This is a genomic window from Streptomyces sp. NPDC033165, assembly GCF_055577965.1.
Genome location: NZ_JBVIPK010000002.1, coordinates 447,013 through 500,337, shown reverse-complemented (window position 1 = coordinate 500,337; position 53,325 = coordinate 447,013). Strand labels below are relative to the sequence as shown.

Annotated in this window: 50 protein-coding genes and 1 pseudogene; 26 read left to right on the top strand and 25 right to left on the bottom strand. The window is 71.2% G+C overall.

The window, feature by feature from the left end:
* Positions 1-327: 327 nt before the first annotated feature.
* Both ACZ5WC_RS06665 and ACZ5WC_RS06660 read left to right on the top strand, forming a co-directional pair.
* Entirely contained in the window at positions 328-660 is a 333-nt protein-coding gene (locus ACZ5WC_RS06665; RefSeq protein ID WP_468539758.1) for a hypothetical protein, read from the top strand.
* A complete protein-coding gene (locus ACZ5WC_RS06660) occupies positions 653-1,201 on the top strand; it encodes a hypothetical protein (RefSeq protein ID WP_468539757.1) in 549 nt (182 codons plus the stop codon). Before ACZ5WC_RS06665 ends, ACZ5WC_RS06660 begins: the two co-directional genes overlap by 8 nt.
* Before the next feature lie 313 nt (positions 1,202-1,514).
* Here ACZ5WC_RS06660 and ACZ5WC_RS06655 read toward each other — a convergent pair whose 3' ends face one another.
* Positions 1,515-2,300 (bottom strand): SigE family RNA polymerase sigma factor, encoded by a 786-nt coding sequence (locus ACZ5WC_RS06655; protein WP_468539756.1) that lies wholly within the window; start codon positions 2,298-2,300, stop codon positions 1,515-1,517.
* 181 nt (positions 2,301-2,481) lie between these two features.
* Between ACZ5WC_RS06655 and afsQ1 the strand changes: the two genes are divergently transcribed.
* The 5 genes from afsQ1 to ACZ5WC_RS06630 all read left to right on the top strand — a co-directional run bounded on the left by afsQ1 (position 2,482) and on the right by ACZ5WC_RS06630 (position 6,340).
* Positions 2,482-3,159 (top strand): two-component system response regulator AfsQ1, encoded by a 678-nt coding sequence (gene afsQ1 / locus ACZ5WC_RS06650; RefSeq protein ID WP_006127084.1) that lies wholly within the window; start codon positions 2,482-2,484, stop codon positions 3,157-3,159.
* Positions 3,156-4,697, top strand: a complete 1,542-nt coding sequence (locus tag ACZ5WC_RS06645; protein WP_468539755.1) for an ATP-binding protein — start codon at positions 3,156-3,158, stop codon at positions 4,695-4,697. The genes afsQ1 and ACZ5WC_RS06645 overlap by 4 nt, the downstream gene beginning before the upstream one ends.
* Positions 4,694-5,347, top strand: coding sequence for a hypothetical protein (locus ACZ5WC_RS06640; RefSeq protein ID WP_468539754.1), 654 nt, complete (start codon positions 4,694-4,696; stop codon positions 5,345-5,347). The genes ACZ5WC_RS06645 and ACZ5WC_RS06640 overlap by 4 nt, the downstream gene beginning before the upstream one ends.
* A gap of 120 nt (positions 5,348-5,467) precedes the next feature.
* Positions 5,468-6,040 carry a VanZ family protein gene (locus ACZ5WC_RS06635; RefSeq protein WP_468539753.1) on the top strand — a complete coding sequence of 191 codons (573 nt, stop codon included), beginning with the start codon at positions 5,468-5,470 and terminating at the stop codon, positions 6,038-6,040.
* A gap of 93 nt (positions 6,041-6,133) precedes the next feature.
* A complete protein-coding gene (locus ACZ5WC_RS06630; protein ID WP_018490974.1) occupies positions 6,134-6,340 on the top strand; it encodes a PspC domain-containing protein in 207 nt (68 codons plus the stop codon).
* An 87-nt stretch (positions 6,341-6,427) separates the two neighbouring features.
* Here ACZ5WC_RS06630 and ACZ5WC_RS06625 read toward each other — a convergent pair whose 3' ends face one another.
* Positions 6,428-6,730 (bottom strand): hypothetical protein, encoded by a 303-nt coding sequence (locus ACZ5WC_RS06625; RefSeq protein WP_096623544.1) that lies wholly within the window; start codon positions 6,728-6,730, stop codon positions 6,428-6,430.
* Positions 6,731-6,864: 134 nt separating this feature from the next.
* On the bottom strand, positions 6,865-8,019 hold the full coding sequence (locus tag ACZ5WC_RS06620) for an adenosine deaminase (protein ID WP_096623542.1): 1,155 nt from the start codon (positions 8,017-8,019) through the stop codon (positions 6,865-6,867).
* A 113-nt stretch (positions 8,020-8,132) separates the two neighbouring features.
* Between ACZ5WC_RS06620 and ACZ5WC_RS06615 the strand changes: the two genes are divergently transcribed.
* On the top strand, positions 8,133-8,894 hold the full coding sequence (locus ACZ5WC_RS06615) for an alpha/beta hydrolase (RefSeq protein ID WP_468539752.1): 762 nt from the start codon (positions 8,133-8,135) through the stop codon (positions 8,892-8,894).
* 165 nt (positions 8,895-9,059) lie between these two features.
* Here ACZ5WC_RS06615 and ACZ5WC_RS06610 read toward each other — a convergent pair whose 3' ends face one another.
* Entirely contained in the window at positions 9,060-10,013 is a 954-nt protein-coding gene (locus ACZ5WC_RS06610) for a LysR family transcriptional regulator (protein WP_468539751.1), read from the bottom strand.
* Between the two features lie 62 nt (positions 10,014-10,075).
* Here ACZ5WC_RS06610 and ACZ5WC_RS06605 point away from each other — a divergent pair, with 62 nt between their 5' ends.
* The 3 genes from ACZ5WC_RS06605 (at position 10,076) to ACZ5WC_RS06595 (ending at position 13,435) form a co-directional block, all read left to right on the top strand.
* A complete protein-coding gene (locus tag ACZ5WC_RS06605; protein WP_468539750.1) occupies positions 10,076-11,380 on the top strand; it encodes an MFS transporter in 1,305 nt (434 codons plus the stop codon).
* 123 nt (positions 11,381-11,503) lie between these two features.
* Positions 11,504-12,220 (top strand): L,D-transpeptidase family protein, encoded by a 717-nt coding sequence (locus ACZ5WC_RS06600; protein ID WP_468539749.1) that lies wholly within the window; start codon positions 11,504-11,506, stop codon positions 12,218-12,220.
* A gap of 174 nt (positions 12,221-12,394) precedes the next feature.
* Positions 12,395-13,435, top strand: coding sequence for a sigma-70 family RNA polymerase sigma factor (locus ACZ5WC_RS06595; protein WP_468539748.1), 1,041 nt, complete (start codon positions 12,395-12,397; stop codon positions 13,433-13,435).
* Positions 13,436-13,601: 166 nt separating this feature from the next.
* On the opposite strand, the gene ACZ5WC_RS06590 is transcribed toward ACZ5WC_RS06595, so the two are convergent.
* Positions 13,602-13,976: an STAS domain-containing protein gene (locus ACZ5WC_RS06590; protein ID WP_468539747.1), complete on the bottom strand. Its 375-nt coding sequence runs from the start codon at positions 13,974-13,976 to the stop codon at positions 13,602-13,604.
* 254 nt (positions 13,977-14,230) lie between these two features.
* Here ACZ5WC_RS06590 and ACZ5WC_RS06585 point away from each other — a divergent pair, with 254 nt between their 5' ends.
* Entirely contained in the window at positions 14,231-17,533 is a 3,303-nt protein-coding gene (locus ACZ5WC_RS06585; RefSeq protein ID WP_468539746.1) for a S8 family peptidase, read from the top strand.
* A 91-nt stretch (positions 17,534-17,624) separates the two neighbouring features.
* Here the strand turns inward: ACZ5WC_RS06585 and ACZ5WC_RS06580 are convergent, their stop codons facing one another.
* The 13 genes from ACZ5WC_RS06580 to ACZ5WC_RS06520 all read right to left on the bottom strand — a co-directional run bounded on the left by ACZ5WC_RS06580 (position 17,625) and on the right by ACZ5WC_RS06520 (position 32,432).
* A complete protein-coding gene (locus ACZ5WC_RS06580; protein ID WP_468539745.1) occupies positions 17,625-18,215 on the bottom strand; it encodes a Uma2 family endonuclease in 591 nt (196 codons plus the stop codon).
* A gap of 97 nt (positions 18,216-18,312) precedes the next feature.
* Positions 18,313-19,590 carry a thymidine phosphorylase gene (locus tag ACZ5WC_RS06575; RefSeq protein WP_468539744.1) on the bottom strand — a complete coding sequence of 426 codons (1,278 nt, stop codon included), beginning with the start codon at positions 19,588-19,590 and terminating at the stop codon, positions 18,313-18,315.
* A gap of 126 nt (positions 19,591-19,716) precedes the next feature.
* Complete coding sequence (locus ACZ5WC_RS06570; RefSeq protein WP_096623528.1) at positions 19,717-20,115, bottom strand: cytidine deaminase; 399 nt, start codon at positions 20,113-20,115, stop codon at positions 19,717-19,719.
* Positions 20,112-21,374: an ABC transporter permease gene (locus ACZ5WC_RS06565; RefSeq protein ID WP_096623526.1), complete on the bottom strand. Its 1,263-nt coding sequence runs from the start codon at positions 21,372-21,374 to the stop codon at positions 20,112-20,114. Before ACZ5WC_RS06565 ends, ACZ5WC_RS06570 begins: the two co-directional genes overlap by 4 nt.
* The gene (locus tag ACZ5WC_RS06560; RefSeq protein ID WP_311121156.1) at positions 21,371-22,489 is read right to left on the bottom strand and encodes an ABC transporter permease; all 1,119 of its coding nucleotides are present in this window, start codon (positions 22,487-22,489) and stop codon (positions 21,371-21,373) included. Before ACZ5WC_RS06560 ends, ACZ5WC_RS06565 begins: the two co-directional genes overlap by 4 nt.
* Positions 22,486-24,069: an ABC transporter ATP-binding protein gene (locus tag ACZ5WC_RS06555; protein ID WP_468539969.1), complete on the bottom strand. Its 1,584-nt coding sequence runs from the start codon at positions 24,067-24,069 to the stop codon at positions 22,486-22,488. The genes ACZ5WC_RS06560 and ACZ5WC_RS06555 overlap by 4 nt, the downstream gene beginning before the upstream one ends.
* A gap of 418 nt (positions 24,070-24,487) precedes the next feature.
* Entirely contained in the window at positions 24,488-25,534 is a 1,047-nt protein-coding gene (locus ACZ5WC_RS06550; protein WP_468539743.1) for a BMP family lipoprotein, read from the bottom strand.
* A gap of 195 nt (positions 25,535-25,729) precedes the next feature.
* Positions 25,730-26,971, bottom strand: coding sequence for an amidohydrolase (locus tag ACZ5WC_RS06545; RefSeq protein ID WP_468539968.1), 1,242 nt, complete (start codon positions 26,969-26,971; stop codon positions 25,730-25,732).
* A gap of 254 nt (positions 26,972-27,225) precedes the next feature.
* Positions 27,226-27,390: a hypothetical protein gene (locus ACZ5WC_RS06540; RefSeq protein WP_468539742.1), complete on the bottom strand. Its 165-nt coding sequence runs from the start codon at positions 27,388-27,390 to the stop codon at positions 27,226-27,228.
* 350 nt (positions 27,391-27,740) lie between these two features.
* The gene (locus tag ACZ5WC_RS06535; RefSeq protein WP_468539741.1) at positions 27,741-28,772 is read right to left on the bottom strand and encodes a hypothetical protein; all 1,032 of its coding nucleotides are present in this window, start codon (positions 28,770-28,772) and stop codon (positions 27,741-27,743) included.
* A gap of 10 nt (positions 28,773-28,782) precedes the next feature.
* Complete coding sequence (locus tag ACZ5WC_RS06530; protein ID WP_468539740.1) at positions 28,783-29,715, bottom strand: N-acetylneuraminate synthase family protein; 933 nt, start codon at positions 29,713-29,715, stop codon at positions 28,783-28,785.
* Between the two features lie 12 nt (positions 29,716-29,727).
* Positions 29,728-30,969, bottom strand: coding sequence for an acylneuraminate cytidylyltransferase (locus ACZ5WC_RS06525; protein ID WP_311121153.1), 1,242 nt, complete (start codon positions 30,967-30,969; stop codon positions 29,728-29,730).
* An 80-nt stretch (positions 30,970-31,049) separates the two neighbouring features.
* Entirely contained in the window at positions 31,050-32,432 is a 1,383-nt protein-coding gene (locus ACZ5WC_RS06520) for a DUF6716 putative glycosyltransferase (protein WP_468539739.1), read from the bottom strand.
* A gap of 208 nt (positions 32,433-32,640) precedes the next feature.
* Here ACZ5WC_RS06520 and ACZ5WC_RS06515 point away from each other — a divergent pair, with 208 nt between their 5' ends.
* From ACZ5WC_RS06515 to ACZ5WC_RS06505, 3 genes and pseudogenes are all read left to right on the top strand, one after another.
* The gene (locus ACZ5WC_RS06515; protein WP_468539738.1) at positions 32,641-33,654 is read left to right on the top strand and encodes a glycosyltransferase family 2 protein; all 1,014 of its coding nucleotides are present in this window, start codon (positions 32,641-32,643) and stop codon (positions 33,652-33,654) included.
* The gene (locus ACZ5WC_RS06510) at positions 33,654-35,048 is read left to right on the top strand and encodes a polysialyltransferase family glycosyltransferase (protein ID WP_468539737.1); all 1,395 of its coding nucleotides are present in this window, start codon (positions 33,654-33,656) and stop codon (positions 35,046-35,048) included. The genes ACZ5WC_RS06515 and ACZ5WC_RS06510 overlap by 1 nt, the downstream gene beginning before the upstream one ends.
* A gap of 40 nt (positions 35,049-35,088) precedes the next feature.
* Positions 35,089-35,426 (top strand): annotated as a pseudogene (locus ACZ5WC_RS06505) (acyltransferase family protein); the annotation flags it as partial.
* 24 nt (positions 35,427-35,450) lie between these two features.
* Here ACZ5WC_RS06505 and leuE read toward each other — a convergent pair.
* The gene (gene leuE / locus ACZ5WC_RS06500; RefSeq protein ID WP_468539736.1) at positions 35,451-36,116 is read right to left on the bottom strand and encodes a leucine efflux protein LeuE; all 666 of its coding nucleotides are present in this window, start codon (positions 36,114-36,116) and stop codon (positions 35,451-35,453) included.
* A gap of 472 nt (positions 36,117-36,588) precedes the next feature.
* Here leuE and ACZ5WC_RS06495 point away from each other — a divergent pair, with 472 nt between their 5' ends.
* Positions 36,589-37,548: a L,D-transpeptidase family protein gene (locus ACZ5WC_RS06495; protein WP_468539735.1), complete on the top strand. Its 960-nt coding sequence runs from the start codon at positions 36,589-36,591 to the stop codon at positions 37,546-37,548.
* Positions 37,549-37,752: 204 nt separating this feature from the next.
* On the opposite strand, the gene ACZ5WC_RS06490 is transcribed toward ACZ5WC_RS06495, so the two are convergent.
* The 5 genes from ACZ5WC_RS06490 to ACZ5WC_RS06470 all read right to left on the bottom strand — a co-directional run bounded on the left by ACZ5WC_RS06490 (position 37,753) and on the right by ACZ5WC_RS06470 (position 43,629).
* Entirely contained in the window at positions 37,753-38,886 is a 1,134-nt protein-coding gene (locus tag ACZ5WC_RS06490; RefSeq protein WP_468539734.1) for a hypothetical protein, read from the bottom strand.
* Entirely contained in the window at positions 38,886-39,890 is a 1,005-nt protein-coding gene (locus tag ACZ5WC_RS06485) for an RNA polymerase sigma factor (RefSeq protein ID WP_468539733.1), read from the bottom strand. The genes ACZ5WC_RS06490 and ACZ5WC_RS06485 overlap by 1 nt, the downstream gene beginning before the upstream one ends.
* A 476-nt stretch (positions 39,891-40,366) precedes the next feature.
* On the bottom strand, positions 40,367-40,948 hold the full coding sequence (locus tag ACZ5WC_RS06480; protein ID WP_468539732.1) for a hypothetical protein: 582 nt from the start codon (positions 40,946-40,948) through the stop codon (positions 40,367-40,369).
* Positions 40,949-41,000: 52 nt separating this feature from the next.
* The gene (locus tag ACZ5WC_RS06475) at positions 41,001-41,819 is read right to left on the bottom strand and encodes a DUF4328 domain-containing protein (protein WP_468539731.1); all 819 of its coding nucleotides are present in this window, start codon (positions 41,817-41,819) and stop codon (positions 41,001-41,003) included.
* Between the two features lie 199 nt (positions 41,820-42,018).
* Complete coding sequence (locus ACZ5WC_RS06470) at positions 42,019-43,629, bottom strand: family 20 glycosylhydrolase (protein ID WP_468539730.1); 1,611 nt, start codon at positions 43,627-43,629, stop codon at positions 42,019-42,021.
* 387 nt (positions 43,630-44,016) lie between these two features.
* On the opposite strand from ACZ5WC_RS06470, the gene ACZ5WC_RS06465 reads away from it, so the two are divergent.
* From ACZ5WC_RS06465 to ACZ5WC_RS06420, 10 genes are all read left to right on the top strand, one after another.
* Complete coding sequence (locus ACZ5WC_RS06465; protein ID WP_468539967.1) at positions 44,017-44,568, top strand: 2-oxo-4-hydroxy-4-carboxy-5-ureidoimidazoline decarboxylase; 552 nt, start codon at positions 44,017-44,019, stop codon at positions 44,566-44,568.
* Positions 44,569-44,774: 206 nt separating this feature from the next.
* Complete coding sequence (sdhC, locus tag ACZ5WC_RS06460) at positions 44,775-45,155, top strand: succinate dehydrogenase, cytochrome b556 subunit (protein ID WP_096623478.1); 381 nt, start codon at positions 44,775-44,777, stop codon at positions 45,153-45,155.
* A gap of 5 nt (positions 45,156-45,160) precedes the next feature.
* Entirely contained in the window at positions 45,161-45,643 is a 483-nt protein-coding gene (locus ACZ5WC_RS06455) for a succinate dehydrogenase hydrophobic membrane anchor subunit (protein WP_468539729.1), read from the top strand.
* A gap of 30 nt (positions 45,644-45,673) precedes the next feature.
* Complete coding sequence (sdhA, locus tag ACZ5WC_RS06450) at positions 45,674-47,428, top strand: succinate dehydrogenase flavoprotein subunit (RefSeq protein WP_096623474.1); 1,755 nt, start codon at positions 45,674-45,676, stop codon at positions 47,426-47,428.
* A complete protein-coding gene (locus ACZ5WC_RS06445) occupies positions 47,428-48,195 on the top strand; it encodes a succinate dehydrogenase iron-sulfur subunit (RefSeq protein WP_070205313.1) in 768 nt (255 codons plus the stop codon). Before sdhA ends, ACZ5WC_RS06445 begins: the two co-directional genes overlap by 1 nt.
* 143 nt (positions 48,196-48,338) lie before the next feature.
* Positions 48,339-48,950: a hypothetical protein gene (locus tag ACZ5WC_RS06440; protein ID WP_468539728.1), complete on the top strand. Its 612-nt coding sequence runs from the start codon at positions 48,339-48,341 to the stop codon at positions 48,948-48,950.
* Positions 48,951-49,338: 388 nt separating this feature from the next.
* The gene (locus ACZ5WC_RS06435) at positions 49,339-49,806 is read left to right on the top strand and encodes a hypothetical protein (RefSeq protein ID WP_468539727.1); all 468 of its coding nucleotides are present in this window, start codon (positions 49,339-49,341) and stop codon (positions 49,804-49,806) included.
* 91 nt (positions 49,807-49,897) lie between these two features.
* Positions 49,898-50,338 carry a hypothetical protein gene (locus ACZ5WC_RS06430; protein WP_468539726.1) on the top strand — a complete coding sequence of 147 codons (441 nt, stop codon included), beginning with the start codon at positions 49,898-49,900 and terminating at the stop codon, positions 50,336-50,338.
* Complete coding sequence (locus ACZ5WC_RS06425; protein ID WP_468539725.1) at positions 50,305-50,778, top strand: thiol-disulfide oxidoreductase DCC family protein; 474 nt, start codon at positions 50,305-50,307, stop codon at positions 50,776-50,778. The genes ACZ5WC_RS06430 and ACZ5WC_RS06425 overlap by 34 nt, the downstream gene beginning before the upstream one ends.
* 10 nt (positions 50,779-50,788) lie before the next feature.
* Entirely contained in the window at positions 50,789-51,529 is a 741-nt protein-coding gene (locus tag ACZ5WC_RS06420) for a TetR/AcrR family transcriptional regulator (protein ID WP_096623464.1), read from the top strand.
* A 34-nt stretch (positions 51,530-51,563) separates the two neighbouring features.
* On the opposite strand, the gene ACZ5WC_RS06415 is transcribed toward ACZ5WC_RS06420, so the two are convergent.
* A complete protein-coding gene (locus ACZ5WC_RS06415; RefSeq protein WP_468539724.1) occupies positions 51,564-53,117 on the bottom strand; it encodes an ABC transporter substrate-binding protein in 1,554 nt (517 codons plus the stop codon).
* Between the last annotated feature and the right edge of the window lie 208 nt (positions 53,118-53,325).

The following is a 53,325-nucleotide window of genomic DNA, read 5'->3' as shown; positions in this document are numbered from 1 at the left end:
GTCCCCGTTCCGCTTCTACCGGGGCGCGGCCGCCCTGACCCCCCCCTCCCTCTCCCCCCCCCCCCCCCCCCTCCCCCCCCCCCCCCCCCCCCCCCCCCCCCCCCCACGACCGCCGAACGGAAACCGGCGAAGACGGCGAGCGTCCATGGGACGGCTCGCATCTCCTACATCGAATCTCCCGACGACGACATCCGCTTCACCATCCATGCCCGGCAGACGCCCTTCACCCGGCCGATACCTCCCGACGCCCCCCGGGGACTGGCCACAGACGCCCGGGGCACGCTGAAGTTCTCCCACACCACCCCGAGCGGGGCCAGGGGGTGGGCGGTGGCCCAGGTGGACTGCCTGGTCACCAGCGGCCGTACGGCGACCCTGACCGCGGTCGTGACGAAGTCGAACGTCGAGAAGGCCGGTGCCCGGCTGGGCATCAGCGTCCAGCAGGGCGGCAGGGGCGAGCCGGACCGGCTCGGCTTCTCCTGGGGGGTGGTGAACGTGGACCCGGAGAACGTGGACGAGAACGGCAGCCTTGTACGGCCGCGGGCCGGTACGTGCATGGCCCCCGCGCCGTTCACGACCGTGATCAAGGGCGGGTACAAGGTGGTCCACGCCGAGATCACCAAGTCACCCGCGCGGCCCGGGGCGGCGATCCGCCGTGGCTGACACCCTGATGGCCGGGACGCCCGTCACGGCCGCACCCCGAGTCCCCCGGGCCATCCGCCTGGCGGCGCACGCCGCCGCGCTGACCCTCGTGCCTTCCGGGCTGTGGCGCATCGCCATCGCCCTGGGCTGGGACTCCGGATTCAGGGACGAGTTCCTTCACCCGGAGAACTTCCCCGGCGCCGGGTCCTTCTACCTCATCGGCCTCAGCCTGCTGGCCGAGGCGTTGGGACTGCTCACCCTGGGCCTGATCCACAGATGGGGCGAGGAACTGCCCCACTGGGTACCAGCCCTGGGCGGCCGGAGAATCCCCGTCATGGCGGCGGTGATCCCCGCTTCGCTCGGCGCGGCGCTCGTCACCCTCATCGCGGTATCCGGCGCGTTCACCTGGAACAGTGCGGAGAACATGGGTGCCCCTGGTTCCCCGGAGGGCGGCCTCTACTGGCTGATGACCGCCTGCTATCTGCCCCTGCTGGCCTGGGGCCCGCTGCTCGCTGTGGTCACGGCGGCCTACTACTACCGCCGTCGCCATCAGGGGCGCTGAACCCCACCGTCCGCCGGTTCGGACACTCACGGCGACCAGTCCTGCGTTCCGGTGGCCGCCCGACCGATGCCACACCGCCACACGGCCCGAGCCGGGTGCGGCGTCGGGCTGCACGGACAGCGGGGTCGTACAGGCCCCCCGGCCCGTACGACCCCGCTGTCTTCCCCGTTTCCCCCGTGGCCCTCGTCTCCCCCGAAGCGACGGCCGCTTCCCGTATCCCCCGGGTCCCCTCGGTCCCCGCTTTTCTGCTCCCCCGTGCGTCCCCCGTGCTCCCCCGCGGCCCCCGCCTCCCCCGAAGCGGAGGGCCTCTGCCTCAGGCCACCAGCTCGCCGAAGGACTCCTGCTCGTCACGTCCGAAGCTGAGGACCTCGTCCTCGCGCAGCCGGCGCAGGGAGCGCCAGATGCTCGACTTCACCGTGCCGACACTGATGTCGAGGATCGACGCGATCTCCGGGTCGGTGCGGCCCTCGTAGTACCGCAGGACCAGCATCGTGCGCTGAAGTTCGGGCAGCCGGGCGAGCGCTTGCCACAGCACCGCCCGCAGCTCCGTACCGCGCATCGCGTCCGTGTCGCCCACCGTCTCCGGCAGCTCCTCGGTCGGGTATTCGTTCAGCTTGCGCCTGCGCCAGGCGCTGATGTGCAGATTGGTCATGGTGCGGCGCAGATAGCCGCCGACCGCCGCCTTGTCGCTGATCCGGTCCCACGCCCGGTACGTCGAGAAGAGGGCGCTCTGGAGCAGGTCCTCGGCCTCGAACCGGTCGCCGGTCAGGTGGTAGGCGGTTGCGTACAGGGAGGCCCGCCGCTCCTGGACGTAGGCCGTGAACACCGCTTCGGCGTCCGCGTCCTCCGTCCGGGCTCCGCGATCCCCCGTGACCTCCCCGTACGCGCTTCCCCCGTTACCCCCCGTGTTCTCCCCCGTGGGTGCGTCAACCACCGTCATGTACGACTTGCGCATCTGCTCCGCAGTCGACGGATGCTGACGCCCGACGCCCCGAACACACCCCCGCACGTTCGTGGCACCGGACTTCTCGGTGCTCCGGCCGAGGTCGTGGAGACGCGTGACAACTGCGCTTGAGCTGGTGCTGTGCAGTGCGTTCATCTCGCGCCCCCTATCGGTGGAGTCCGTTCGTTCCCTGTGCCAAAGAGCTTGCCGGGGCAGTTTCATGGCACTGTCCTCCGACTGTCACAGGCCTGTCACAGGGGAAGTTGTGGCCGTGCCCCGGGAAGGGGACCGGGCCACAGGTCGAACTGAAGCGCCACCATGGGCCAGAATGACGTCCGTGCCTTTCCTGTTGCTGATCGAGGACGACGACGCCATCCGCACGGCCCTCGAACTCTCGCTGTCACGCCAGGGCCACCGTGTGGCCACCGCGGCGACGGGAGAGGACGGCCTGGAGCTGCTGCGTGAGCAGCGGCCCGACCTGGTCGTGCTGGATGTCATGCTGCCCGGGATCGACGGTTTCGAGGTGTGCCGGCGTATCCGGCGCACCGACCAGCTGCCGATCATTCTGCTGACCGCGCGCAGCGACGACATCGACGTCGTCGTGGGACTGGAGTCCGGCGCGGACGACTATGTGGTCAAACCCGTCCAGGGCCGGGTGCTGGACGCCCGGATCCGGGCCGTGCTGCGCCGCGGGGAGCGCGAGTCGACCGACTCCGCGACCTTCGGGAACGTGGTCATCGACCGCTCCGCCATGACCGTGACCAAGGACGGGGAGGACCTCCAGCTCACGCCGACCGAGCTGCGGCTCCTGCTTGAGCTGAGCCGCCGGCCGGGCCAGGCCCTGTCCCGGCAGCAGCTGCTGCGCCTGGTCTGGGAGCACGACTACCTGGGCGACTCCCGGCTGGTGGACGCCTGTGTGCAGCGGCTGCGCGCGAAGGTGGAGGACGTGCCGTCCTCGCCGACCCTGATCCGTACGGTGCGGGGCGTGGGCTATCGGCTGGACTCGCCTCAGTGACCGAAACCGCCAAGCGGTCCCTGCGTGCGGGGCTGCGCTGGACCAGCCTGCGGCTGCGCCTGGTCGTGGTGTTCGCGCTGGTGGCGCTGACCGCCGCGGTCTCCGCGTCGGGCATCGCGTACTGGCTCAACCGTGAGGCCGTGCTGACCCGTACGCAGGGCACCGCGCTCGACGCCTTCCGGCGGCAGATGCAGGACACCGCGGCGACGCTGCCGGAGCGGCCCACCAAGGACGACCTCCAGCGGGCGGCGGCGCAGATGGCCAGCGACAGCCCCGGCTACAGCGTGCTGCTGGAGGACGAGCGCGAGCGCGGCAAGCCGATCGTCGGCTACTCCGACCTCGACACGTTCACCCTGGCCGACGTGCCGGACTCACTGCGCGGGCAGGTGGCCCGCAAGCAGCCGCTGACGGCGAGCAACGAGCACGATTACCACCTGTTCTGGCAGCGTACGAGCATCGCCGGCACGCCGTATCTGGTCGCCGGTACGCGGATCATCGGCGGCGGCCCGACCGGGTACATGCTCAAGTCCCTCGACCAGGAGCGGCAGGACCTCAACTCGCTGGCCTGGTCGCTGGGGATCGCGACGGCCCTCGCGCTGATCGGCTCGGCGCTGCTGGCGCAGGCCGCCGCGACGACGGTGCTGCGGCCCGTGCAGCGGCTGGGCGACGCGGCCCGCAAGCTCGGTGAGGGCAAGCTCGACACCCGGCTCGTGGTCTCCGGCACGGACGAACTGGCAGATCTCTCCCGTACGTTCAACAGGACCGCGAGCTCGCTGGAGAAGAAGGTCGCGGACATGAGCGCCCGGGAGGAGTCGAGCCGCCGGTTCGTCGCCGACATGTCTCACGAGCTGCGCACCCCGCTGACCGCGATCACCGCGGTGGCCGAGGTGCTGGAGGACGAGGCGGACAGCCTCGACCCGATGATCGCGCCCGCCGTGCACCTGGTGGTCAGCGAGACCCGGCGGCTGAACGACCTGGTGGAGAACCTGATGGAGGTGACCCGGTTCGACGCGGGCACGGCCCATCTGGTGCTGGACGACGTCGACGTCGCCGACCAGGTCACGGCGTGCATCGACGCCCGGGCCTGGCTGGACGCGGTGGACCTGGACGCGGAGCGGGGCACGATGGCCAGGCTCGACCCGCGCCGCCTCGACGTGATCCTGGCCAATCTGATCGGCAACGCCCTCAAGCACGGGGGTTCACCGGTGGGAGTCCGGGTGCGCACCGACGGCGATGAGCTGGTCATCGAGGTACGGGATCACGGTCCGGGCATCCCCGAGGAGGTCCTGCCGCACGTGTTCGACCGGTTCTACAAGGCCAGTGCCTCCCGGCCGCGGTCGGAGGGCAGCGGTCTCGGGCTCTCCATCGCCATGGAGAACGCGCACATCCACGGCGGTGACATCACGGCGGCGAACTCCCCGGACGGCGGGGCCGTCTTCGAGCTGCGGCTGCCGCGCGACGCGGGGAAGCTGGCGCGGCCGGACGGCGGCGACGCGGAGGGCCGGGACGATGACGTGGACGGGGGCGGGGCGACGTGAAGCCCGGCGGTGGCACCTACCCGCGCGGTCCGCTTCGGTGCGGCCCGCGTGGTCCGCGGCGTACGGCGGCCTCGCTGGCCGCTCTGCTGGCCGCCGCGGCGCTGGTCTCCGGCTGCGGAATCCGTACGACGACGGTGCCGGTGGACGCGGGGGCCGCGCCCTCGCGGGTGCCGTGCCGGCTGACCGCGTCGGACGTCGCGGCCCGGTCTCCGGACAGTGTGACGGCCGAGGTGTACCTGGTGTGCGCCTCGCAGCTGGTGACCGTGGACCGTGAGGTGGCGCAGGGTGCGATCGGCTCCGACCGGCTCAAGGTCGCCCGGGCGCTGCTGAAGGAGGTCCAGCAGGCGCCGCCCGAGAGCGAGCGGCGGGCCGGGTTCTCCACCGCGGTCCCGGCGGGCCTGCGGGTCGATCCGGCGCGGGCGAACGACCCGGCGGGCACCCTGCGGCTGAGCAGTCAGCCGGAGGACCTGTCGGCGGAGGCGCTGGCCCAGCTGGTGTGCACGTACGCGGAGAGCAAGACGCTTCCGACGGATGGCTCGGTGGTCCTGGGCGGCCCCGGGGCCTACCCGCCGCGCGCCTATCTCTGCACCTCGCAGACGAAGGCCCGGCCGCAGGACCTGACCACTCCGGACGTGCTCCGACTGGACTGAACGGGCTGCCCGGGCTGGCGGGCGGGTGTCCGGTCCGGGTCCGTCCGGGCGGCCGCCCCGCGCGGCCGCCCGGGTGGGCGGGAAAGTCACGGAACCGATCCTGCCGGTCGGAACGTCTTGGTGGGCGTGCGTCAAGGTTCGGACGGTCAGACCGTCATCCACTTCCGCGCGGCGGGGGTCACGCTCCTCCTCGCTCATCTGCTGCTCGTCGGGTGGCTGACGATGCGCCCGCTGGACGTGCCCTGGATCACGGCCGCGAATTTCGAGCCGTTCGCCGGGATCAGAGCGGACCTCGCGCTCGGCCGGGCCGAAGCCGCCCGCCGGATCGGAGGTGCGCTGCTCCTGCTGGCCCCGCTCGGTGTGCTGCTGCCGATGGCCGGCGGGCGGATCTTCGTCTCCCCCTGGGTCTCGCTGCTGCGCACGGTCACCGCGGGGGCCCTGATCTCGCTGGCGATCGAGTTGGGCCAGACCGGGGTGCCCGGTCAGATCGTCGACGTCGACTCGGTGCTGCTGAACACCACCGGGATCGCGCTGGCGCATCTCCTGGTCGTACCGGTCTGCCGGGCGCGGCTGCGCCGCCGGGGGCTGCCGGGGGTACGGGACCTCCCCAGGTACCACCAGGAGACCCGCCTCAGGGACGAGGCCCCTCAGGGGGCGACCCCGACGATTACCGGGGTCGGTATCGCCCCGTAGAGCGATGCTTTGTCCCCCTTCGCCGCGGCACCATGGATACATCGGGAGCACAACAGGCTGCTCCCCCGGCAACGCTTCGCGAAGGAGCCCACCATGGCCGCACTGGTCCGCCCCACTGAAGGCCGCATGATCGGCGGCGTGTGCGCGGGACTCGCCCGGCGCTTCGGCACGTCGGCCGGCACGATGCGCGTCATCTTCGTCGTCTCCTGCCTGCTGCCCGGCCCTCAGTTCCTCATCTACCTGGCGCTCTGGGCGCTGCTGCCCTCGGAGAAGTCCGCCTCGTCCGCTTCGGCCTGGTGACGCGCCGCGCGACGGGGAGCGGAAACGCGCGGTGGGGCGCACACCCTGGGTCAGGGTGTGCGCCCCACCGGCATGCGCGGGTACGGATCAGCCGCCGAGCGGGATTCCGTTGGCGGAGAGGCCCTGGGTGGGCAGTCCGCCGAGGAGGCCGGTGACCGGGGCGGCCGCGTCGGTGGCGTCGCCGCCGAGGACCTTGTCGACGGTGTCCTGGACCGGGGCGTGCTGGACGGACTGCGCGACGGTGTCCAGCGCCATCGTCGAGACGGGGAGGGCGCCGGCCGCGGTGTCGAGCGGCAGGGAGGGGGCCGCGGAGGCGCTCCCGGCGGCGGCAGCGGCGAAAGCGGCGCCCAGAGCGGCGACACCGAGAGTCTTGGCAGCAGACTTCTTCATGGAGAATTCATCCTTGGGGAAGGGGATGTGAGCGGCTCTGCAAGCTAGCCATCCCGCCGCCCGCTCCGCAAACATCCCGACACGCGGAAAGCGGCCGGGAATGTGCTTCCCGGCCGCTTTCCGTATGGGGAGGATCAACCGGCGGACACCGAAGATCCGCTGGTCACAGCGGTCTGACGGAAAAGCCACTCGGACTTCAGCTCCGCGTAACCGGGCTTGACGACGTCATTGATCATCGCGAGACGTTCGTCGAAAGGAATGAAAGCTGATTTCATCGCATTGACTGTGAACCACTGCATGTCGTCGAGCGTGTATCCGAATGCCTCGGTCAGCCGCTCGAATTCCTGGCTCATGGTCGTGCCGCTCATCAGCCGGTTGTCCGTGTTCACCGTGATGCGGAAGTGCAGCTTGCGCAGCAGCCCGATCGGGTGCTCGGCGTAGGAGGTGGCGGCCCCGGTCTGGAGGTTGGAGGTCGGGCACATCTCCAGCGGGATGCGCTTGTCCCGTACGTAGGAGGCGAGGCGGCCGAGGGTGACCGAGCCGTCCTCGGCGACCTCGATGTCGTCGATGATCCGGACCCCGTGACCGAGCCGGTCGGCGCCGCACCACTGCAGGGCCTGCCAGATCGACGGCAGCCCGAAGGCCTCGCCCGCGTGGATCGTGAAGTGGTTGTTCTCCCGCTTGAGGTACTCGAACGCGTCGAGGTGGCGGGTGGGCGGGAAGCCGGCCTCGGCGCCCGCGATGTCGAAGCCGACGACGCCCTGGTCGCGGTAGCTGTTGGCCAGCTCGGCGATCTCCAGCGCGCGGGCCGCGTGCCGCATCGCGGTGAGCAGGGCTCCGACGCGGATGCGGTGGCCGTTGGCGCGGGCGATGCGCTCGCCCTCGCGGAAGCCCGCGTTGACCGCCTCGACGACCTGTTCGAGGGTCAGGCCGCCCTCCAGGTGCTGCTCGGGGGCGTAGCGGATCTCGGCGTAGACGACACCGTCCTCGGCGAGGTCCTCGGCGCACTCGGCGGCCACCCTGAACAGCGCGTCACGGGTCTGCATGACGGCACAGGTGTGGGCGAAGGTCTCCAGATACCGCGGCAGCGAACCGGAGTCGGCGGCCTCGCGGAACCAGATGCCGAGCTTGTCGGTCTCGGTCTCGGGGAGGGAGTCGTAACCCTGCGCGCGGGCCAGCTCGATGATCGTGCCCGGCCGGAGGCCGCCGTCGAGATGGTCGTGGAGCAGCACCTTGGGGGCGCGCCGGATCTGGTCGGAATCAGGGACATTCGGGGTCTGGCTCGTCATCTGGGCACTCTAGCGCCTACGCGCGTAGAGCACCCGCCGACGCCTTCTGTCGATGCGTAACAGTGACCGGGAAGTCGGGTGGAGTACACCCGCTCTTCTGAGACTGTTCTGTCATGGGACAGCGCGCACTCCCCCTGACACCCCCCAGGCTGGGGCGGGCCGTACAGACGACCGGAGCACCCTACGAGGTCAGCGGCGTGGTTCTGCTGCTCCCGGACGGGGAGGCCGACTCGCGGCGCCGCCCCTCCACCCTGTCGTACGCGGCACAACTGCCGTTCGCCCGCGCCCTGGCCCGGGCCGGGGAGGGCGACGGGCTCGCGGTGCACGTGCTGCGCTACCGCTGCCGGGGCTGGAACGCGGACGACGAGCACCCGGTCCGGGACGCCGTGTGGGCCGCCGACGAGGTCCAGCGGCGGTACGGGGACGTACCGGTGTGCCTGGTCGGGCACGGGATGGGCGGCCGGGCCGCACTGCGGGCCGCCGGGCACGGGGCGGTCAACTCCGTCCTGGCGATGGCCCCGTGGCTGCCGGAGCACTCCGCGTCCGACCCGGAGCCGGTGAAACAGCTGGCGGGGCGGCGGGTGTTGATCGTGCACGGCACCAACGACGAGCACACCGACCCGGAGTTGTCGTACCGGCTGGCCGAGCGGGCGAAGAAGTCCAACCGGGACACCTGCCGCTTCGAGGTCCACTCCGACGGGCACGCGCTGCGCCAGCACCGGTCCGAAGTGATGGCGCTGGCCGCCGACTTCGTGCGCGGCTCACTGTTCGCCCGGTCCTACGCCCGCCCGGTCCAGGACGCCCTGGCCGCACCGCCGCCGCTGGGGCTGCGGATGCCGCTGGCGGCGGGGTTCGGGCGGTCGCTGCGGCACTGAGGCGGGTGCCCGGCAGCCGTACCCCCCGACGCTGCAGGGCACCTCTCCGACCGCGCCGGCCCGCACGACCTGCCGGGCGTCCGGGGCGGTGGACGAAGCATGAGCTAACGGAATATTTCGTTCATTTCGGATAGAGGGTGAACCGCGCGCGGACCGCCGCCCCCCTCAGTCCGGCAGCAGGTTCCCCCGGCGCGAGAGCAGGAACCGCTTGAACGCGGCGACCGGCGGGGTGTCGGGGTGCCCGTCCAGCCAGGCGACCCCGATCTCGCGGGCCGCGCGCGGGGCCGTCACCGTCAGCTCGACGACGCCCGGCCGGGCCACCGCGGGCGGCGGCAGCAGGGCCACACCGAGCCCGGCGGCGACCAGCCCGCGCAGGGTCTCCGCCTCCTCGCCCTCGAAGGCGACGCGCGGGGTGAAGCCCGCCTGGGCACAGAGGTCGTCGGTGATGCGGCGCAGCCCGTAGCCGGGCTCCAGGGTCACGAACGTCTCGTCGGCGGCCTCCGCGAGGCGGATGCGGCGGCGCGAGGCGAGGCGGTGGTCGTCCGGGACCACCAGGCGCAGCCGCTGTTCGTCGAGGCGACGGGTGACCAGGTCGGGGGCGTCGGGCACGGGCGAGGTGAGGCAGAGGTCGAGACCGCCCGCGCGCAGCCGTTCGATCATCGCCTCGCCGTAGTTCTGCACGAGCTGGAAGCGGACCTTGGGGTGGTCGACCCGGAAGGCGCGGATCAGGGCGGGCACGGTCTCGGAGCCCATGGTGTGCAGGAAGCCGAAGGAGACCCGGCCCGCCGTCGGGTCGGCGTCCGCGCGGACCGAGTCGGCGGCCTTCTCCACCTCGGCCAGGGCCCGTTCCGCCGAGCCGAGGAAGGTACGGCCCGCCGGAGTGAGCGAGACGGTGCGGCCCTTGCGGGCGAACAGGGCGACGCCCAGGTCCGCTTCGAGCCGGACCATGGCCCGCGAGAGCGTGGACTGCGGAACGCCGAGCTCGTGCGCGGCGCGGGTGACGTGCTCATGGCGGGCGACCGCCTCGAAGTACGCGAGGCGGGGTGCGAGGACGGCCCGGATGTCTTCTTCGTAACTACTTGGTGACAGCCGAGGCCCTGAGCTGCGTTCATGCGCCATGGGATTGATTATGACGGTTTCGTGCATTGGACGCATGAAACCCGTCCGTCTACTTTCGACGTATGCCTCCCGCTGATACCGGGGCATCCACCGTCGTGGTGGGTGCCTCCGACCCGTCGTCCCCCGTCACCACCACTGCCGCTCCCGCCGCCGATGAGCGCCTGGAGCCCGGCCGCCCCGGCTACCGCCGGATGAGCTTCGCCCTCTTCGCCGCCGGTGTCGCGGCCTTCGCCCTCCTCTACTCCACCCAGGCGCTGCTGCCCGCGGTCTCCGCCGCGTACGGCGCGAGTGCCGGGCAGGCGAGCTGGACGGTCTCGGCGGCGACCGGGGCGCTGGCGCTGTGCGTGCTGCCGCTGAGCGCGCTCTCGGAGCGGTTCGGGCGGCGGCAGATGATGACGGCGTCACTGGCGGTCGCGGTGCTGGTCGGGCTGCTGGTGCCGTTCGCCCCCTCGATCGGCTGGCTGATCGCCCTGCGGGCCGTCCAGGGCGCGGCGCTCGCCGGGCTTCCGGCCTCCGCGATGGCGTATCTCGCGGAGGAGGTACGGCCCAAGGCGCTGATCGCCGCGATCGGGCTGTTCGTCGCGGGCAACAGCATCGGCGGTATGAGCGGCCGCATCCTCACCGGCTGGGTCGCCCAGGCCTGGGGCTGGCGCGCCGCGCTCGCGGCGGTCGGGCTGCTCGCGCTGGCGTGCGCCGTCGCCTTCCATTTCCTGATCCCCAGGGCCCGCAACTTCCGGCCCGGTTCGCTGAACCCGAAGGCGCTGGCGAAGACCGTCGCCACCCACCTGAGCAACCCGCTGCTGGTCCGGCTGTACGCGATCGGCGCGCTGTTCATGACGGTGTTCGGCGCGGTCTACACGGTGATCGGCTACCGGCTGATCGGGGAGCCGTTCAACCTGCCGCAGGGCGTCATCGGTTCGATCTTCCTGGTCTACCTGGTCGGTACGGTCTCCTCCGCCGCGGCCGGACGGCTGGTGGCCCGCCTCGGCCGCCGGGGCGCGCTGTATCTGGCGGTCTCGACCACGGCGGCCGGGCTGCTGCTCTCGCTGGCCGACCGGCTGGCCGCCGTGCTGCTGGGCCTGGTGCTGATCACGGCCGGGTTCTTCGCCGGGCACGCGGTCGCCTCGTCCTCGGTGAGCCGGACCGCGACGACGGGCCGGGCGCAGGCATCGGCGCTCTACCAGTCGGCGTACTACCTGGGCTCCAGCGCGGGCGGCACGCTCGGCGCGATCGCCTTCCACACCGGAGGCTGGGCGGCGACGGTGGCACTGGGCCTGCTCGCCGTCCTCGGCGTCGTCTCGATCACGCTGTACGGGACCCGGGTGGCGCGGGCGGAACGACGCGCGCTCGTCCCCGTCACCCGGTGAGCGGCTCCACCCGCGCACAACCGGGACGCAACTGACACATACCTGCGCGCAACCACCGCTCCCCTTCGCACGTCTACCAGGCGTAATCAACAACGCACTCTGGGCGAAGGGGAGTTGGCGCGCATGGGAGTCACGGCGAGAATATCCGGAAGACGGCTGAAGCGTGGGGTGGCGCTCTCCGTGGCCGGGCTGGTGGCCGCACCCGCCCTGGTCCTGGGCACCGGCACCTCCGCCCACGCGGCGTCCTGCACCAAGTCGGCGGGGCCGTACCAGAAGCAGGTCGAGAAGTTCCTGAAGCGGCCCGTGGACGGCAGGCAGTCCACCGCCGACTGCAAGGCGATCCAGAAGTTCCAGAAGAAGCACGGGATCACCCCCACCATGGGCTACGCCGGTCCGCTGACCTGGCGCACGATGAACACGATGCTCGCCCAGAAGGCGGCCGGGAAGAACCCCGACAAGGCGAGGAAGTGCCCCACCGACAAGGGGCGCATCGCCTGCGTCGACCTGACCCGGCAGCTGAGCTGGATCCAGGACGGCAAGAAGCTGAAGTACGGGCCGGTGCCGGTGCGGACCGGCCGCAACGGCGTCGAGACCCGGACCGGGGCCAAGAAGATCTACTGGCGCAGCATCAAGCACTGGTCGACCATCTACAAGGTCTGGATGCCCCACTCCCAGTTCTTCGACGGCGGCCAGGCGTTCCACTCGGTCACCAAGTCCATGTACAACCCGCCGGGCTCGGGCGGCTGCGTCAACATGCGCCCCGCCGACGCGAAGGCATACTGGAAACTGCTGAAGAACGGCGACGACGTGTACGTGTACGGGCGCAAGCCCGGGACCTGAGCGAGGCGCTGGGAGCACCCGAGGGGTGCCGGACACCGTGGCCGGAGCCGCGGTGTCCGGCACCCCTGTCCGCTTTCCCGACCGGATTCCGCCCCGGCTGTCAGTGGCCTGCGGTAGCTTCCGACGTACCGGGTGACGGATGCCACAGCGCGGCTGCGCGACAGGGGTGGAGCGATGAGCGATCTGACCACGACGACTGCGTCGGGAGCGGCGGCGGACGCCGGGAAGCCCGGCACGGCCGATGGCGGCGGGATCGACAGCCGTCTGGAAGGGCACCGGATCGAGCTGACCGGCTACTGCTACCGGATGCTGGGCTCGGCCTTCGAGGCCGAGGACGCGGTGCAGGACACCCTGGTGCGCGCCTGGCGCAACTTCGACAAGTTCGAGGGCCGTTCCTCGCTGCGTTCCTGGCTCTACCGGATCGCCACCAACGTCTGCCTGGACATGCTGAACGCGGGCAACAAACGCGCCCGCCCGGTGGATCTGACCGGCCCGACCCCGCTCGCCCAGGCCGCGCTGAGCCCCCGCCCGGAGAACGTCTGGCTGGAGCCGATGCCCGACGGCCGCATCCTGCCGTCGGTCCAGGACCCGGCGGAGGCGGCCGTGGCGCGTGAGTCGGTGCGCCTCGCGTTCGTCGCCGCACTCCAGCATCTGCCGCCCAAGCAGCGGGCCGTGCTGATCCTGCGCGAGGTCCTCGCCTGGAAGGCCGCGGAGGTGGCCGAGCTGCTGGAGACCTCCGTCGCCTCGGTCAACAGCGCCCTCCAGCGGGCCCGCGCCACGCTGACGGAGACGGAGGGGCGGGCCGGGGACGCGGCGGACCCGCTCGACGGGGAGCAGCAGAAGCTCCTGGAGCGCTATGTGAAGGCGTTCGAGGGGTATGACATGGCCGCCCTGACCGCGCTGCTCCACGAGGACGCGGTGATGACGATGCCGCCGTTCGACCTGTGGCTCCGGGGCACCGGGGACATCACGGGCTTCATGACCTCCATCGGCGCGGCCTGTGCGGGTTCCCGGCTGGTGCCCGTATCGGCCAACGGCTCCCCGGCCTTCGCGCACTACAAGCCCGCTGAGGAGGGGGACGGCTTCGTGCCGTGGGCGGTGCAGATCATCGACGTGCGGGACGGGGCGATCACCGGGATGCACTGTTTCCTCGACGTCCCGCGCTGGTTCCCGCTGTTCGGGCTGCCGGAGCGACTGCCGGCCGACGCGTCCTGAGGCAGTGCGCGCGTCTGGGACCGTACGCGTGTGCTGAGACCCGCCCGCGCGCGTCTGACACCGTACGCACGCCCTGAGGCAGTGCGCATGTCCTGAGACCGTACGCACGCCCTGAGGTCCCTGCGTACGGAGAACGGCCGACTGCCCGTCGGCCGTTCTCCGTACGTCAGTGCGCTTCCGGCACCCGCTCCTCCGGGCCCTCCTCCAGGGCCACCACCTCGGCCAGCCCCACCAGGTCCAGCAGCGCCCGGAATTCGGGTTCCGCCCGGCGCAGCCGCAGGGTGTGCCCGGCCCGGCGGGCGACGAGTGCCAGCCGGGCCACCGCCTCGACGGCGGTCAGATCCGGCCGGACCACGCCGCCCACATCGCAGTCCACCGCCGCTCCGGGAGCGAGCGCGGCGCCCCGCGGCCCGGCGAGGGCACGCTCCAGGTCGGCACAGAGGCCGGGTACGACAGCACGGCTGACCCGGCCGGTCACGGTCAGGGTGATCGGGTTCTCGGCATCCACACCAGGGAGACCGCCCGCGCGGGCGAAATTCATCGGCCCCACCGCACGGCCCACTTCGCTCGGCCTCCACGCAGGGGCACTTTTGCGTCATGTCGGGGCTTCCGTGCGGATTCCGCGAACCAACGCACCCGGCTTTCCCTCTAGTTCGGTGAACCGGCGGCCGCACCCGTCGCTATTCCTGTGGGCCTGCGGACCGACGGCACGAAGAACCATCGAGTTCTCCAGGGGGAGAGTTGCGCAGACACGTGAGAAACGCGTGCATACCCGCGGCCGCCACAGCGGCCGCCGTGGCACTGGCGGCCGGCATGGTCAGCCCCGCCGTCGCCCAGCCGGACCCGAGGGGGACGTCCGGCATCCGCGCGCAGGCCCAGGACCGGGAGCTGCACCATCTGACCCTCATCACCGGTGACCGGGTCACCGTGGACGCCAAGGGCCTACCGGTCGCCTTCCGGCCGGCGAAGGGCCGGGAGCACATCCCGGTCCAGCGGATGAGCAACAAGGGACACACCCTCGTCGTCCCGGCCGACGCCCACCGGCTGATCGTCTCCGGCAAGCTCGACCGGCGGCTGTTCGACGTCACCGAGCTGAGCCGGCCGGAGAACCTGCGGGCCCAGCGGAACGGCCTGAAGCTGATCGTCGGCTACCGGGGCAAGCAGGCCTCCGCCGCGAAGGCGCAGGTCCGCGACGCGGGCGGCACCGAGGTCGGCCGGAGCCTGAAGTCGCTGAACGCCGAGTCGGTGACCACGCCGACCGCCGACGCGCCGGACATCTGGAAGGCGCTCACCGAGCGTCGCGCCGGGGCCGAGCGGGTGACCACCGCCGCGGGCGTCGACCGGGTCTGGCTGGACGGCGTGCGCCGGGCGAGCCTGGACCGGAGCGTGGGGCAGATCGGCGCCCCGAAGGCCTGGCGGGCCGGGTTCACCGGCAAGGGCGTCAAGATCGCGGTCCTGGACACCGGGACGGACACCAGCCACCCCGACCTCAAGGGCCAGATCCTCGCGTCGAAGAACTTCAGCGCGTCCAAGGACCTCAAGGACCGGGTCGGCCACGGCACGCACGTCGCCTCGATCGCGGCGGGCACCGGCGCCAGGTCGGGCGGCAGGTTCAAGGGCGTGGCCCCGGACGCCAAGCTGCTCTCGGGCAAGGTGCTGGACGACGAGGGCTACGGCGAGGACTCCGGCATCCTGGCCGGAATGGAGTGGGCGGTCGCCCAGGGCGCCGACATCGTCAACCTGAGCCTCGGCGGCCCCGACACCCCGGAGGTGGACCCGCTGGAGGCGGCGGTCGACAAGCTGTCGGCCGAGAAGGGCGTCCTGTTCGCCATCGCCGCGGGCAACGAGGGCGGCGGCGCGGGCACGGTCGGCTCGCCTGGCAGCGCGGACGCCGCGCTGACCGTGGGCGCGGTCGACGACAAGGACCAGCTGGCGGAGTTCTCCAGCCGTGGTCCGCGGATCGGTGACGGGGCGATCAAGCCGGATGTGACGGCCCCCGGCGTGGACACCACGGCGGCGATCCCGCCCGGTTCGGCGATCGCCCGGGAGGTGGGCGAGAAGCCCGCCGGTTACGCCACCATCTCGGGTACGTCGATGGCCACCCCGCACGTCGCGGGCGCGGCCGCCCTGCTCAAGCAGCAGCACCCGGACTGGTCGTACACGGAGCTGAAGGGCGCACTGACCGCGTCCACCAAGCCCGGTGCGTACCACCCGTTCCAGCAGGGTTCCGGCCGGATCGCGGTGGACCGGGCGATCACCCAGAGCGTCGTCGCCGATCCGGTCTCGGTGAGCTTCGGTGTGCAGCAGTGGCCGCACACCGACGACGTCCCGGTCACCGAGAAGGTGACGTACCGCAACCTCGGTACGAGCGACGTCACCCTCGATCTGAAGGTGACGGGCACGGGTCCGACGGGCAAGCCCGCCCCGGCGGGCTTCTTCACCCTCGGCACGGGCAAGGTCACCGTGCCCGCGGGCGGCACCGCCGAGGCGGCGCTGACCGCCGACACCCGCATCGGCGGCACGGCGGACGGCATCTACTCCGCGTACGTGGTGGCGACCGGCGGCGGGCAGACCGTGCGCACGGCGGCCGCCGTCGAGCGTGAGGCCGAGAGCTACGACCTCACCGTCAAGCACCTCGGGCGCGACGGCCGCCCGGCGCCCTACGCGGAGAGCATGCTCTACGGCTTCGACGACAAGGCCGGCGGCACGTTCCTGAATCCGCGGGTCGTCGACGGCACGGCGAAGATCCGGGTGCCCAAGGGCACGTACGTGGTCAACTCCACGGTCTACGGCCACCCGGAGGACTTCACCAAGGGCGTCGACTGGATCGCCCAGCCGAAGCTCACGGTCGCCAAGAACACCTCGCTGACGTTCGACGCCCGCAAGGCGAAGCCGGTGTCCTTCACGTTCCCGGCCAAGAAGGCGAAGGCGTCGACGTTCACGCCCGACTACTCCGTCCAGTCGAAGAACGACCAGGTGTCCTTCGGCTGGCTGATGGACTCCCCGGCGCACTTCCGCACGCTGCACGCGGGCCCGAAGATCACCGACGGTTCGCTCGCCCAGCACTGGACGGGCACCTGGACCACGAACGCGTCCACGCAGTACGACGTCGCGGTCGGCGGCAAGGTCAAGCAGCTGGCGACCGGCTACCACCGGAAGTTCACCGCGGGCCGGCTGGCCAAGCTGAAGGTCGCCATGGGGGCGAGCGCGCCGAAGAAGAAGGGCGCGATCGGCGCCTGGGGGGTCCTGCCCACATCGGGCGGCGGCTGGATCAGCCCGGTCGAGCAGAAGCTGCCGGGCACCCGCACGCTGTACGTCACCACTGCCGACAAGGTGCGGTGGACGCTCGACTTCAGCCAGCTGGGCCCTGTCGACGCGGACGGCTTCCCGACCTACGAGGCCGGCTACGCGATCGGCGACATGGCCGCGTACAAGGCGGGCAGGACGTACTCCAAGACCGTGAACACCCCGGTGTTCGGGCCGCTGGTGAACAAGGAATTCGGCATCACCCGTGAGGGCAACGCGATCGGCGGATCGCTCCCGCTGCTGGCCGACGGCCGGGGCAACCCGGGCTCACACGCGCTCTCGTCGGTCAAGACCGTCCTGTACCGCAACGGCAAGAAGTTCGGTCAGAACAACGACCCGCTCACCGGCTGGGAGCCTTTCGAGGTGCCGGCCGGCGCGGCGAAGTACAAGCTGACGACCTCGGTCAGGCACAGCGCGAAGATCAGCCCGCTCTCCACCCGCGTGGACGCGTCCTGGACGTTCCGCTCCAAGAAGACCGGCTTCACCATGCTGCCGGTCTCCACGGTCCGGTTCACCCCGGCCGAGGGCGCCGACGGCCGGGCCAAGGCGGGCAGGACCGCCTCCGTCCCGGTCGAGGTGCACGGCGCGGCCGCGGGCAGGAACCTGAAGTCGCTGAAGACGTACGTCAGTTACAACGGCGGAAAGACCTGGAAGAAGGTCACGGTCAAGAAGGGGAGGATCACCGTCAAGAACCCGGCGAAGGGCAAGGCGATCTCCTTCTCCGCCACGGTCACCGACAAGAAGGGCAACATCTCGTCGGTGAAGATCTACAGCGCCTACCTGGGCAAGTAGCAGGCGCTCGCGGGTGGTCCGCCCTCAGGGCGCCCCGCACGACGGCGGCCCGCCGCACGGAACCCCTTCCGCGCGGCGGGCCGTTCGTGCGTCAGCTGACCGGGAGGACGCCGGTGTCCAGAACCAGCTCGAACGGCGCGGGGAGCGTCAGCTTCCGTCCGTACTCGACCGTTTCCAGGACCCGGTACGTACCGCCGTCCGGCTCCCCGTAGAGCGTCGCGGTCGGGCGGCCGGAGTGCCAGGGGTCGAGGAGCAGGAACAGCTCCACCCCGGCCTTGGCGTAGCCGTTCACCTTGCTGACGCGGTCGTGGTTGGCGTTGGCGCGGGAGGTGATCTCCACGACGAGGCGGGCTTCCTCGGCGGGGACGGTGTTCCCCGGCCCGGAGGCGGTGGCGCGGTCCACGACGACGAGGTCGGGGATGTAGATCCCGCCCCGGCCCGGCAGCGAGAGGCCGAGGGTCTGGTAGATCCCCCAGTCCTCCGGGATGACGGTGTAGAGCCTGCGCTGGAGCAGCTCAGCGGTGGTGTTGTGGTCCTTGGACGGTGGCGGCGACACGGTGACGATCTCCTCGATGATCTCCACCTTGCAGCCCTCGGGTGCGTCCGTCTCCTCCCAGATCCGGACGGTGTCGTCCCAGTCCTGGCCGTGGCCCGGCACGGGGTCGACGGTGAGTGCGCTCATGGCGGTCTCCTCTATCGGTACGTCACCGACTCCAGCATGCCGAACGGGACCGGTGGCAGTCCACCGGTCCCGTTCACCCGTACGAGGAAACCGCAGGTCAGGCGATACGTTCCCGCACCACCGGGAGCGGCGCGAACGGCGTGCCCGCCGGGGCGATGTCGTACGCGTCCGGGAGGGCCTTCAGGGCGTAGTCGAACTTCTCCGGGGTGTCCGTGTGCAGCGTCATCAGGGGCTGGCCCTCGGTGACGGTGTCGCCGGGCTTGGCGTGGAGTTCGACGCCCGCGCCCGCCTGCACCGGGTCCTCCTTGCGCGCACGGCCCGCGCCCAGGCGCCAGGCGGCGACGCCGACGTCGTAGGCGTCCAGGCGGGTGAGGACGCCGGAGGAGCGCGCGGTCACCACGTGCTGCTCACGGGCGACCGGGAGGGTGGCGTCCGGGTCGCCGCCCTGGGCGGAGATCATCCGGCGCCAGACGTCCATCGCGGAGCCGTCGGCGAGCGCCTTCTCGGGGTCGGCGTCCTTGAGTCCGGCGGCGTCCAGCATCTCGCGGGCGAGCGCGAGGGTGAGGTCGATGACGTCCCTGGGGCCGCCGCCCGCCAGCACCTCGACCGACTCCCGTACCTCCAGGGCGTTGCCCGCGGTGAGGCCGAGCGGGGTCGACATGTCGGTGAGCAGGGCCACCGTCCGTACGCCGCTGTCGGTGCCGAGCGCGACCATGGTGGAGGCCAGTTCGCGCGCGTCCTCGATGGTCTTCATGAATGCCCCGGAGCCGACCTTGACGTCCAGGACGAGCGCGCCGGTGCCCTCGGCGATCTTCTTGGACATGATCGAGCTGGCGATCAGCGGGATGGCCTCGACGGTGCCGGTGACATCGCGCAGCGCGTACAGCTTCTTGTCGGCGGGGGCGAGCCCGTCACCGGCGGCGCAGATGACCGCGCCGGTGGTGTCCAGGACGTCGAGCATCTCCGCGTTGGAGATGTGCGCCCGCCAGCCGGGGATGGACTCCAGCTTGTCCAGGGTGCCGCCGGTGTGGCCGAGGCCCCGGCCGCTGAGCTGCGGCACGGCCGCGCCGCAGGCGGCGACGAGGGGGGCCAGCGGCAGAGTGATCTTGTCGCCGACGCCGCCGGTGGAGTGCTTGTCGGTGGTGGGGCGGGAGAGCGCGTCGAAGTTCATCCGCTCGCCGGAGGCGATCATCGCGGCGGTCCAGCGGGCGATCTCGGTGCGGTTCATGCCGTTGAGCAGGATCGCCATGGCGAGGGCGGACATCTGCTCGTCGGCGACCTCGCCGCGGGTGTACGCGTCGATGACCCAGTCGATCTGCTCGGGGGTCAGCTCGCCTCGGTCCCGCTTGGTGCGGATGACGGAGATGGCGTCCATGGGAGTCCTTCCGGCCGGTGCGTACGCAGGGTCCTGCCGACTCTACGCGCATAGAGAGGGGGAGGGGGAGAGGGGAAAAGCGGTGGCCCTTCCACGAGGGGAAGAGCCACCGCCGGGAGTCGCGGTTCAGCCGAGATGCTGAGGGCCGAACGACTGCGGCAGCATGGCATCCAGCGTGCGTCGGCCGTCCGGCGTCTCCAGCAGGAGCTCCGGTCCGCCGAACTCGTACAGCAGCTGCCTGCACCGGCCGCACGGCACCAGGATCGCCCCGGTGCCGTCCACGCAGGTGAAGTGGGTCAGCCGGCCGCCGCCGGTGGCCTGGAGCTGGGAGACCAGACCGCACTCGGCGCAGAGCGAGAGGCCGTACGACGCGTTCTCCACGTTGCAGCCGGTGACCGTGCGGCCGTCGTCCACCCGGGCGGCCACCCCGACCGGGAAGCCCGAGTAGGGGGCGTACGCACGGGACATGGCGTCCCGTGCGGCCTCCCGCAGAGCCTCCCAGTCGGACTCGCCGAACGAGGTCACTTGCCCTCGCCCTTGCGGTACGGCATGCCGTTGGCCTTCGGCATCCGCAGCCGCTGCGCGGAGAGCGAGAGGACCAGCAGCGTGGTGACGTACGGAGCGGCGTCGACGAACTGGCTCGGAACCTGGTCGGTCAGGAAGTACCAGGTGAACAGCAGCGCCGAGATGACCGCCGCGATCGCCGCGGAGACGTACTTCTTCTTGTACAGCTGCCAGAGCACCGCGATGACCAGCAGGATCGCCAGCAGGAGCAGCATCGCGTGGACGTTCTCCGCGCCGCCGCGCAGCTTGAGGCTGTCGGTGAAGCCGAAGAGCCCGGCTCCCAGCGCCATGCCGCCCGGCATCCAGTTGCCGAAGATCATCGCGGCGAGGCCGATGTAGCCGCGGCCGCCGGTCTGGCCCTCCTGGTAGATGCCGGTGGCGACGATCGCGAGGAACGCGCCGCCGAGGCCCGCCAGACCGCCGGAGACGGTGACGGCGATGTACTTGTACTTGTACACGTTGACGCCGAGGGTCTCGGCGGCCGTGGGGCTCTCGCCGCAGGAGCGCAGCCGCAGCCCGAACGGGGTGCGCCACAGAATCCACCACGTGGCGGGGATCAGGAGCAGGGCGACGACGGTGAGCAGGGACAGGCCGGTGACGAGCCCGCCGATGATGCCCGCGAGGTCGGAGATCAGGAACCAGTGCTGTTGTTGCAGGTCCTGCATCCAGTCCGACAGCCCCGGAACCGTGATCCTGTCGATCGGGTCGATGCGCGGGGACTGCTTGGAGGAGCCGCCCTGGACGCCGTCGAAGGCGAAGTTGGAGAGGTAGCGGGTGACGCCGACGGCGAGGATGTTGATGGCCACACCGGAGACGATGTGGTTCACGCCGAAGGTGACGGTGATGACCGCGTGCAGCAGGCCGCCGAGGCAGCCGCCGAGGATGCCGAAGAGGACACCCACCCACGGGCCCCACTGGAACCCGGCCCAGGCCCCGAACCAGGTGCCGAGGATCATCATGCCTTCGAGGCCGATGTTGATGACGCCCGCGCGCTCGGCCCACAGACCGCCGAGCCCGGCGAGGCCGATCGGGACGGCGAGCGCCAGGGCGCCGCGGACCTGGCCGACCGAGGTGATGTCGTTGGCGCCGCTGATGAGGCGCACCAGCGAGACCAGGGCGAGCGCGCCCGCGATGATCAGCAGGACGACGGGCAGGGAGAGCTTGCGGCGGCCGCCCTTCAGAGGGGCGGGGCGTGCGGCGATGGTTTTGCTGGTGCTCACAGGGCCGCCTCCTTCTCGGTCGTGAGGGCGTGTCCGGCGGCGAGCTCCTCGCCGACCTTCTGCTGCTGGCGGCGGATGCCGTAACGGCGGACCAGCTCGTAGGAGACGACGACCGAGATCACGATCAGGCCCTGCATGATCGTGGCGATCTCCTTCTCGTACCCGTACTGGTCGAGCGAGGCCGAGGACTTGTCCAGGAACGCGATCAGCAGGGCGCTGAGGGCGATGCCGAGCGGGTTGTTGCGGCCCAGCAGCGCGATGGTGATGCCGGTGAAGCCGATGCCCGTGGGGAAGTCGAGGCTGTAGGTGTGGGTGTCGCCGAGCAGCGTCGGCATACCCGCCAGGCCCGCGACCGCGCCGGAGATCAGCATCGAGGTGAGGATCATCTTCTTGGCGTCCACACCGGATGCCTGGGCGGCGCTCTCACTGGCGCCGGTGGCGCGCAGGTCGAAGCCGAACCGGGTGTGGTTCAGCACGAACCAGTACAGGACGCCGCAGCCGGCGGCGACGAAGGTGAAGCCGTAGATCTCTCCGGCCAGGTCGCCCATCGGCAGCCCCGGGAACCAGCCGGACTCCGCGATCTCACCGGTGGTGAGGTTGTTGGAGCCGGGCGGCTGCTCACCGAAGTTCTTCGGCAGGATCAGCCAGGCGACCAGCGCGGTGGCGATCGAGTTGAGCATGATCGTCGAGACGACCTCGCTCACCCCGCGGGTGGTCTTGAGGAAGCCCGCGATGCCGGCCCAGAACGCGCCCACGAGCATCGCGACGATCACGATCAGCGCGATGTGCAGCGGCCCCGGCAGGGTGACGCTCGCGCCGACCAGTGCGGCCACCATGGCGGCGAGGCGGTACTGCCCGTCGACGCCGATGTTGAACAGGTTCATCCGGAAGCCGACGGCCACCGCGAGTGCGGCGAGGTAGTACGTACCGGCCTGGTTGACGATCAGGACCTGCACGTCGGCGTAGCTGGCCGACTCGAACATGATCCGGTACGGCTCGAAGGGGTTCTGCCCGGACGCGAGCAGCACCACGGTCGTCAGCACGAGGGCGACGACCAGGGCGAGCACCGGGCCGGCGAAGCCCAGGATCAGCCGGTCCTTGTCGAATTTCTTCATCGGGCCTCGTCCTCCGGGCTTTCGAGGTGACCGGTGGCGGCACCGGTCATGGCCGTGCCCAGTTCCTCCGGGGTGATGGTGGCCGGGTCGGCGTCGGCGACCAGTCGGCCGCGGTACATGACGCGCAGCGTGTCGGAGAGCCCGATCAGCTCGTCCAGGTCGGCCGAGATCAGCAGGACGGCGAGTCCTTCGCGGCGGGCCTCGCGGATCTGGTCCCAGATCTGGGCCTGCGCGCCGACGTCCACACCGCGGGTGGGGTGGGCGGCGATCAGGAACTTGGGTGCGTGGCTCATCTCGCGGCCGACGATCAGCTTCTGCTGGTTGCCGCCGGAGAGCGAGGCCGCGGTGACGTCGATGCCGGGGGTGCGCACGTCGTACTCGCGCACGATGCGCTCGGTGTCGGTGCGGGCGGCCTTGTTGTCCAGCAGCCAGCCCCGGCTGTTGGGCTTCTCGGTGACGTGGCCGAGGATGCGGTTCTCCCACAGCGGGGCGTTCAGCAGGACGCCGTGGCGGTGGCGGTCCTCGGGGATGTACCCGATACCGGCCTCGCGCCGCTTGCGGGTGGGGGCGTGCGAGATGTCGTCCGTGTCGAGGGTGATCACCCCGGCGTCCGGGTCGCGCATGCCGATCAGGGCCTCGATGAGCTCGGTCTGGCCGTTGCCCTCGACACCGGCGATCCCGAGGACCTCGCCCTGGTGGATGGTGAAGTCGATGCCCGCGAGCACGTCGCGGACGGTGCCGTCGGGGTCGGTGACGGTGAGCGCGAGGTCCCGCACGCGCAGCATCGGCACGTCGGTGACGGTGGACTCACGGGTCTCCGGCGAGGGCAGCTCGCTGCCCACCATCAGCTCGGCGAGCTGCTTGGTCGTGGTGGTGGCCGGGTCGGCGGTGCCCACCGTCGTACCGCGGCGGATCACCGTGATCTCGTCGGCGACCGAGAGCACCTCGCCCAGCTTGTGCGAGATGAAGATGACGGTGAGGCCCTCGGCCTTGAGCTCGCGCAGGTTGGCGAAGAGCGCGTCGACCTCCTGCGGCACGAGGACCGCGGTCGGCTCGTCCAGGATCAGGATGCGGGCGCCGCGGTAGAGGACCTTGAGGATCTCCACGCGCTGCCGGTCGGCGACCCCGAGGTCCTCCACGAGCGCGTCGGGCCGGATGCCGAGCCCGTACGCGTCGGAGATCTCCTTGATCTTCTTACGGGCGCCGGCACCGATGCCGTACAGCTGCTCGCCGCCGAGGACGACGTTCTCCAGGACGGTGAAGTTGTCGGCGAGCATGAAGTGCTGGTGCACCATGCCGATGCCGCGCTCGATGGCGTCGCCCGGGTTGGAGAACGAGACCTGCTCGCCGTCGATCGCGATGGTGCCCTCGTCCGGCTTCTGCATGCCGTAGAGGATCTTCATCAGGGTGGACTTGCCGGCACCGTTCTCACCGACGAGGGCGTGGACGGTGCCCTTGCCGATGGTGATGTCGATGTCGTGGTTGGCGACGACGCCGGGGAAGCGCTTGGTGATGCCGTGCAGTTCTACGGCAGGGGGGCTGCTGGACGCGTTGATGACGCACTCTCCTTGGCCGGACAGGAGCGGGGGCGGAGGGGCTGATGGGGCTGAGGGGCTGTCGGAGGCCCCCTGGGGGCGGGGGTGAAGTTATCGCGCCGGAGAGCTGTCTACACGCGTAGCGCTGCCGAATCGTGAAACACGGGTGCACATCGCGGCCCGGACGCGGGTTCGGGCCGGGTGGGAGAGCGCTGCGAGAGGCGGATCTTCTTCGGGTGTCGGGTTCCGCGCGGGTCGCCGCGGAGGTTTCGGTGAAACCCCCGGACGGCGGAAGCGGAGGCGGGCCGGTCCGCGGCCCTGCCCGTGCGCCGCGGCGGCGGAAGCCGAGCGGTGTACGGGCAGGGCCTGGGAAACCGGCCGGGGTGACGGCGCGGGGGCCGTCGGGACCCGAGGCCCTGGCTGGGCCGTCGGGCTCAGGGGGTGCCGGGCACCCCCTGGCGCCTTACGGAGCGGACTTGACGGTGATCTTGCCGTCGATGATGTCCTGCTTGGCCTTGTCCACGGCGGCGATGACGTCCTTCATCTCGGCGAAGGCCGGGTTGGACATCGACAGGGCGACCCCGTTCTTGTCCAGGCCGTAGCGGATCTCACCCGTCTGCGGCTTGCCGTCCTGGACCGACTTGATCAGGTTGAAGACCGCGTCCTCGATGTCCTTCGTGACCGAGGTCAGGATGGACTCCTTGTAGGGCGCGAGACCCTTCTGCTGGTACTGGTCGGAGTCGACGCCGATGTTCCACTTGCCCGCCTTGGAGACGGCCTCGATGGCACCGGAACCGGCCAGACCGGCGGCCGAGTAGATCACGTCGGCCTTCTTGTCGAGCTGGCCCTGTGCGGCGGCCTTGCCGAGGTCGGGCTTGGAGAAGCCACCGAAGTCCGGCGGCTGCGTCAGGTACTGCGGAAGCACGTTGACCGAGGCGTCGGTGTCCTTGACGCCCTGGACGAAGCCCGCCTCGAACTTCTTGATCAGCGGGGTCTCGACACCGCCGATGAAGCCGACCGTCTTCGACTCGGTGACCTTGGCGGCGGCGACGCCGGCGAGGTAGGAGCCCTGCTCCTCGTTGAAGACGATGTTGGCGATGTTGTCGCCGGTGACCGAGGCGTCGTCGATGATGCCGAAAGTGGTCTTCGGGAACTTCGGCGCGACCTTCTTGATGGCGGGCGCGTAGGCGAAGCCGACACCGATCACGGGGTTGTTGCCGGAGCGGGCCAGCTCGGTGAGGCGCTGGACCTTGTCCGCGTCTCCCTCGCCGTCGGAGGGCTCGGCCTCGCTGCCCTGGACGTCGAGGTCCTTCTCGGCCTTTTCGAGTCCGGCGTAGGCGGCGTCGTTGAACGACTGGTCGCCACGGCCACCGATGTCGTACGCAATGGCGGCCTTGTCGCCGTCGGAGTCGGAACCGGCGTCCGACGAACTTCCGCCACACGCGGTGACGCTGAGGGCGAGCGCCGCGGACGCAACGCCCGCGGTGGCAATCCTGGTGATCCGGCGCAAGGGAAGGCTCCTTCAAACCTGACCGAAGCGCCTCTTCCGGCGCTGGTTTCGCCGCGATCGTAACGCGCGTAGATGTCAGATAAGAGCACGTACGGAAGCCGTTATCGGATCGTCGCGAACAGAAGGCGTCCACAAGCTGTCCCCGGAGTCCACGAACGGACCACGAAGACTGCGTCAACGCTGCGCCAACGGCTGCTATCGGTTGCTGTCGAGCAGTGCGGCGGCCGTGAACAGCTCGACGCCCACGGTGATGGCCTCTTCGTCCACGTCGAAGTTGCCGCGGTGCAGGTCGAGCCCGCGCGTGTCGCCCGGGGTGCGGACGCCGAGGCGGGCCATCGCGCCCGGCACCCGCTCCAGGTACCAGGAGAAGTCCTCGCCGCCGAGGCTCTGCTCGGTGTCCTCGATCGCATGCGATCCGCGGCGCTCGGTCATCGCGGCGTCGAGCAGGCCGATGCTCTCGGCGTCGTTCACCACGGGCGGCACCCCGCGCACGTAATTGATCACGGTCTTGGCCCGATGCATTCCGGCCACCTCGTCGATGGCGGCGTGCACCAGGTCGGGGGCCTCGCGCCAGGCGTCCAGATTCAGGCAGCGGACGGTACCGGACAGCTCGGCGTGCTGCGGGATGACATTGGGCGCGTGCCCGGTCTCCAGCCGCCCCCAGGTCAGCGCGAGCCCGGCGCGGGCGTCGACCCGGCGGGCGAGCAGCGCGGGCACGTCGACGGCGATCCGGGCGGCGGCGGTGACCAGGTCGGTGGTCAGATGCGGCCGGGCGGTGTGCCCGCCGGGCCCGTCGAGCGCGATCTCCAGCCGGTCGCAGGCGGAGGTGATGGCCCCGATCCGCAGCCCGATCCGCCCGACGTCGACCTTCGGGTCGCAGTGCACCCCGATGATCCGCCCGACGCCCTCCAGCACCCCGGACTCGATCGCGTCGACCGCACCGCCGGGCAGGACCTCCTCGGCCGGCTGGAAGATCAGCCTCACGGCGCTGGGCAGCAGCCCCTGCCGGTCCAGCCCGGCGAGCACGAGCCCCGCCCCGAGCACGGCGGTGGTGTGCACGTCGTGCCCGCAGGCGTGCGCCCGGTCCGGCACGGTGGACCGGTAGGGGACGCCGGCCTTGGTGTCCGGGATCGGCAACGCGTCGATGTCCGCCCGCAACGCCAGCATGGGCGTCACGCCGTCCCACTCCCCCACGTCACACATGAGCCCGGTCCCCACGGCGAGCACCCGCGGCCTCAGCCCGGCCTTCTCCAGCCGGTCCTTGATGGCCGCGGTGGTACGGAACTCCTGGTTGCCGAGCTCGGGGTGCATGTGCAGATCCCGGCGGAAGGCGATCAGCTCGGCCCGAAGCTCGTCCGGGAGCCGCCCCGGCAGGCCGCCTCCCCCCGGCTGCTCGGCGTCGGGCAGGTCGTGGAGGCGGGAGGCGCGGGACTTCAACTGGTTCACCTTATGAAGCGTAGGCCCCTTGCCCCTTCAACTGGCCACAGATCAACAAAACTTCAGCCGCACAGGCGAACAAAGTTCAGGGGAGGACGTGTGACGCTGGGCGGTTGCGGGTATACCGGGTAGTTTCCACGACGGGCTTGAACCGCAAGAGCGGGGCGTACCCACCCGGGTGGCGTGGACACGCCTCGCTCCGCCTGCACCGCCTGGGGAGTTCCAGGAATTCCGAATGATCGTCAAGCGACGCCTCACGCCGCCGGGGCGACGACGGTGACGGTGGACTCGTCTCCGCCGGCGAGGTGCACGTCCACCGTGAGGTCCAGTGCGCGGGCCAGGCGCATGATGACCGCGCTGGACGGCAGCTCGGTGGCTGTCTCGGTGCCTTCGATGTCGACCGTAGCGATCGCAGCCACTCCGGCGTCGCACACCCCCCACGGGCCTTGGCCCCGACCACAGATCGTTGACCCGCTCGCCCTCGTCTCGGGGCTCGGCGGTGGTCCTCGGGGCACCGTGGGTGCCGTCGGATTCCTGGTGCACGGCCCGTATTCGGACGGCGAGCCGGGCGTCGGCCGCCTGCCGTGCGACCGACCTGATCGTCGCTCCAGGCCGCGACTCGCTACAACGCGACCGCATCTGCCTTGAACTCCGGCGGACAGTGCTTCATGACCACGGGACGTCCGTTCTCCTGGACTCAAGATCCAAGTGTCTCGAAATGTCCGAGATCCGGGGTCGAGGCCCGTGGGTCACCTCACCCGAAGCCCCCTCACATCACCACCGACGGCAGTCGCTGCACCCCCCGAGCCGTCTCCGTGACCCCGCTCAGGAACCCCTGGGCGCGGGGTGAGGCCGTGGCGCGGAGCCATTCCGGGGCGATGTCGCAGACCGCTACCCGGACGCCGGTGCCGGTCAGGGCGAGGGGGAGGGTGTGGACGACCGTGGAGGGGAAGCTGACGATCGTGCGGCCGATGGGGCCTCGGCGGGCGATGAGTTCCAGGGGGAGGTCCGGGCGGACTATCTCCAGGCCGGTGGCCGCCTCCAGGGCGTGGAGCTTTTCGGCGGACTCGCGGCGGTGGGCGAAGTAGCGGGTCGCGCCGTGGGTGCGGGCCAGGGCCGTGACCGCTTCCTGGTACGGGACGGGGTCGACGACGCCCGTTTCGACCAGGGAGGTGCCGACCAGGTCCGCGCCCTTGCCGATGCTGGGCGGGCCGAAGCGGGCGCGGGTCCAGGCGAAGGTGTTGGCAGTGACCGCGATGCCGGGCGGAGCCTCGACCGGCATCGCGGTGAACACCTCGACCGTGTGGTTCGCCGACGGGGTGAAGCGGCGGCGGGCGGTGGCGGTGACCGGGGCCAGGAGCAGTTCGCGGGGGCCCGTGCGGCCGCGGCGGTGCCAGCGGGTCAGGCGCTCGCCGCAGGCCAGTTGGGCGACGAACTCCATGGTCGCCGTGCCGTCGTCGACCACCGTGAGGCGGTCGGCCCGGACCAGGGTCAGCAGGAGCTGGACGTAGCGGGAGAACGGGTCGCCGATGACGATGTGGTCCGCGCGTCTGACCAGGCCGGTCAGGGCGCGCAGGGCCTTCAGGGGGGCGCCGGACTCGCCGCGCGCCTCCTGCCAGCGGACCGTGATGCCCTCGTCGCGGGCCAGCTCCGCCATCCGGCGCAGCTGACCGCGCGACATCGGGTCGACCGGGGGGAGCACGACGACCGTGGTGGCGGTCGGGTCGTCTCCCCCCTGGGTGTGAACCCACTCCAGGACGTTCAGGAGCTGGACCGGGCTCTCGACGAAGGCGAGGTTCACCGGTCGGCGCTCAGACCGCGACCGGCTCGGGGGCCGACGCGTTCTCGGCCTCGGCGACGACGCCCGCGACGCGGCGGAGCTTCTTCATCGGGCCGAGCTCGGACTCGTACACCTTCTTGACGCCGTCACCGAGGGAGGCCTCGATGGTGCGGATGTCGCGGACCAGGCGGGTCAGGCCCTGCGGCTCGACGGAGGCGGCCTGGTCGGAGCCCCACATGGCGCGGTCCAGGGTGATGTGGCGCTCGACGAACGTGGCGCCGAGCGCGACGGCGGCCAGCGTGGTCTGGAGGCCCGTCTCGTGGCCGCTGTAGCCGATCGGGACGTTGGGGTACTCCTGCTGGAGGGTGTTGATGACGCGGAGGTTCAGCTCCTCGGCCTTCGCCGGGTACGTCGAAGTGGCGTGGCAGAGCAGGATGTTGTCGCTGCCCAGAACCTCGACCGCGTGGCGGATCTGCTTCGGCGTCGACATGCCGGTGGAGAGGATCACCGTGCGGCCGGTGGCGCGCAGGGCGCGCAGCAGCTCGTCGTCGGTGAGGGAGGCGGAGGCCACCTTGTGGGCGGGGACGTCGAACTTCTCCAGGAACGCGACGGCCTCGGTGTCCCACGGGGAGGCGAACCAGTCGATGCCGCGCTTGGCGCAGTGCTCGGAGATGGCCTGGTACTCGGCCTCGCCGAACTCCACGCGGTGGCGGTAGTCGATGTACGTCATCCGGCCCCAGGGGGTGTCGCGCTCGATGTCCCACTGGTCGCGCGGGGTGCAGATCTCCGGGGTGCGCTTCTGGAACTTGACGGCGTCGCAGCCCGCCTCGGCGGCCGCGTCGATCAGCGCGATGGCGTTGTCGAGGTCGCCGTTGTGGTTGATGCCGATCTCACCCGTGATGTAGACGGGGTTGCCGGGGCCGGCGGTGCGGGTGCCGAACGTGCGCAGGCGGGAGGTGCTCATGGTGGTGCTTCCTTACTTGGTGGGGACGGCAGGGGTGTCGGGGTGTGTAGTCGTGGTGAGGGTGGGACCCAGGAGCCAGGCCGCGATCTCGCGGATGGCGCCGTAGCCGCCGGGGGTGGTCGTGACGGCACGCGCGGCGGCGCGTACCGAGTCGTGGGCGCTCGCGACGGCGACGGGCCAGCCGGCGAGCGAGAAGCAGCCCAGGTCGTTGACGTCGTTGCCGACGTAGAGGACCCGGTCGGGGGCGATGGCGTGCTCGTCGCACCACCGCTTCAGCGCCTCGTCCTTGCGGTCGATGCCGTGCAGGACGGGGACCTGGAGCTTGCGGGCGCGGGCGGCGACGACCGGGTTCTGTTCGGTGGAGAGGATCAGGAGGGGGACCCCGGCCTTGCGCAGGGCGGCGATTCCCAGTCCGTCGCCCCGGTGGACGGCGACGGTCTCGCGGCCCTCGGAGTCGACCATGACCCGGTCGTCGGTCTGGGTGCCGTCGAAGTCCAGGACGACCGCGTCCACGTCCGCCCGGGTGGGCAGCGGCGCGGGGTCCAGGAGCGGGGCGAGCGCGCGGGCGCGGGCCAGGTCGTGCGGGTCGTCGATCTCCAGCACCCGGGCCGGGTCGGTGGGGACCAGGGCGGTGTGGCCGAAGAAGCGGTGGCGGTGGGTACGGAAGCCCGCCGCGTCCATGGCGTAGGCCGCGCCGGTCTCCAGGTAGTCCTGGGGGCGGTCCTGGCGGCGGGGGCGTACGGACTTGTCGTGGTTGACGCCGTACGTGCCCTCCTCGACCGCGTGCCCGTCGCGCCAGACGAACCCGTGGAACGTGGCGACGGTGACCGCTGTGTCCGCCCCCTCGTGGACGACGGCCCTGGCCACCCCGTCGATGTCCTCGCGGGAGACGAAGGGGCTGGTGCACTGGACGAGCAGGACCACGTCGACGGTGCGGGCCCGCTCGGCCTCGTACACGTCCAGCGCGTGCAGCACGGCCGCCTCGCTGGTGGCGGTGTCGCCCGCGATCGCCGCGGGGCGCTCCACGCAGTGCAGCCGGTGGGCCGCGCCCAGATGGGCGGCGGCACTGCGGGCGGCCTCGGCGATGGCCCCGTCGTCGGTGGTGACGACGACGTCGGTGACCTCGGGCGCGCCGAGCGCGGCGCGTACGGCGCGGGCGACCAGGGGGACGCCGCCGACCTCGGCGAGGTTCTTGGCGGGGACGCCCTTGGATCCGCCTCGGGCGGGGATCACGGCGAGGACGGTCGGGGGCATGGCGGCTCCTGATGAGGTGGTCACGGTTCGCCCGGCGGATCGGTTCACGGGTGCGGAAGCGGGGCCTCCGGTCGGCGCGGTCACAGGTCCCCCATCCGCCGGATCACCGGCGCGACGCGCTGCACGCCGTGGCGGTACGCCCCCCGCGCCGCGTTGCGTACGGTCTCGCGCACCGCGCCCCGCACCCGGCCGCTCTCCCGCGGTGCGGCCGCGCCGGGCAGGGGCGTGCCGTCGGGGGCCAGGTGGTGGCGGGCGAGGATGCCGGGGAGGTAGCCGGGGGCGGTGGCGGGGGTGTAGTAGGGGGCCAGAGGCGGGAGTTGCCCCTCGTCCAGCAGGGCGGTGACCTTGGCGCGGGCGCTGTCGTAGGCCGTGCCGTACGAGCCGTCGGCGGCGACGCCCTGGCCGGCCAGCCACTGGCCGTCGGGGCGCGGGCGGAACCCGCCGTCGAGCCGGTCCCAGGAGGTGAGGAGCCCGGAGCCGACGAAGTGGTGGTTGCCGAGGGGTTCGCGTACGCCGAGGTCGGTGAGGATCGCGGTCGGGATGCGGCGGTGCAGGGACTCCAGGGCGGCGGTGGAGGACACGGTGACCAGGAGGTCGGTGCGGTCCAGGACTTCGCCCATGTGCCCGTACACCAGGCGGAAGTTGGGCGGCAGACCGCCGGGCAGCCGCTGCGCGAGGCGCTGGTAGGGCAGCTCCTCGATGTGCGTGGTGTGCTCGCCGGGCTTGGAGCGGAGCTTGAGCAGCACCTCGCGGCGGGGATGCAGCCGGGCGTGCTCGACGAGCCGGCGGAGCAGATACGTACGGTCGGCGCGGGAGGCCGGTACGGAGGGCTGGGCGGCGAACACCACGGTGTCGCGGCCCTCTTCGGGGCGGTACGGGGCTCCGCCGAGGAAGGGGAGCGCCGCCTCCGTGACGGCCGAGGCGTCGGCGCCGACTCCTTCGTACACCGCGCGGAAACGCTCCGCGTCGTGGCGGGAGTTGGCGAGGACGACGTCGGCGCCGTGGCGGAGCAGGAGGCCGTCGGTGAGCTTCTCGTAGACGACGCCCACATATCCGGTGACGATGGCGGGGCGGCGCGCGAGGTCCAGCGCCGCCAGTCCGTGCAGCATCGCCTGGACGCCGCCGCCGACGAGGGCGAGGACGACGAGGTCGAACCCCTCGTCGCGCACCGCGTGCAGGAACTCCACCGCGGTGACCTCACGGACCCGCTCCGCGTCGATCCCGACCTCGCCGACCTCCGCGAGCTGACGGGGCGTCGGGGTGGCCCGGCCGCGCAGCAGCAGCCCGCTGACCTCGACGGGTCGTGCGCCGCTCCCGTCCGTCCCGGCGGTCAGGCGGCGCGCGGTGAGCGCGCCCCATTTCCACCGGGTGTCGGAGTCGGCGAGAACGGCGACCCGCAGCGCCGGTCGGGGAGCGGCGGGGGCTTCGGCCGGTTCGGCCTCATGGCTGGTACGTGGGGGCACGTCCTAGAAGTTAGGAAGGCATTCCGATGCGCGGCCCAACGTGACGGCAACAGATGGTTAACAGCGAGCCGACTATTGGGGATTCGGTGGTGCGGCGGGGTCAACTGCCTTCCCATTCGGTTCGATTCATTGTTCGGACATTCACCGTTCACCCGCAGTACCCCCCCGGGACAAGGAAATTGCCAGGTCTGCATCTAGCGTGATGCGGGTGGTTAAGCTCTCCGTCATCGTGCCGTTCTTCAACGTGCAGACATACGCGCCCGACACCCTCAGAAGCCTGCGGGCCAACGCCCGGGAGGACTTCGAGTTCATCCTCGTCGACGACTGTTCGACCGACGGGACGGCAGATGTTCTCCATCGTGCGGGGAAGGACATTCCCGGCGCGAAGGTGGTCGTCCACCAGCGCAACGGCGGGTTGGCCACGGCCAGGAACACCGGCCTCGACGCGGCGAGCGGGGAGTATCTGACGTTCCTCGACGGGGACGACTGGCTGGCTCCCGGCTACTTCGAGCAGCTGGTCGCCGCGGCCGAGCGGCTGGACTGCGACTTCGTGCGCACCGACCATGTACAGGTGACCGGCCGCACTCGGACGGTCCACCGGGTTCCGCACGGCCTGCGAAACGCGGTGCTGAGCCCCCGTTCGGTCATCCTTCCGGCCGACCGCACCACCTCGGTGGACTATCCGTACGCCTGGGCCGGTATTTACCACCGGCGCCTTCTCGACCGGGGCCTCCTGCATTTCACCGACGGCCTGCGCACCGCCGAGGACCGGCCGTGGATCTGGCGGCTGCACCGCGAGGCGGACAGTTTCGCCGCGGTCGGGCTGCTCGGGGTCTTCTACCGTCGGGGGGTGGCCTCCTCGCTCACCCAGATCGGCGATGTCCGGCAGCTCGATTTCATCCGGGCATTCGACCAGGTCATCGACGAGACGTCACAGGATCGCGACGCGGATATTCTGCTGCCCAAGGCCATTCGCACCTACTGCGCGGTCATGGCTCATCATCTGGGTTCCATCGAGCGGTTCGAACCGGCCGTGGCACGGAAGCTGCGCTCCATGAGCTCTGTGGCGCTGCGCAGGCTTCCGAGCGACCTCCTCGACGAGACCCTCCGTTCCCTGGGCGACCGCCGCGCCACCCTGCTGCGCCGGGTGCGCCGCCGCCCCGGCGGCGCCGATCCGGCGTCCGTCACCACACCTGCCGCCGCCACCGGAGCACGTACCTGATGTCTGCCATCCGTTCCACCCAGCTCTTCTTCGCGGCCTCCCAGTACGCCGCCGCCACGGTGACCGCAGCGATCCGGGCAGGACAGTTCGGCCCGCGCACCGAACACCGTCGGCTGCTGATCGTCAGCGACACCTCTCCCGCCCCCGAGGTCGGCACGCCGCTCGACCGGATGGCGGGATTCGCCTCCCTGCGGCCGGAGTTCGACGGGGTCCACTCGTGGAACGAGTTCATCAAGCCCTTCCACCCGGCCGGCTGGTTCCCGCGCGAGCAGGACACTCTGCTCTGGGAGCGGTATCTGCGCCTGGCCTGGGAGCTGGGCGACGGGCCGGTGGAGATCGCCTGCGAGTCCATCCAGGCCAACCCGTCCAGCGCCGCGGCCAAGATCTTCGGGGAGAGCCCTGTCCATCTCTACGCGGACGGCCTGATGAGTTACGGTCCCACCCGCAGCAAGATCGATCCGCTGATCGGCACCCGGGTTCAGCGGCTCCTCCACCTCGACCTGGTGCCGGGGCTGCGGCCGCTGCTGATGACCGAGTTCGACGTCGAGCCGGAGGTCGTGCCGACGCTCGAATTCCTGAAGGTGCTCGGCGAACTGGCGGAATCAGCGGCCGAGTTCACCGCGCCGCCCGACTCACCGGCACTGCTGCTCGGCCAGTATCTCTCCGCTATCGACGTCCTGACCGCGGACGAGGAGCAGGAGCTCCATCTGCGGATGCTGCGCGGCACGGTCGCCCTGGGCCACACCCGTGTGGTCTTCAAGCCGCACCCCGCCGCCCCCGTGAGCTGGTCGCGCGCCCTGGAGCAGGAGGCCGAGCTGCTCGGCGCCGAACTCACCGTCCTGGACAGCCCGGTGATCGCCGAGGTGGTGTACGAGCGGACGCGCCCGGCGCTGGTCGTCGGGGCGTTCTCCACCGCGCTGCTCACTGCGGCCACGTTCTACGGAATTCCCGTCGCCCGCATCGGTACCGAGGCGCTACTGGACGCACTGACCCCGTACCAGAACAGCAACCGGATCCCGGTCACCATCGTCGACGCCCTGCTGCCTTGCCTGGAGGACCGGGAGGCGGTCACCTCGTGGCGCCTACCGAGCGAAGAGCAGGTGCGGGAGGAGCTCTCGGGGCTGGTCACAGCGGTCGGCTTCGCCATGCAGCCGCAGATCTACCCGGGCCTGCGGGCCGCCGCAGAGGAGTACCTCGCCGCGCATCCGGCCCCGGCCTCGTCCCCGTACTTCCGGCGCCGCCGCCTCACCTCGCTCGCACTGCCGGGGGCCCTTCCGGGGCAGCTCGACTTCATCCCGCGCAATGCGACGGTCCGCAGAATCGCCCGGCAGGCTGTCGCCTGGAAGCGGGGCGCGGGCCGACGGCTCCCCGGGGTCCGCAGCACGGGCGGCTGACGGCGCTCGGGGGGAATAGACGTGACACGTATGCGGACGAGTGCGCCGAGGGTCGGTCGCCGAGCCCTGGGGGCAGTCGCCCGCGCGCCTCTTCCCGACCGTGTCGTCGTTCTCGACGTACGGCAGCCCGGGAGTGCGGCTCCTCTTCGTCATCAGCGGCTTCGTCATCTGCATGAGCAGCTGGGGCCATCCCGTCGGTGACTTCTTCCGTCCCCGGGTGGCACGGCTCCACCCGGCGTACCGGGCGGCGATCGCCGTCGCCGCGGCGCGGCGGTCGTACTGCCCGTCGTGGTGCAGCCGCTGCGCCTGGAGGAACTGTTGGTCAACCTGACCATGCTCCAGCAGCCGATGGGCGTGGGCCGGGTGCTCGGCGTGTGCTGAACGCTCCGGGTGGAGCTGCGCTCAGACGCTGCTGAGCGAGAGCTTCGCCGCGAACCCGAGGAAGAGCACTCCGGCCGCCGATGTGGCCCCCGCCGACAGGCGCTTGCGGCGGCGGAATACGGCGGCGAGGCGGGTGCCGCCGAAGATCAGCACCGAGAGGTACAGGAAGCTGGCCAGCTGGAGCAGCGTCCCCAGCACCAGGAACGACAGGGCCGGGTAGGCGTAGCCGGGGTCGACGAACTGCACGAAGAACGAGATCAGGAACAGGATCGCCTTCGGGTTGACCAGGCTGACCAACAGCGCCCGGCGGTAGGGGTTCTCCACCGAGGCCTCCGGCGCGGACTCCTCGGCCGTCTCCATCAGCTCGGCGGTGCGCCGGTGCCGCTCGCGCCACAGGGACGCCGCCGCCCTCAGCATCCCGATCGCCATCCAGGTCAGATAGCCCGCACCCGCGTACTTGACGATCGCGAAGAGCAGGGGCGTGGTCTGGAGCAGGGACGCGGCTCCCAGCGCGGAGAGCGTCATCAGGACGGTGTCCCCGGTCCAGACGCCCGCGGCGGCTCGGTAGCCGGTACGTATGCCGCGCCGGGCGGCGACGGAGAGCACGTAGAGCGAGTTCGGCCCCGGCAGGAGGACGATCAGCGCAAGGCCGGCGAGATAGGTCGGAAGATCGGTGACACCCAGCATGGACGGAGTCTCGCACGTTCCCGCGCGACTCCGTCCAGCAGTTTCACCGAGCGACATCCGCCGTGCGGTGGCGGGCGAGGGGGGGGCAGTCCGTCGGCCGTCGTCACCGTCGGCCGTCGTCGCCGTCAGTCCTCGTCGTCGTCCGTCAGTTCTCGTCACCGTCCGTCAGTCCGCGTCGCCGTCCAGCAGACGGTCCACGGAGAGCTTCATCTCCACGCAATGCCCGGGTCGCGAACGTGCGAGCCGGCCAGCCGCTTCGCCGTGAGTTGATCCAGGGCGCCGGACATTCAGCGAGAGATCGCCCCGGCGGGGTGGCTCCCCCCGAGGGGCTGGACGCCACGCCCCCGGCATGCGCAGGATTCGACCACGGGGTCGGGCGGGCATCCGTCCGGTGAGGCTCCGGACGATCGCGTGAGCCAGGGGCCGGAGGGCCGGGGTGGCGGAGATGGCAGGGGGGACGGGGATGACCGGGATGACGGGCAGATACATGGGCGCGAGCGGTGACGTGCGCCGAGGTGCGATACCCCGGGCGCGGGTCGCAGCCGCCTCCGCGCTCGTGGTGGCCACCGTCGCGACCGGCTGCGGACCCGGCGCCGCGGCCGGGGCGTCGGATGCTCCGCCGCCGGTACGGGCCACGCAGGCCGCCGCGCCTCCCTCGCCCACGAACTCGCCCACCGCCTCCCCCACCGCCTCCGACGCCAAGCCGCGCACCGCACCGCCCCGAAGCCCGTCGGCGTCCTCCACAGCACCGGCCCCGCCGACCGCCCGGCCCGCCCCGGAGCCGAGCACCGCCGCGCCGCCGCGCGTCCTGATGCGCATCGGGTCCGAGGGCGGCCAGGTGCGGGAACTCCAGGCGCGGCTGCGCGAGATCGGCCACTTCGGGCGTAACCCCACCGGCTACTACGGCACCATCACCGCCGACGCCGTACGGTCCTTCCAGGACAAGCGGAGGCTGCCGGCCACCGGCAGCGCCGACGTGGTCACCTGGCAGCGGCTGCTGGCCATGAGCCGGGTGCCGACGGCCGCCGAGCTGAACCCGCCGACCGAGCGGCCGGTGGCCGCGCCGGACGAACGGTGTCTGAAGGGGCGGGTCCTCTGCATCAGCAAGACGAGCCGGACCCTGGCGTGGATGATCGACGGCAAGGTCGTCTCCGCGATGGACGTCCGCTTCGGCTCGCAGTACACGCCCACCCGTGAGGGCACGTTCTCGGTGTTCTGGAAGTCCCGGGACCATGTGTCGACGCTCTACGACACGCCCATGCCGTACGCCCTGTTCTTCAGCGGCGGTCAGGCCGTGCACTACTCCGCCGACTTCGCGGCCAACGGCTACGGCGGTGCCTCGCACGGCTGTGTGAACGTCCGCGACAAACAGAAGGTCGCGGCCCTCTTCGACCAGGTGAAGAACGGCGACAAGGTCGTCGTCTACTGGTGACGGCAAGAGGAGGCGAAGGAGAGGGCGCGGGCGGGACCGGGGGAACGAGTCCCGCCCGCGCCGATGCGCTGAGCCGAAGGTACGGGGGGAACCCCGGCTCGTCGCGCTGCCGATGACCAGTCGGCTCACTCTGTACTGCGCCCGGCAGCCGAAAAACGTCACACCTGGTCGCGATGAGCCTCTATACGGAGGGAAAATGCCAGGTCAGCGGGTTGGTGCGGCCGTCGCGGCGGAGCTCGGCGGAGTCAGGGGCACCAGCGGAATGACTGCGTTCGCGCCGATCCGGTCCCCGGGGACGGTGACGGAGCGCGGCACGGGGTGGAAGGAGACGGGCGGCAGCGAATCGCCGTCCCCGTCGCCCTTACCGGGGCCCGGCCCGTCCTGGTCGCCGTCACCGCCGGAGCCGCCCGACCCGCCGCCTCCACCGTTTCCGCCGCCCCCGCCGAGCAGGCGGTCGCAGAATCGCTCCAGATTCCGCTCGCCCTTCGCCAGTTCGATCAGCCGACGGCGGCTCCGGTCGTCCAGGGTGCCTTCGTGGAAGGCCTCGCACGCCTTGACGGACTTCCGGTACCAGTTCCCCGACGCGTCGTCCGGGCGGTCCGGGCGTTCGTCGCCGCCGGGGGTGCCCCCGGAGCCCTCCTCGCGGCCGGGGTTGGCAGGCCGTTCCCGGCCGCCCGTACGGTCGCCGCCGCGCTCCGGTCCGGTGCCGCCGCCGCTGGGGCCGCCGGGCTCCTCCTCGGGCCCGGCGGACTCCCGGGTCGCGGGCGACGAGGACGTCTCCGGGGCGTCGGGCGGGGACGGGTCGGCCGGGGACGACGGGTCCTCGGCGGGCCGGTCGGACGTCAGCGGCTCGGGGGTGGCGGCAGCCGATACGGAGGTGGCGGGCGCGGGCGAGCCCTGCCCGCCGAAGGAACCGGCGAGCACGCCCGTACCGGCGGCGACCGCCACCCCGCCGAGCGTGAATCCCGCGAGCGAGACGGCCAGGCCGAAGCGGACCGGCCGGCTCCAGCGCGGGCGGCGGGCCGGGGGCGCGGGGGCCGGGCCGATGTGGACGGAGTGCAGCATTCCGGGCCGTCCGGGGACGGCGGAACCGGCGCTGCGACCGGCCAGGCGGTCGGCGCCGTCGCCGTGCGCAGCCTGCCGGAACGCGGCGAGCACCGCGTCCTCGCCGGGGAGCGCACCGCCGGAGGGGTGCCGGCCGTCACGGGCCGCGCCGAGTGCTTCGGCGAGCCGGAGGGCGTCGTTGCGGGCCTGGTCGCCGACGGGGACGACAGGTTCGCCGCGGAGCAGTTTCTCCGCCGCGTCCTTGTCAAGCCACTCGTAGTACTCGTCGGCCATCACATGTCCTTCTGCGTCCACGGCCGCGAATGCGTCACACCGGGAGTGATCCCGGCGGCCGCCGCCGGACCACCCCGGCCGGGCCGCTGCGCGGGTACGGCACCGAGCCCCGCACCGTCGGCGGCGTCCGGACCCGCGTCGCTTCCGGCGCCCTGCACGGGGGCTGAACCGGGGCCCGAAGCCAGGGCGGGGATGCCCTCCGGGATGCCTTCCAGGGCCAGGGCCGGGGCGGCATCCGAATCCGTGCCCGGGTTCGGGTCCGGGTCCGGGGCCGGTGACGCTGCCGGAGCGGGTGCCGGGGTATCGCCGGAGGCACCGTCCGCAGAGGGCGCACCGCCCGGAGGGAGCGCACCGCCCGCGGGGAACGTGCCGCCCGGCGACAGCGCACCGCCCGCGGGGAGAGTGCCACCGGGCAAGGGCGAACCGTCGGCCGCGGCCGCGGCCGCCCGGGAGTCCTCCACGCCGAGGAGTTCGGCCAGTCGCTTGAGGCCGCGGTGGGCGGCGGTGCGTACGGCGCCGGGGCGCTTGCCCAGGGTCTGCGCCGCGGTCTTCGCGTCGAGCCCGACGACCACGCGCAGGACGACGGCCTCGGCCTGGTCCTGCGGGAGCTGGGCGATGAGGGCCATGGTGCGGTCGGTGTCCAGCGCCTCGATGGCGTCGCCCGCGGTGTCGCACTCGGCGGCCCGGCCGGTCAGCTCGGTCTCGTCGCCGCCGATCGCGGGGCGGCGGCTGCGCATCCGCAGGTGGTCCAGGGAGCGGTTGCGCGCGATCCGGGCCGCCCAGCCGCGGAAGCGGTCGGCGTCGCCGCTGAAGCGGCCGAGGTCACGGGCTATCTGCAGCCACGCCTCGGACGCCACGTCCTCGGCGTCCGGCTCCCCGACCAGCGTCCGTATGTAGCCCAACAGCCGTGGCTGTACCGCGCGGTACACAGCACGGAAGGCGTCCTCGTCCCCGTCCTGCGCCGCGAGCACCGCGGCGGTCAGCTCCGCGTCGTCCCCCAGCACTCCCCAACCCGTCCTGCTGTCTGCTCATCGCAGCTGGTCACCGCTGCTGCGCCACTGCGCGACTCAGCACGCTACGTGCTCGGCAGGGGCCACGTCCATGACTTGTACAACTCGCAACAATTCGCTTTCCGGCCGTGCGGTGTGACAGAAAACGCAGTCCTGGCGCAGAGATGAGTACGGGGTCGTGCTGCGGCCCCGTGGAAGACGGCCGGGGCCTCTCCTGTGGGGGGTGGCGGCCCCGGTCGTCGCTCCTCTCCGCCCGTGCCCTGACCAGGGACGCCCTGGGCGCAGACCTCCGCGTGGCCAACGGCGTGACCAACACCGCCCTGCACGAGCAGACCGTGCGCCTCGGCCCCGCCAACCGGAAGCCGGACGGCTCGGCCGGGGCAGCATCTCAGCGACGTGATCGGCGGCGAGCTGCCGTGACTGCCGGAACACGCCGACGTGGTGCACCAGTGCGGCCGCCGGCCAGGGGCTCAGCGCCGCCCCCTCGCCCTCCGCGACATCACCGCGCGCAGCACCCGCCGGCCCTCCGTGGACAGGTCGAGCGCCTTGCGCAGGCCTGCGCCGCTGCCCGCCGTGCCGCCGGTCTCCGCGAGGATCTCCAGGATGCGGACCTGCCGCTCCAGGTCTCCGGCGACCAGCGGCCCGACCGTGGCCGGTTCACCGCCGCGGGCCAGCTTCAGCAGCCGCTCCTCGTCGCGCGCCGTGTCCCCGGGCGGGGCGTCGAAGCGGCCGTGAATCCGGAGCGCCACCAGCGAGCAGGCGTCGGCCCACTCCCGCAGTGGTTCGGCGGCGAAGTCGGAGGGGGCGGCGCCGAGCATGGCCCGGACGAGCGCGGCCGGGCCGTCGGGGACGGACGCCCGCTCCATCGCCGTTCGGACGATGGTGAGCCGGGTGGCCCATTCCTGTCCGTTCTCACAGCTCGCCCAGAGCGGCCGCAGGGGCTCCGGCCCGTCCGGGCCCGCGAGCAGCGGCAGGCACCGGTCCAGGCAGGCCAGCGCACTGGCGGCCAGAGCACGCTCGTCGGCTCGCTCGATCAGTTCCAGCAGACTCATCGACGTCTCCCTCGGTCTACCGGATACTGCGCCGAATGGCTGAAAATCGTCACTACGGAGCGGCGGGCTCCGGGGCGGGCGGCGCCTCCCGGAGAGCGGCGCGTTCACCCTGCATCCGGGTCACCGTGCGAACGAAGACGATGGCGAGGACCGCGGCGAGGACGTCCAGCGCATCGGAGGCCACGACCAGGCCCGCGGCCCGCACGATCTCCTCCGGCGCCTCGGCCCGGTCCCACATCCGGCCGGATACGCGGGAGAGCGACAGGGTCCCGACCCACGCCGCCCACCAGAGGTTCAGCGGCGTCCGGGGAACCGGGCGCCAGCCTCCGGCGGGCCGGGGCCGCGCACTGGCCTCCCAGACGCCCGCCGCGACCCGGTACGGGAACCAGAAGTTGGCGATCGGGACGAACCAGCCGCCCACCGCCCAGCCCGGTCCCATCCGCTGCACACCCGGGTCGAAGATCTCGGCGTTCCGCCGGGTCCGGTGGAACCAGATGATGAACACGACCGCGGTGGCCAGGTACGTCGCGGTCTGGGCCGCGGCCGCCCCCGCGTACAGGCGCTCGGCCAGCTCGCCGTCCTCGCCGTGGACGGCCGGCACCCCGCCTGTGGCCAGCCGGTCCCAGAGGTCACGCACACGCAGTCCGGTGACGATGGCGAACAGGTCGGCCGCGATGACGGCCCCCAGCAGGGCGACCACCGCCCGGGACAGGCCGACGGGCGAGCGCGGCCAGGTCCCGACCCCCCACCCGCCGGGGCCGGAGACCGGGGGCATCAGGCCGTCGGGCAGCCGGGGCCGGGTGCCGGAGCAGAAGGTGCACAGGCCGTCGTCGGTGACGGCCGTTCTGATACGGCAATGGGTGCAGAGCATGAGAGTCCCCCGGGACGCGGTGTCGGTGCACGGCCGCGCGTCCCTCCCCAGGAGCGCGCGGCCGACGATGCGTGAGCAGGCCGGCGACCGCCGGGCTGTCCGCCCTCATCCTCCCAGGTGAGGGGGGATCCACCCGTGAGGGAGGGGGCCCGCACCCGTGAGGACGGGGGATCCGCCCAGTGAGGGACAGGAGGAGCCCTCAGCCCGCGCTGCCCGTCCGCTCCGCCAGTTCCTGGAACTGCGCCCAGCTCAGCGCGGGCTTCCTCGGGTCCCACAGCTTCTGCGAGGTCGCCACCAGCGGCATCCGGATGCCCTCCGCCACCTGCTGCGTGGTCTGCGCGTTCGGCAGGTCGCCCCAGACGGCGAACCGGCCGCCGAGGATCTGCGGGGAGTAGCGCTCCGCCACGGGTTCGGTGCCGCGCAGGACCAGCGGGGTCCACTGCTCGTAGATCCGCTCGCCGGTCGGGTAGACGAACTCGTTCGGCTCGCCGAGCACGTAGTACAGGAACTCGTCGTTGAGGTTGAGCATCCGGTAGCCCGCGGCGAGGTACTCCTGCGGCGGGCGGGCGCCGATCTCCTTGCCGGTCCAGTACTCGATCTCGATGTTCTCGTCGGCCTTGACCTTCGTGTCCCTGAAGAGCCCGTCGTTCCAGGCCTTGGCGGTCCGGCCCATCGGGACGACGACGGCGGCGCGGTCGTTCAGCCAGCCGGTCGCCAGGTCCTCGATCGTGGCGCCGGAGCCGTACCGCTGCTCGGCGGCCCGCTGGAGCTGGGGGAAGGAGGCGGCGGGGTCCCGTACGGTCAGGGCCTGGTACTCGTCCGCGCCGAGGTGCCAGAACCTCCCCGGGAACAGCTCGGTGTACTCGTCGAGGAGTTCGTCGATGAGCCGGGCCGCCCCCGGGTTCGAGATGTCGATGGAGCCGCGCGACGCCACGCCCTGGGTGTTGCGGAGCTGGAGGCCGGGGTGGGCGGCCAGCACCGCGCCGAGGTGTCCGGGCGAGTCGATCTCGGGGACGACCTCGATGTGCAGGCTGTTGGCGAGGCCGACGATGCGGCGGACCTCGTCCTGGGTGAGCGCCTCGTCCGAGACCACCTCGGGGTGGGTCTTCGACTCGATCCGGAAGGCCTGGTCGTCGGAGAAGTGCAGGCCGAGCTGGTTGAGCTTGAGGTCGCCCATCTCGCGTATGCGGTCCTCTATCCACTCCGCGGTGTAGTGCTTGCGCGCGATGTCGAGGTTCAGGCCCCGCTGCGGGCGGTCGGGCCGGTCGTTGACGACGCCCTCGGGCACCGTCCCGTCGGCCTTGAGGGACTGCTTGAGGGTGCGGGTGCCGTAGAACACGCCCGACTCGTCGGGGCCGGTGATCTTCACCTTGCGGTCGCGCACGGTGAGCGTGTACGACTCGGCGGGGCCCGCCTCCTTGTCGCCGAGGGCCAGCTCGACGTCTCCGGTACGGGCCGCTTCGGCGCCCCGGTAACTGATCTTCAGCTCCTTGGCGAGGAGCTTCGCCTCGTCGGCGAGCACCTGGCTGCCCTCGGCGATGACGACCGTGCTGTCGCTGCCCGGCTGCCAGCCCGGCCCCCGGGCGGCGGTGTGCTCGCGCACCGCCGGGATCGTGCTCGGGGCGGAGGACATCGGATAGCTGGTGGAGGGCGAGGGGGCGGCGGCCTCGGCGGAGGTGCCGGAGGGGGATGCCGCGTCGCGGGAGGGCCTGCTGCCGGAACCCTCCGGCCAGACGACGACGGTGAGGGCGACGGCGGCCGCGGCGGTGACCGCCGCGCCGGTGACGAGGGCACCACGCGTGGGCGACATCAGTCGGATTCCTCCATCCAGGGGCCAAATGCGGGTGAAACGAGTGAATAGGATGAAAGGCTGACATTTTTGGCGGTTCTCCGCCATCGAGGGCGACGGCGAATCGGGCGGCACCCCGGCCCGCGCAGGTCAGGCGTCCATCACGCGTTCCGAAACTCTCCCGTTCGGGTGATTTTTCTGCGGTCCGCCGGACTGTCGCCGACGAGCCTCGCTAGCGTTGGGGCACATTCGTCCCTCCCTTCACCCCTTTCCGTGCAACCTCGTTGCGCTCCGGCCCCTCTTCAGGGTCACAGTCGTCATTCATGCGAGGAGTCCACGCTGTCCAGGTCCAGCGAGTCCCCCGCCGGCCTGCCGAAGCGATCCGCGCCCCCGGCCGGGCGGTCGGCCATACCCGTACAGCTGCGCCGGCCGGCCCCCGCCCCGTCCCCGGCCGCCGGTCCGGAAGGCCCGCTCACCGGCGCGCCGACCGGTGCCCACGCGTCCGGGCTGGCCCATCTCAACAGCCTCCCCTTCGCCGCCGCCGAGGCCGCCTTCCTGGAGTGCTGCGGCAGTCTCCGCTGGGCCCACCGGATGGCCGTCCACCGCCCCTACCCGGATCTGGGCGCCCTACTGGCCGCCTCCGACGAGGCGGGCTACGACCTGGCGCCCCGGGACATCGCGGAGGCCCTGGCCGCGGAGCCCGCCCCCTGCCTGCACCACGACGCGCCCCGCGCCGCCCATCTGGCGCTGCGGGCCGCCCACGCCGCGTACGAGAGCAGGTTCGGCCACGCGTTCGTGATCTGCCTGGACGCCTTCCAGCCCGCCCAGCAGGTGGACCAGGTGCTGGCGGGCATCCGGGTCCGGCTGGCGCACGACCCGGACGAGGAGCGGGCGGTGACGGCGGAGGAGCTGCGGCGGCTCGCCCGGAGCCGGATCCTGGAGCTGCTCTCGGGCGACTGAGCCCCCGCGGGCCGCGGCGGGTCGAGAAGCGCCGCTCTAGCCCGTACGTGCCTGTTTGATTGCCACTTTGATCACACCAGAGGCCCCGGCGCGAACGAACCGACAATGCGTCGCTACGATGGCCGGGGCCGGTGGACCGTACCCGGCCGGGTCAGACCGACAGTCAAGCCGGCCGACCCCAATCCCCGCTCCCGGAGGGTTCTTCCGTGCCGGCTGGAACGCTGTACCGCGGCCGGGAAGGCATGTGGTCCTGGGTGGCTCATCGAGTCACCGGTGTCCTCATTTTCTTCTTCCTGTTCGTACATGTCCTGGACACTGCTCTCGTCCGCGTTTCCCCCGAGGCCTACGACGACGTCGTGGCCACGTACAAGACGTGGCCCGTGGCGTTCCTCGAATACGGCCTCGTGGCCGCGATTCTCTTCCACGCGCTGAACGGTCTGCGGATCATCGCCGTGGACTTCTGGGCCAAGGGCCCTCGCCTTCAGAAGCAGATGCTCTGGACCGTGGTGGGCATCTGGATCGTGCTGATGGTCGGGGCCCTGTACCCGATCCTCGGGCACGCCGTACGCGAGATCTTCGGGAGCTGAGGCCCATGTCCAGCGAGACTTCTTCCGCAGCCGCGATCGGCGATGTCGAGGGCGTTGCCCTGTACGACGTCGACCACCCGGCCCCGGTGATCGAGCCCCCGCGCAAGCGCACGGGCAAGACGCCCAAGGCTTCGCGCACCAACTTCGAGATGTACGCCTGGCTCTTCATGCGCCTGTCGGGCATCGTCCTGGTCGTCCTCGTCATCGGCCACCTGCTGATCCAGCTGGTGCTCGACGGCGGTGTCTCCAAGATCGGCTTCGCCTTCGTGGCGGGCCGCTGGGCCTCGCCGTTCTGGCAGGTCTGGGACCTGACGATGCTGTGGCTCGCCATGCTCCACGGCGCCAACGGCCTCCGTACGGTCATCAACGACTACGCCGAACGGGACAACACCCGCTTCTGGCTGAAGATGCTCCTGTACACCGCCACGGTGTTCACCATCCTGCTGGGCACGCTGGTGATCTTCACCTTCGACCCGAACATCCGCTAGGCGCCGGGACAGAGGGACCAGAGGAAAACCATGCAGATCCACAAGTACGACACCGTCATCGTCGGCGCCGGCGGCGCCGGCATGCGCGCGGCCATCGAGTCGACCAAGCGCAGCCGTACCGCCGTGCTGACGAAGCTCTACCCCACCCGCTCCCACACGGGCGCCGCGCAGGGCGGCATGGCCGCCGCGCTCGCCAACGTGGAGGAGGACAACTGGGAGTGGCACACCTTCGACACGATCAAGGGTGGTGACTACCTGGTCGACCAGGACGCCGCCGAGATCCTGGCGAAGGAGGCCATCGACGCCGTCCTCGACCTGGAGAAGATGGGCCTGCCGTTCGGCCGCACGCCCGAGGGCAAGATCGACCAGCGCCGCTTCGGTGGTCACACCCGCAGCCATGGTGAGGCCCCGGTCCGTCGCGCCTGCTACTCGGGCGACCGCACCGGCCACATGATCCTCCAGACGCTGTACCAGAACTGCGTCAAGGAAGGCGTGGAGTTCTTCAACGAGTTCTACGTCCTGGACCAGCTGATCACCGAGGTCGACGGGGTCAAGAAGTCCGCCGGTGTCGTCGCGTTCGAGCTGGCGACCGGCGAGATCCACGTCTTCCAGGCGAAGTCGGTCATCTACGCCTCCGGCGGCACCGGCAAGTTCTTCAAGGTGACGTCCAACGCCCACACCCTGACCGGTGACGGCCAGGCCGCCTGCTACCGGCGCGGTCTGCCGCTGGAGGACATGGAGTTCTTCCAGTTCCACCCGACGGGCATCTGGCGCATGGGCATCCTGCTGACGGAGGGCGCCCGCGGTGAGGGCGGCATCCTCCGCAACAAGGACGGCGAGCGCTTCATGGAGAAGTACGCGCCCGTCATGAAGGACCTCGCCTCGCGTGACGTCGTCTCGCGCTCCATCTACACGGAGATCCGCGAGGGCCGCGGCTGCGGTCCGGCCGGCGACCACGTCTACCTGGACCTGACGCACCTGCCGCCGGAGCAGCTGGACGCCAAGCTCCCGGACATCACCGAGTTCGCGCGGACCTACCTCGGCATCGAGCCCTACACGGACCCGATCCCGATCCAGCCGACCGCGCACTACGCCATGGGCGGCATCCCGACCAACGTCGAGGGCGAGGTGCTGGCCGACAACACCACCGTCGTCCCGGGCCTGTACGCCGCCGGCGAGGTCGCCTGTGTCTCCGTCCACGGCGCCAACCGCCTCGGCACCAACTCGCTGCTGGACATCAACGTCTTCGGTAAGCGCTCGGGCATCGCGGCCGCCGAGTACGCGGCGAAGAGCGACTTCGTCGAGCTGCCCGAGAACCCGGCCCAGCTCGTCGCCGACCAGGTGGAGCGGCTGCGCAACTCGACGGGCACCGAGCGGGTCGCCGAACTGCGCACGGAGCTGCAGGAGTGCATGGACGCCAACGTGATGGTGTTCCGTACCGAGCAGACCATCAAGACGGCGGTCGCCAAGATCGCCGAGCTGCGCGAGCGCTACCTGAACGTGTCCATCCAGGACAAGGGCAAGCGGTTCAACACCGACCTGCTGGAGGCCATCGAGCTGGGCAACCTGCTCGACCTGGCGGAGGTCATGGCGGTCTCCGCGCTCGCCCGCAAGGAGTCCCGCGGCGGTCACTACCGCGAGGACTACCCGAACCGCGACGACGTCAACTTCATGCGCCACACCATGGCGTACCGCGAGGTGGCCGCCGACGGCGCCGAGTCGATCCGGCTCGACTACAAGCCGGTCGTGACGACCCGCTACCAGCCGATGGAGCGTAAGTACTGATGGCTACCCCGACCCTGGACAAGACCGGCAACGCCGAGGCCGGCTTCGCCGACTCCCCGTTCATCACGGCCACGTTCCGCATCCGCCGCTTCAACCCCGAGGTGTCGGACGAGGTCCAGTGGCAGGACTTCCAGATCGAGATCGACCCGAAGGAGCGTGTCCTCGACGCCCTTCACAAGATCAAGTGGGAGCTCGACGGGACCCTGACGTTCCGCCGTTCCTGCGCGCACGGCATCTGCGGTTCCGACGCGATGCGGATCAACGGCAAGAACAGGCTCGCCTGCAAGACGCTGATCAAGGACATCAACCCGGAGAAGCCGATCATGGTGGAGGCCATCAAGGGCCTCACGGTCCTCAAGGACCTCGTGGTCGACATGGACCCGTTCTTCCAGGCGTACCACGATGTCATGCCCTTCCTCATCACCAAGGGGAACGAGCCGACCCGCGAGCGTCTGCAGTCCCCCGAGGACCGCGAGCGGTTCGACGACACCACCAAGTGCATCCTGTGCGCCGCGTGCACGTCCTCGTGCCCGGTGTTCTGGAACGACGGCCAGTACTTCGGGCCGGCGGCGATCGTCAACGCGCACCGCTTCATCTTCGACTCGCGCGACGAGGCCGGCGAGCAGCGGCTGGAGATCCTCAACGACCGTGACGGCGTGTGGCGTTGCCGCACCACGTTCAACTGCACGGACGCCTGCCCGCGTGGCATCGAGGTCACCAAGGCGATCCAGGAGGTGAAGCGCGCGCTCATCACGCGTCGCTTCTGACCCTCCCGTAACGCCCGTTACGTCGACAGGCCCCGCCCCCGCAGCGCAACCGCTGCCGGGGACGGGGCCTGTTGCTGCGCGGGGCCGGTGCGGACGGTACGGTCAGCGGAGCGCAAGACCGAAGCAAGAGAACGGGGATCCTCGTGAGCGAGCCGAATCCGTCCGCGGGCGACGCGTACAAGTGGGGCCCACCCCAGCAGCCGGGCCACCCGCCGACCGTCGCGGACGGCCAGGGCTACGGCTACCCGGCCCCGGGCGGTGCTCCCGCGTACGGCTATCCGCAGCCGCTGCCCGAGTCCGCGGCGCAGCCCGGCCCCGGTTACGGCTACCCGAACCCCGCCCAGCCGACCCTGCCCGGGCAGTACCTCCCCGCACCGCAGGGCGCGCCGTTCCCGGGCCAGGGCGGTGTCCCGGTCCCGGTGCTGTCGATCGGCGACATCACCGTCATGAGCGACTCGATCGTCACCCCGTCCGGGCCGATGCCCCTCAGAGGTGCGATCTGGACGGCGACGGACATGTCGCGTACGGAGGAGAAGATCCCGCCGCACGCGATCGTGCTGGCGATCATCTTCGCGCTGTTCTGCCTGATCGGTCTGCTGTTCCTGCTGATGAAGGAGAAGCGGACGACCGGCTTCGTCCAGGTCACGGTGACCAGCGGCGGCCGTCACCACTCCACGATGATCCCGGCCATGGGACCGCACACGTTCCCGGCGATCATGGGCCAGCTCAACACGGCCCGGTCCATGAGCGTCTGAGCCCCGGGCCCGGTCATGGCGCGCTTCTCGCACACGGTCACCGTCGCCGCCCTGGGCCGGGGCTGGTTCGAGGAGGCCGCCGGTGCGCTGGTGGGCCTGCTCGACGCCTCCCGGGAGGGCCCGGGCGGGGCGGTCCTGCTGCCGGACGGGCGCCCGGTGGACGGCCTCCGGCTGCTGAAGGGCCGTCATCTGCGACCGGGGGCCCGGTACGGGGAGGCCGTGGCGGAGCCCGGAGCGCCGGAGGCACCCGCGACGCGGGCGGCCACCGTCCTGCGGGAGTGGCGGCCCTCCCGTTCCGTCGAGGTGGAGAGCCTGATGGCGGAGGAGGACATGTCCGTCCGACTGGGCGTACGGGTGCGCGAGCCCCTGCGGCCCCCGGGCGGTCGAGGTGTCGCTCGCCGGGCACCAGCCGAAGGGTGGTTCGCTGTACCGCTTCTCGGGCCGCGCCAAGGCCGATCTGGGCGCCTGGTGGGCGGCGGTGGACCGGCCCCCCTCGGCGCCCCCGGCGGCCCGGCCCCCGGTCTCGGGCAAGGCGGTCCACCTGCTCGGCAAGGCCCGGCTGACGGTGACCCCGCGCCCGGACGGGGACGGTTCCTGGCAGGTGACGGTCGCGCTGAGCGCGCGGGGGCGGTGGCTCCTGCGGCCGGTCGGCGCGGTCATCCTGTTCTTCGCCCGGAAGCCGGTGGAGCGGGGGTTCCGGGAGGCGGTGGAGAGTGCGGCGCGGGAGTGGAACACCACGATCGCCGAGCTGACACCGCTGCACGGTGAGGCGTTGCGCGCGGAGATCGCCGACGCGCTGACCGAACCGGGCGAGCTGACCGAACCGGGCGAGCCTGCGGAGCCGAAGGCCCTCTGATCCCTCACCGACCCCTTCTTGAACATGTTCAAGAAGGGGTCTACAGTCATGCCCACACACACTTTTGAACGCGTTCAAAGGAGGGTGGGGCATGGACCTCACTGTTGTCGCGTACGTCATCTACCTGCTCATCAGCGTGGCGCTCACCGTCTGGGTCGCCCGCACCCTCAGCCGTAACGGCCGGATCTTCCTCGCCGACGTGCTGCACGGGAACGAGAAGCTCGCCGACGCCGTCAACCACCTGCTGGTGGTCGGCTTCTACCTGGTCAACCTGGGATTCGTCGCGCTCTACCTGAAGAACGCCGACGGCGTCCGGGACGCCCGCGAGCTGTTCGAGGCGCTCTCGGTGAAGGTCGGCGTGGTCCTGCTGGTGCTCGGCGTGATGCACCTGGGCAATGTGTACGTGCTCAGCCGCATCCGCCGCCGCAGCGCCCTGGAGCGCGAGCAGACCCCGCCCGTACCTCCGCAGGGCTGGACGCCCCCGGGCCCCCAGGGCCCATGGACCGCGCCCACGCCCGCACCCGGGCAGTGAGTCCGGTGACCGCCGCCGGGCCCTCCGCCCCGGTCCGCCGGCTCACCGTGCTCTACGACGCGCAGTGCCCGCTCTGCGTCCACCTGCGCCACTGGCTCCAGCGGCAGCGGCAGCTCGTCCCGCTGGATCTCGTACCGGCCGGATCGGCCGAGGCCCGGCGGCGGTTCCCGGAGCTGGACCACGCGGCGACGCTCGCCGAGATCACCGTGGTCGGCGATCTGGGCCAGGTCTACCGGGAGACCTCCGCCTGGATCGTCTGCCTCTGGGCGCTCGCCGAGTACCGCTCCAGGGCCCACTGGCTGACCACCCCGGCTGGGCGGCCGTTCGCCCGGGGCACCGTGCTGGCCGCCGCCCGCTACCGCTCGATGGCGGCCCCGCGCTGCGCGCCCGGGGGCGCGGGGTGCACCGTGCCGACCGGGCGACAGGGGGCCCACCGCTAACCTGGTGCCCGTGGTGAAGGAAGAGAAGAACGTGCAGGAGAACAGGCCGGCCAAGGCCGCGAAGAGCGAGCAGACCCGCACGCTGATTCTTGAGACGGCGCTCCGGCTCTTCGCCGAGCGCGGTTACGACCGGACCACCATGCGGGCCATCGCCCAGGAGGCGGGCGTCTCGGTCGGGAACGCGTACTACTACTTCTCCTCCAAGGAGCACCTGGTCCAGGGCTTCTACGACCGGATCGCCGCCGAACACGCCGCGGCGATCGGGCCCGTACTGGAGGGCGACAAGGATCTGACCGTACGCATCCGGGGGGTGCTGCTCGGCTGGCTGGACGTGGCGGAGCCGTACCACCGGTTCGCCGCCCAGTTCTTCAAGAACGCGGCCGACCCGGACAGCCCCCTCTCCCCGTTCTCCGAGGACTCGGCGGCCGCCCGCGACGCGGCGATCTCCATCCACGAGCGCTGCATCGCCGGGGCGGACGTCAAGAGCGACCCGGAACTCGCCCCGCTGCTGCCGCAGTTGATGTGGCTGATGCAGATGGGGCTGGTGCTGTTCTGGGTGTACGACCGCTCGGAGGGCACCGAGCGCAGCCGCCGGCTCGTCGAGCGCACCGCGCCGATCGCCGCACGGGCGATCGCGCTCTCCCGGTTCCGGGTGCTGCGCCCGCTCGTGCGGCAGGTCCACGGGCTGCTGGTGGAGTTCCTGCCGGATGCGGCGACGGCCGGGGCGAAGCCCCGGCCGTCGGAGGACTGACCCGATCGGACGGATCGGACCGGATCAGGCCGGATCAGATCCGGCCCAGCTCCCACAGGCGCCAGACCCCGGTGCCGTCGGAGAGGTACTGCGAGCCCGCGACGTCGGCCTTCGCGACGACGTAGTCCTTCTTCTGCCACAGCGGCAGCAGCGGGACCTCCTCGCCGACCAGGGACTGCATGTCCTTGAAGTCGCTCGCGGTCCGGCTGCGGTCGCTGAACTGCTGCGTGGAGGCGATCAGTTTGTCCATGCGCTTGCTGGAGTAGCCGCTGTGCAGGACGTTGCCGGTGCCGACGAGCGGCTGGCTGAAGGTGTCGGGGTCCGGGAAGTCGGGGAGCCAGCCGACGGTGTACATGTCGTACTCACCGGCCGCGTACCCCTTCTGGTACTTCGTCCACTCGACGGCCTTGACCGAGACCTCGAACAGCCCGTCCTTCTCCAGCTGCCGCCGCAGTTCGGCGGTCTCCTTCGTGTACGCGTCGTCCGCCCGGTAGGCGAAGTTGATCGGCACCGGCGTCTCGACACCGGCCTGCTGGAGCAGCTCCTTCGCACGCTGGGGGTCGGACGACGGGTAGGCGTCGAAGAAGGGGGTGCTGTGCCCGATGAAGCCCTGCGGGATCAGCGAGTACAGCGGCTCGACGGTGCTCTGGTAGACCTCCCGGACCAGCGGCCCGCGGTCGATGATCGCGGCGACGGCCTGGCGGACCCGCTTGTCCGAGAACGGCGAGTCGTCCCGGACGTTGAAGATGATGTTGCGGATCTCGGCGCTGTCCGCCTCGGTCACCCGCAGGTCCGGGTCGTTGGGGTTCAGCTCGGAGAGGCGGGCCGGCGGGAGCTGACGGTGGGTGACGTCGATCTCGCCGCTGTTCCACGCGGACAGGAGCTCGTCGGAGCTCTTGTAGTAGCGGATGGTGACGGCCTCGCCGGTCTTCTTGAGCGCGCCCTTGTACTTCAGGTTGGGCACCAGCTCGGCGCGCGAGCCCGACTCGTACGCCTTCAGGGCGTACGGGCCCGAGCCGTCGACCTCGTTGCCCGTACGGAGCTTATCCTCGGGGTACTTCGTCGAATCGACGATCGCCCCGGCGCCGGTCGCGAGCTTCTGCGGGAAGGTCGCGTCCCTCCCGGACAAGTTGAAGGTGATCGTGCGCCCCTCGGCGACCACGGAGTCGAGGGTCGGGAACAGCCCCGCCGGGCCGACGTCGGAGTTGATCCGCAGCAGCCGCTCGAAGGAGAACGTGACGTCCTCGGCGGTGACCTTCTTGCCGTTGGAGAACGTCAGGTCGTCGCGGAGCTTGCACTGGTACGTCTGGAGCTTCTGCCCGATGAAGCCGCAGCTCTCGGCGGCGTCCGGCTCCGGCGTGACCGCCCCGGCCTTGAAGGTCATCAGCGACTGGTAGAGGTTGCTGTAGATCGCCCAGGAACCCGCGTCGTAGGCGCCGGCCGGGTCAAGTGATGTCACCTCGTCCGATGTACCGATCGTCACCGCGTCGGACTTCGCCCCCCCGGAGGGGAGGAGTTGCCAGGCGCCGACGCCTGCGATGACCAAAACCGCGAAAATCGCGAGAATCCGTACCCGGACCGACCGCATTGCCGTGCTCTCCCTTACCAGCCCCACCTCGGCAGTTGCGCCAAGACACGCACACCGCCGCACACTCGCGCTTACCCAATCACACGATTTTCACATCTGGAAGAGTAAATAGGGCTCTCACAGCCTTTTGTTGGACACCTGCGACTCACCCTGTCCGAAAAGGCCGTTTCCCGCCTCCCACCTGCGGTTCTTCGTCGCTGACCGTGAC

Coding starts and splice junctions, on each gene's coding strand:
- ACZ5WC_RS06655 (WP_468539756.1), bottom strand. CDS start 2,300: ATGAACGCACTGCACAGCACCAGCTCAAGCGCAGTTGTCACGCGTCTC.
- ACZ5WC_RS06630 (WP_018490974.1), top strand. CDS start 6,134: ATGGCCGCACTGGTCCGCCCCACTGAAGGCCGCATGATCGGCGGCGTG.
- ACZ5WC_RS06625 (WP_096623544.1), bottom strand. CDS start 6,730: ATGAAGAAGTCTGCTGCCAAGACTCTCGGTGTCGCCGCTCTGGGCGCC.
- ACZ5WC_RS06620 (WP_096623542.1), bottom strand. CDS start 8,019: ATGACGAGCCAGACCCCGAATGTCCCTGATTCCGACCAGATCCGGCGC.
- ACZ5WC_RS06615 (WP_468539752.1), top strand. CDS start 8,133: ATGGGACAGCGCGCACTCCCCCTGACACCCCCCAGGCTGGGGCGGGCC.
- ACZ5WC_RS06610 (WP_468539751.1), bottom strand. CDS start 10,013: ATGGCGCATGAACGCAGCTCAGGGCCTCGGCTGTCACCAAGTAGTTAC.
- ACZ5WC_RS06605 (WP_468539750.1), top strand. CDS start 10,076: ATGCCTCCCGCTGATACCGGGGCATCCACCGTCGTGGTGGGTGCCTCC.
- ACZ5WC_RS06600 (WP_468539749.1), top strand. CDS start 11,504: ATGGGAGTCACGGCGAGAATATCCGGAAGACGGCTGAAGCGTGGGGTG.
- ACZ5WC_RS06595 (WP_468539748.1), top strand. CDS start 12,395: ATGAGCGATCTGACCACGACGACTGCGTCGGGAGCGGCGGCGGACGCC.
- ACZ5WC_RS06590 (WP_468539747.1), bottom strand. CDS start 13,976: ATGAATTTCGCCCGCGCGGGCGGTCTCCCTGGTGTGGATGCCGAGAAC.
- ACZ5WC_RS06580 (WP_468539745.1), bottom strand. CDS start 18,215: ATGAGCGCACTCACCGTCGACCCCGTGCCGGGCCACGGCCAGGACTGG.
- ACZ5WC_RS06575 (WP_468539744.1), bottom strand. CDS start 19,590: ATGGACGCCATCTCCGTCATCCGCACCAAGCGGGACCGAGGCGAGCTG.
- ACZ5WC_RS06560 (WP_311121156.1), bottom strand. CDS start 22,489: ATGAAGAAATTCGACAAGGACCGGCTGATCCTGGGCTTCGCCGGCCCG.
- ACZ5WC_RS06530 (WP_468539740.1), bottom strand. CDS start 29,715: ATGAGCACCTCCCGCCTGCGCACGTTCGGCACCCGCACCGCCGGCCCC.
- ACZ5WC_RS06525 (WP_311121153.1), bottom strand. CDS start 30,969: ATGCCCCCGACCGTCCTCGCCGTGATCCCCGCCCGAGGCGGATCCAAG.
- ACZ5WC_RS06510 (WP_468539737.1), top strand. CDS start 33,654: ATGTCTGCCATCCGTTCCACCCAGCTCTTCTTCGCGGCCTCCCAGTAC.
- leuE (WP_468539736.1), bottom strand. CDS start 36,116: ATGCTGGGTGTCACCGATCTTCCGACCTATCTCGCCGGCCTTGCGCTG.
- ACZ5WC_RS06495 (WP_468539735.1), top strand. CDS start 36,589: ATGACGGGCAGATACATGGGCGCGAGCGGTGACGTGCGCCGAGGTGCG.
- ACZ5WC_RS06490 (WP_468539734.1), bottom strand. CDS start 38,886: ATGGCCGACGAGTACTACGAGTGGCTTGACAAGGACGCGGCGGAGAAA.
- ACZ5WC_RS06480 (WP_468539732.1), bottom strand. CDS start 40,948: ATGAGTCTGCTGGAACTGATCGAGCGAGCCGACGAGCGTGCTCTGGCC.
- ACZ5WC_RS06475 (WP_468539731.1), bottom strand. CDS start 41,819: ATGCTCTGCACCCATTGCCGTATCAGAACGGCCGTCACCGACGACGGC.
- ACZ5WC_RS06470 (WP_468539730.1), bottom strand. CDS start 43,629: ATGTCGCCCACGCGTGGTGCCCTCGTCACCGGCGCGGCGGTCACCGCC.
- ACZ5WC_RS06455 (WP_468539729.1), top strand. CDS start 45,161: ATGTCCAGCGAGACTTCTTCCGCAGCCGCGATCGGCGATGTCGAGGGC.
- sdhA (WP_096623474.1), top strand. CDS start 45,674: ATGCAGATCCACAAGTACGACACCGTCATCGTCGGCGCCGGCGGCGCC.
- ACZ5WC_RS06445 (WP_070205313.1), top strand. CDS start 47,428: ATGGCTACCCCGACCCTGGACAAGACCGGCAACGCCGAGGCCGGCTTC.
- ACZ5WC_RS06430 (WP_468539726.1), top strand. CDS start 49,898: ATGGACCTCACTGTTGTCGCGTACGTCATCTACCTGCTCATCAGCGTG.
- ACZ5WC_RS06425 (WP_468539725.1), top strand. CDS start 50,305: ATGGACCGCGCCCACGCCCGCACCCGGGCAGTGAGTCCGGTGACCGCC.
- ACZ5WC_RS06415 (WP_468539724.1), bottom strand. CDS start 53,117: ATGCGGTCGGTCCGGGTACGGATTCTCGCGATTTTCGCGGTTTTGGTC.